This is a genomic window from Halomonas organivorans (genome assembly GCF_014192055.1).
Classification (GTDB): Bacteria; Pseudomonadota; Gammaproteobacteria; order Pseudomonadales; family Halomonadaceae; genus Halomonas; species Halomonas organivorans.
On record NZ_JACHXM010000028.1, the window covers coordinates 1 to 48,040 of the forward strand.

Annotated in this window: 38 protein-coding genes; 31 read left to right on the forward strand and 7 right to left on the reverse strand. The window is 63.7% G+C overall.

Annotation, left to right across the window (positions count from 1 at the left end):
- Positions 1-85: 85 nt before the first annotated feature.
- On the reverse strand, positions 86-1,114 hold the full coding sequence (gene tsaD / locus FHR96_RS18450; RefSeq protein WP_183389204.1) for a tRNA (adenosine(37)-N6)-threonylcarbamoyltransferase complex transferase subunit TsaD: 1,029 nt from the start codon (positions 1,112-1,114) through the stop codon (positions 86-88).
- Between the two features lie 271 nt (positions 1,115-1,385).
- Between tsaD and rpsU the strand changes: the two genes are divergently transcribed.
- The 4 genes from rpsU (at position 1,386) to rpoD (ending at position 5,636) form a co-directional block, all read left to right on the forward strand.
- On the forward strand, positions 1,386-1,601 hold the full coding sequence (gene rpsU / locus FHR96_RS18455; protein ID WP_013333229.1) for a 30S ribosomal protein S21: 216 nt from the start codon (positions 1,386-1,388) through the stop codon (positions 1,599-1,601).
- Between the two features lie 130 nt (positions 1,602-1,731).
- The gene (gene dnaG / locus FHR96_RS18460) at positions 1,732-3,558 is read left to right on the forward strand and encodes a DNA primase (protein WP_183389205.1); all 1,827 of its coding nucleotides are present in this window, start codon (positions 1,732-1,734) and stop codon (positions 3,556-3,558) included.
- 6 nt (positions 3,559-3,564) lie between these two features.
- Positions 3,565-3,828, forward strand: a complete 264-nt coding sequence (locus tag FHR96_RS18465) for a hypothetical protein (protein WP_183389206.1) — start codon at positions 3,565-3,567, stop codon at positions 3,826-3,828.
- Positions 3,795-5,636 (forward strand): RNA polymerase sigma factor RpoD, encoded by a 1,842-nt coding sequence (gene rpoD, locus FHR96_RS18470; RefSeq protein WP_183389207.1) that lies wholly within the window; start codon positions 3,795-3,797, stop codon positions 5,634-5,636. Before FHR96_RS18465 ends, rpoD begins: the two co-directional genes overlap by 34 nt.
- A 98-nt stretch (positions 5,637-5,734) precedes the next feature.
- Here the strand turns inward: rpoD and FHR96_RS18475 are convergent, their stop codons facing one another.
- Together FHR96_RS18475 and FHR96_RS18480 are read right to left on the reverse strand one after the other, a co-directional pair.
- Complete coding sequence (locus FHR96_RS18475; protein WP_183389208.1) at positions 5,735-6,376, reverse strand: hypothetical protein; 642 nt, start codon at positions 6,374-6,376, stop codon at positions 5,735-5,737.
- Between the two features lie 34 nt (positions 6,377-6,410).
- Entirely contained in the window at positions 6,411-7,376 is a 966-nt protein-coding gene (locus FHR96_RS18480; protein WP_183389209.1) for a LysR substrate-binding domain-containing protein, read from the reverse strand.
- A 160-nt stretch (positions 7,377-7,536) separates the two neighbouring features.
- Here FHR96_RS18480 and FHR96_RS18485 point away from each other — a divergent pair, with 160 nt between their 5' ends.
- Positions 7,537-8,916 (forward strand): L-serine ammonia-lyase, encoded by a 1,380-nt coding sequence (locus tag FHR96_RS18485; RefSeq protein ID WP_183389210.1) that lies wholly within the window; start codon positions 7,537-7,539, stop codon positions 8,914-8,916.
- A 66-nt stretch (positions 8,917-8,982) separates the two neighbouring features.
- Here FHR96_RS18485 and FHR96_RS18490 read toward each other — a convergent pair whose 3' ends face one another.
- Complete coding sequence (locus tag FHR96_RS18490) at positions 8,983-9,888, reverse strand: LysR family transcriptional regulator (RefSeq protein WP_183389211.1); 906 nt, start codon at positions 9,886-9,888, stop codon at positions 8,983-8,985.
- Between the two features lie 135 nt (positions 9,889-10,023).
- On the opposite strand from FHR96_RS18490, the gene FHR96_RS18495 reads away from it, so the two are divergent.
- The 22 genes from FHR96_RS18495 to FHR96_RS18600 all read left to right on the forward strand — a co-directional run bounded on the left by FHR96_RS18495 (position 10,024) and on the right by FHR96_RS18600 (position 39,443).
- Positions 10,024-11,133 carry an S-(hydroxymethyl)glutathione dehydrogenase/class III alcohol dehydrogenase gene (locus FHR96_RS18495; protein WP_183389212.1) on the forward strand — a complete coding sequence of 370 codons (1,110 nt, stop codon included), beginning with the start codon at positions 10,024-10,026 and terminating at the stop codon, positions 11,131-11,133.
- A gap of 183 nt (positions 11,134-11,316) precedes the next feature.
- Positions 11,317-12,174, forward strand: a complete 858-nt coding sequence (gene fghA, locus FHR96_RS18500) for an S-formylglutathione hydrolase (protein WP_183389213.1) — start codon at positions 11,317-11,319, stop codon at positions 12,172-12,174.
- 276 nt (positions 12,175-12,450) lie between these two features.
- Positions 12,451-13,590 (forward strand): choline metabolism transcriptional regulator GbdR, encoded by a 1,140-nt coding sequence (gene gbdR, locus FHR96_RS18505; protein WP_183389214.1) that lies wholly within the window; start codon positions 12,451-12,453, stop codon positions 13,588-13,590.
- Positions 13,591-13,677: 87 nt separating this feature from the next.
- Positions 13,678-14,376 carry a monofunctional biosynthetic peptidoglycan transglycosylase gene (gene mtgA, locus FHR96_RS18510; protein WP_183389215.1) on the forward strand — a complete coding sequence of 233 codons (699 nt, stop codon included), beginning with the start codon at positions 13,678-13,680 and terminating at the stop codon, positions 14,374-14,376.
- A 170-nt stretch (positions 14,377-14,546) separates the two neighbouring features.
- The gene (locus FHR96_RS18515) at positions 14,547-15,524 is read left to right on the forward strand and encodes a dipeptidase (protein ID WP_183389216.1); all 978 of its coding nucleotides are present in this window, start codon (positions 14,547-14,549) and stop codon (positions 15,522-15,524) included.
- A gap of 148 nt (positions 15,525-15,672) precedes the next feature.
- On the forward strand, positions 15,673-16,227 hold the full coding sequence (locus tag FHR96_RS18520; RefSeq protein ID WP_183389217.1) for a DUF5943 domain-containing protein: 555 nt from the start codon (positions 15,673-15,675) through the stop codon (positions 16,225-16,227).
- A 12-nt stretch (positions 16,228-16,239) separates the two neighbouring features.
- Positions 16,240-18,312, forward strand: coding sequence for a dimethylglycine demethylation protein DgcA (gene dgcA / locus FHR96_RS18525; protein ID WP_183389218.1), 2,073 nt, complete (start codon positions 16,240-16,242; stop codon positions 18,310-18,312).
- A 108-nt stretch (positions 18,313-18,420) separates the two neighbouring features.
- Positions 18,421-20,406 (forward strand): (Fe-S)-binding protein, encoded by a 1,986-nt coding sequence (locus FHR96_RS18530; RefSeq protein WP_183389219.1) that lies wholly within the window; start codon positions 18,421-18,423, stop codon positions 20,404-20,406.
- Positions 20,406-21,701, forward strand: a complete 1,296-nt coding sequence (etfA, locus tag FHR96_RS18535) for an electron transfer flavoprotein subunit alpha (protein WP_183389220.1) — start codon at positions 20,406-20,408, stop codon at positions 21,699-21,701. The genes FHR96_RS18530 and etfA overlap by 1 nt, the downstream gene beginning before the upstream one ends.
- Positions 21,691-22,494, forward strand: coding sequence for an electron transfer flavoprotein subunit beta (gene etfB / locus FHR96_RS18540; RefSeq protein ID WP_183389221.1), 804 nt, complete (start codon positions 21,691-21,693; stop codon positions 22,492-22,494). Before etfA ends, etfB begins: the two co-directional genes overlap by 11 nt.
- Before the next feature lie 330 nt (positions 22,495-22,824).
- Positions 22,825-24,606, forward strand: coding sequence for a type I secretion system permease/ATPase (locus FHR96_RS18545; RefSeq protein ID WP_183389222.1), 1,782 nt, complete (start codon positions 22,825-22,827; stop codon positions 24,604-24,606).
- Positions 24,606-25,988 carry an HlyD family type I secretion periplasmic adaptor subunit gene (locus FHR96_RS18550; protein WP_183389223.1) on the forward strand — a complete coding sequence of 461 codons (1,383 nt, stop codon included), beginning with the start codon at positions 24,606-24,608 and terminating at the stop codon, positions 25,986-25,988. The genes FHR96_RS18545 and FHR96_RS18550 overlap by 1 nt, the downstream gene beginning before the upstream one ends.
- 76 nt (positions 25,989-26,064) lie before the next feature.
- Positions 26,065-27,489, forward strand: a complete 1,425-nt coding sequence (locus FHR96_RS18555; RefSeq protein ID WP_183389224.1) for a TolC family outer membrane protein — start codon at positions 26,065-26,067, stop codon at positions 27,487-27,489.
- Between the two features lie 63 nt (positions 27,490-27,552).
- Positions 27,553-28,923: an undecaprenyl-phosphate glucose phosphotransferase gene (locus FHR96_RS18560; RefSeq protein ID WP_246393035.1), complete on the forward strand. Its 1,371-nt coding sequence runs from the start codon at positions 27,553-27,555 to the stop codon at positions 28,921-28,923.
- A gap of 209 nt (positions 28,924-29,132) precedes the next feature.
- Positions 29,133-30,596, forward strand: coding sequence for a mannose-1-phosphate guanylyltransferase/mannose-6-phosphate isomerase (locus tag FHR96_RS18565; RefSeq protein ID WP_183389225.1), 1,464 nt, complete (start codon positions 29,133-29,135; stop codon positions 30,594-30,596).
- A complete protein-coding gene (locus tag FHR96_RS18570) occupies positions 30,586-31,752 on the forward strand; it encodes a glycosyltransferase (protein ID WP_183389226.1) in 1,167 nt (388 codons plus the stop codon). The genes FHR96_RS18565 and FHR96_RS18570 overlap by 11 nt, the downstream gene beginning before the upstream one ends.
- Before the next feature lie 13 nt (positions 31,753-31,765).
- The gene (locus FHR96_RS18575; RefSeq protein WP_183389227.1) at positions 31,766-32,011 is read left to right on the forward strand and encodes a hypothetical protein; all 246 of its coding nucleotides are present in this window, start codon (positions 31,766-31,768) and stop codon (positions 32,009-32,011) included.
- Positions 32,008-34,893 carry a glycosyltransferase gene (locus FHR96_RS18580; protein ID WP_183389228.1) on the forward strand — a complete coding sequence of 962 codons (2,886 nt, stop codon included), beginning with the start codon at positions 32,008-32,010 and terminating at the stop codon, positions 34,891-34,893. Before FHR96_RS18575 ends, FHR96_RS18580 begins: the two co-directional genes overlap by 4 nt.
- A complete protein-coding gene (locus FHR96_RS18585; protein WP_183389229.1) occupies positions 34,890-35,705 on the forward strand; it encodes an ABC transporter permease in 816 nt (271 codons plus the stop codon). The genes FHR96_RS18580 and FHR96_RS18585 overlap by 4 nt, the downstream gene beginning before the upstream one ends.
- Positions 35,706-35,716: 11 nt before the next feature.
- Entirely contained in the window at positions 35,717-36,943 is a 1,227-nt protein-coding gene (locus FHR96_RS18590; protein WP_183389230.1) for an ABC transporter ATP-binding protein, read from the forward strand.
- A complete protein-coding gene (locus tag FHR96_RS18595; protein WP_183389231.1) occupies positions 36,940-38,421 on the forward strand; it encodes a methyltransferase domain-containing protein in 1,482 nt (493 codons plus the stop codon). The genes FHR96_RS18590 and FHR96_RS18595 overlap by 4 nt, the downstream gene beginning before the upstream one ends.
- Positions 38,418-39,443 (forward strand): glycosyltransferase family 4 protein, encoded by a 1,026-nt coding sequence (locus FHR96_RS18600; RefSeq protein WP_183389232.1) that lies wholly within the window; start codon positions 38,418-38,420, stop codon positions 39,441-39,443. The genes FHR96_RS18595 and FHR96_RS18600 overlap by 4 nt, the downstream gene beginning before the upstream one ends.
- Before the next feature lie 156 nt (positions 39,444-39,599).
- On the opposite strand, the gene FHR96_RS18605 is transcribed toward FHR96_RS18600, so the two are convergent.
- The gene (locus FHR96_RS18605) at positions 39,600-39,974 is read right to left on the reverse strand and encodes a hypothetical protein (protein WP_183389233.1); all 375 of its coding nucleotides are present in this window, start codon (positions 39,972-39,974) and stop codon (positions 39,600-39,602) included.
- 359 nt (positions 39,975-40,333) lie between these two features.
- Here FHR96_RS18605 and FHR96_RS18610 point away from each other — a divergent pair, with 359 nt between their 5' ends.
- The 3 genes from FHR96_RS18610 (at position 40,334) to FHR96_RS18620 (ending at position 44,618) form a co-directional block, all read left to right on the forward strand.
- On the forward strand, positions 40,334-43,318 hold the full coding sequence (locus FHR96_RS18610; RefSeq protein WP_183389234.1) for a DUF4214 domain-containing protein: 2,985 nt from the start codon (positions 40,334-40,336) through the stop codon (positions 43,316-43,318).
- Positions 43,319-43,468: 150 nt separating this feature from the next.
- Entirely contained in the window at positions 43,469-44,257 is a 789-nt protein-coding gene (locus FHR96_RS18615; RefSeq protein ID WP_183389235.1) for a SapC family protein, read from the forward strand.
- A 145-nt stretch (positions 44,258-44,402) separates the two neighbouring features.
- Positions 44,403-44,618 (forward strand): DUF6447 family protein, encoded by a 216-nt coding sequence (locus FHR96_RS18620; RefSeq protein ID WP_183389236.1) that lies wholly within the window; start codon positions 44,403-44,405, stop codon positions 44,616-44,618.
- Between the two features lie 473 nt (positions 44,619-45,091).
- On the opposite strand, the gene FHR96_RS18625 is transcribed toward FHR96_RS18620, so the two are convergent.
- Positions 45,092-45,619, reverse strand: a complete 528-nt coding sequence (locus FHR96_RS18625) for an invasion associated locus B family protein (protein WP_183389237.1) — start codon at positions 45,617-45,619, stop codon at positions 45,092-45,094.
- A gap of 193 nt (positions 45,620-45,812) precedes the next feature.
- A complete protein-coding gene (locus FHR96_RS18630; protein WP_183389238.1) occupies positions 45,813-47,387 on the reverse strand; it encodes a BCCT family transporter in 1,575 nt (524 codons plus the stop codon).
- A 240-nt stretch (positions 47,388-47,627) separates the two neighbouring features.
- Between FHR96_RS18630 and FHR96_RS18635 the strand changes: the two genes are divergently transcribed.
- The coding region (locus FHR96_RS18635; protein WP_183389239.1) for an alcohol dehydrogenase catalytic domain-containing protein at positions 47,628-48,040 on the forward strand (413 nt) is incomplete at its 3' end.

Sequence of the window (48,040 nt, forward strand, 5' to 3'; positions counted from 1 at the left end):
CTTCCAGCTTCCAGCTTCCAGCTTCCAGCTTCCAGCTTCCAGCTTCCAGCTTCCAGCTTCCAGCTTCCAGCTTCCAGCTTCCAGCTTACGGCTCCCGAAGGGTTTCCATCGGCCAGCGCGGCACGGCCTGCATCTGGCCGAGCTCGTCGCGTTCCCCGGCGAGCAGGCGCTGGGCCCCCACGTAGGCGATCATCGCGCCGTTGTCGGTGCAGAAGCGGCCGCGGGGGTAGAACACCTCGGCGCCGCGCTTGGCGGCGGCCTGACCAAGGCGCTCGCGCAGGCGGGCGTTGGCGCTGACGCCGCCGGCCACCACCAGGCGCTTGAGGCCGGTCTGGTCGAGGGCGCGGCGGCACTTGATGACCAGGGTATCGACCACCGCTTCCTCGAAGGCGCGGGCCACGTCGGCGCGGGCTGTCTCGTCAAGCTTGCCGTCGGCTTCGAGCCGGCGAATCGCGGTCAGGGTGTGGGTCTTGAGCCCGGAGAAGCTGAAATCGAGGCCGGGCCGGTCGGTCATCGGCCGCGGGAAACGCCAGCGCGTCGGGTCGCCGGCCTCGGCGAGGCGCGCCACGGCGGGGCCGCCCGGATAGTCCAGGCCGAGCATCTTGGCGGCCTTGTCGAAGGCCTCGCCGGCGGCATCGTCCACCGATTCGCCGAGCAGCCGATAGCGGCCGAGGCCCGCGACCTCCACCAGTTGGGTATGGCCGCCGGAGACCAGCAGGGCCACGAAGGGGAAGGCCGGCGGGGCGTCCTCGAGCATCGGGGCGAGAAGGTGGCCCTCCATGTGGTGCACGCCGAGCACCGGAATGCCGAGCGCCCGGGCCAGGCCGTGGGCGGTGCTGGCGCCGACCATCAGCGCCCCGACCAGGCCGGGGCCGGCGGTATAGGCGATGGCATCGAGCTCGCCGCGGGCCGTGCCGGCGTCGTCGAGCACCCGCTGGATCAGCGGCAGCAGGCGGCGGGTATGGTCGCGGCTGGCCAGCTCCGGCACCACGCCGCCGTATTCGGCGTGCATGGCGATCTGGCTGTGGAGGGCGTCGGCCGCGAGGCCGCGCTCGGTATCATAGAGGGCGACGCCGGTCTCGTCGCAGGAGGTCTCGATGCCCAGTACGCGCATGGTGATGGCTCGGTGCTGCGGAAATGGCGGCATTCTACGCCTTTTGGTCGGCTCGCGGCAGGGGCTCGGGGGCGAAACGGTTTGCATGGCGACCGCGCGACGACTAGAATGCTGTGCGCTGCAAGACTGGGTCGTGCGCCCAGGGCAATGATCGTGTTCCCGTCGTCACCTCCGCGAGCGTTTTTCGCCGGCGTCGAGTTGGGATGCGATCGGCCCCCGGAAGGCGTGCGTTCAAACCGAACTCAAGTTTTCCAAGGTAGGTGAGTGCTTAATGCCTTCTGTCAAAGTACGCGATAACGAGCCGTTTGACGTCGCGCTGCGTCGCTTCAAGCGTTCCTGTGAAAAAGCCGGTGTTCTCTCGGAGGTTCGCCGTCGCGAGCAGTACGAGAAGCCGACCGCAGAGCGCAAGCGCAAGGCGGCTGCTGCCGTCAAGCGTCACGCCAAGAAGCTTCAGCGTGAGCGCAAGCGTTTCGAACGGCTCTATTGATCCGTACTGGGGTCGGCCGGCTCGCTAGCGGGTCGACTCGGGAGGGACGCCAAGCGGCCGCCGATCGGTGGCCGCTTGTTTTTGCGCCCGTTTTCGGCGCCGTGGTTCTCAAGCTCATCTGGATTGCCTGATGACCGGTCAGATCCCGCAACGATTCATCGATGACCTGCTGGCCCGCGTCGACGTGGTCGAGGTGGTCGGCGAGCGGGTCAAGCTCAAGAAGGCCGGGCGCAACCATTCGGGGCTTTGCCCCTTCCATCAGGAAAAGTCGCCGTCGTTCACCGTCAGCGCCGACAAGCAGTTCTATCATTGCTTCGGCTGCGGCGCCCACGGCAACGCGCTGCGCTTCTTGATGGAGTACGACAAGCTGCGCTTCCCCGAAGCGGTGGAGCAGCTGGCGGCTCGCTTGGGGCTCGAGGTGCCTCGAGAGGGGGCCGACGATCCGCGAGCCCAGGCGCGTGAGCGCAAGCGCAAGGAAGGCGTTAACCTGCTCGAGCTCTCGGCGAGCTTCTTCCGAGAGCGTTTGCGCATGCCGGAAGGGCAAGGCGCTCGCGAGTACCTGGAACGCCGCGGGCTGTCGCCGGAGGTCGTGCGTGATTTCGGCATCGGCTATGCCCCCGGCGGCTGGGAGTCGCTGAAGCGCCATCTCGGCGAGCGCGGCATCGCCGATGCGGTGCAGATCGAGTACGGCCTGCTGGTGCACCGCGAAGACAGCGGGCGCAGCTATGACCGCTTTCGCGATCGAGTGATCTTCCCGATTCGCGATATCCGTGGGAGAACCATTGCCTTCGGCGGTCGGGTGCTGGGCGATGCCAAGCCCAAGTACCTGAACTCCCCGGAGACGCCGGTCTTCCACAAGGGGCGCGAGCTCTATGGGCTTTACGAGGCGCGCCAGGCCAATCCGCGCCTCGAGCGGCTGGTGATCGTCGAGGGCTACATGGACGTGGTGGCGCTCGCCCAGTTCGGCATCCGCAACGCGGTGGCCACCCTGGGAACGGCCACCACCGAGGATCACCTGGGGCGGTTGTTCCGCATGGTCGACGAGGTGGTGTTCTGCTTCGACGGCGACCGGGCCGGTCGCCAGGCGGCAAGTCGGGCGCTGGAGACGGTGCTGCCGCAGATGATCGACGGCCGCCAGGCGCGTTTCCTGTTCCTGCCTGAGGGCGAGGATCCGGATACCCTGGTGCGTCGTGAAGGCCCGGCGGGCTTCGAGGATCGGGTGACGTGTGCCAGCCCGCTGTCGGAGTACCTCTTCGAGCACGCCGCGCAAGGGCGTGACCTCGATCGCCTCGAGGAGCGCGAGCGCTTCGCCAGCCAGGTGCTGGGAGCGATCGGTCGGCTACCCGAGGGGGTGATGAAGTCGCTGCTGCTGACGGAACTCTCGCGGCGCACCGGCGTCGACCAGTCAAGCTTCGAGGCATTGATGTCCCGCGGCGCGACCGAGACGGCGCCGTCCGCCGAATTGCCGCCGGGAGGCGACATGCCCTCGGCGCCGCCGTCGGAGGAGCGGCCGCTGGAGACCGGTCGGCGGCAGTCGTCGATGGGGCGGATGGCGCGCGCCTTGCAGTTGCTGGTGCATGAGCCGGCGCTGGTCGAGCGTCTGCCCGAGGACGATGACTGGTGCGACCAGGCCGATCCCGAGGCCTCGCTGTGTCGCGAGGTGGTGCGCTTGCTCAAGGCCGGGGGCTATCGCAGTGCCCAGGTGTTGCTGGCGCACTTCCATGGCACGCCGGAAGGCGAGCGCTTGGCGGCCTTGGCGCGCCAGGCGCCGCTGGTGCCCAAGGGAGTGCGAGGCGCCGAGCTTGACAACTGGGTCGCCTACTTCCAGCGCCATCGCCGACAGCGGTCGCCGCAGGAGGAGTATGACGCCCTGCTGGCACGGACGCAGGCCGGGGAGCGGCTGTCGCAGGAGGAGCGCCGGCGGCTGAACGAACTGTTGATGGAGCTGAAGACCTGAGGCCTTATGCGCCAGGAAATTGGCGGCGGGGTTGAATTTCCTCCTACCATCACCATATTACAGCAGCGTCACCCGAGCGGGGCGCAACCTGACAACCTAACACACCTGAATGACCGCGCAAATACACCGAACTGGCAATCGAGCGGTCACACCCGCTATACTGTTCGGCTTATCGAGTTTTTTCTCCGCCTCAGTGCTTCAGGTGCTTCATTCTTCTTCGTCGAGATAGGGTTTCTATGGCTGGAAATGCGCAGCAGCAGTCACGTCTGAAGGAGTTGATCGCGCGCGGCAAGGAACAGGGCTTCCTGACCTATGCCGAGGTCAACGACCATCTTCCCGAGGATATCGCCGACCCCGATCAGGTGGAAGACATCATCGGCATGATCAACGACATGGGTATCAATGTCGTCGAGGAAGCGCCCGATGAAGACACGCTGATGATGGCCGATCACTCCACCGATGAGTCGGCCGCCGAGGAGGCCGTGGCCGCCCTGGCGGCGGTGGAGAGCGATGTGGGCCGAACCACGGATCCGGTGCGCATGTACATGCGCGAGATGGGGACCGTGGAACTGCTGACCCGCGAGGGCGAAATCGAGATCGCCAAGCGCATCGAGGAGGGCACGCGCGAGGTCATGTCCGCGCTGGCCTACCTGCCGGGCGCCGTGGAGTCGATTCTCGAGGCCTATGACGCCACCCAGGATGAAGAGGCTCCGGGTCGCCTGTCCGACCTGTTCTCGGGCTTCATCGATCCCGACGAGGGTATTCCCGGCGTCGCCGAGGCGGAAGTGGCCGAAGAGCCCGAGGTGGCCGAAGGCGATGCCGACGAGGACGACGAAGACGCCGAGGAAGAAGACGATAGCGGCGGCGGTCCGGATCCGGAAGAGGCTCGTGCCCGCTTCGAGCAGATCCGCGAGCAGAACGCGGCGGCGCAGCGCGCCATCGAGGCCGAGGGGCGTGGCTCCGCGTCGGCGCAGGCCGAGCTGGCTCGTCTAGCCGAGCTGTTCTCGCCGATCAAGCTGGTACCCAAGCACTTCGAGCGCCTGGTCGGCCAGGTGCGCATCAGCGTCGAGCAGGTGCGTGCCCAGGAAAAGTCGGTGATGCAGCTGTGCGTCAAGAAAGCCAAGGTGCCGCGCAAGACCTTCATCAAGGCGTTCCCCGGCAACGAGTCGCGTCTGGACTGGCTCGACGACTTCATGTCCGACAACGCCAAGTACGCCGACAAGCTGGCCGTGTTCAAGGGAGACATCCAGCGGGCTCAGCGCAAGATCGCCTTCGAGGAAGAGATGATCCTGCTGCCGGTGCCCGAGATCAAGGAGGTCAACCGTCGCCTGTCCATCGGTGAGGCCAAGGCGCGCCGGGCCAAGAAGGAGATGGTCGAGGCCAACCTTCGCCTGGTGATCTCGATCGCCAAGAAGTATACCAACCGCGGGCTGCAGTTCCTGGATCTGATCCAGGAAGGCAATATCGGCCTGATGAAGGCGGTGGACAAGTTCGAGTATCGTCGCGGCTACAAGTTCTCCACCTATGCGACCTGGTGGATCCGCCAGGCGATCACTCGCTCCATCGCCGACCAGGCGCGCACCATCCGTATTCCGGTGCACATGATCGAGACCATCAACAAGCTCAACCGGGTGTCCCGGCAGATGCTCCAGGAAATGGGGCGCGAGCCGACCCCCGAGGAGCTGGGTGAGCGTCTCGAGATGCCTGAGGACAAGGTGCGCAAGGTGCTCAAGATCGCCAAGGAGCCGATCTCCATGGAAACGCCGATCGGTGACGACGACGACTCGCACCTGGGCGACTTCATCGAGGACGGCACCATGGTGCTGCCCATCGACTCGGCCACCGGCGAGGGGCTGATCGAAGCCACCCGCAACGTGCTCGGCGGTCTCACCGCCCGCGAGGCCAAGGTGCTGCGCATGCGCTTCGGTATCGACATGAACACCGACCATACCCTGGAAGAGGTCGGCAAGCAGTTCGACGTGACCCGCGAGCGGATCCGTCAGATCGAGGCCAAGGCGCTGCGCAAGCTTCGCCATCCGTCGCGCTCCGAACCGCTGCGTTCCTTCCTCGACGAGTAGGCCGGCGTTCAGCGCTTCTCAACGACGATGCCCGCGGATATTCCGCGGGCATCGTCGTTCTGGGTCGGTCATCGTCGTTCTAGGGCGGTGCGAGGCGATCAGTTCGCCGCTCGGCGCTGCCGTCGCTTCACCATCAGCCACAGTTCCAGCATGGCCAGCAGTAGCAGGGTGCAGCCGAACAGTTCGGTAACCTCCTCGGCGGCATCCTTGACGATGCGCAGGTAGTGCTCGCCAAGAATGGCTTGCCACAGATCGCTGCGACCGTAGAGGCGCGAGAACACGTAGGTGGCGAGGAAGCCGGCGGCGAACAGGCCGCCGGAAAAGGTGGCGGCATAGCGTTCCAGTTCGGCAGCGAAGGAGAGGCGACCGCGGAGGACTATCAGCAGGATGGGTACCACCAGCAGCGTGACCAGCAGCTCCCAGGCGCCGTCGAAGACGTAGGCATCGAGCCAGGCATCCTGCTCGCGTATCAGCGAGGCGCCCAGCAGTCCCAGTAGCAGCAGGGTGACATGGGGCCACTGGTGGTCGAGGCGGCGGGTCATCAGCACCAGCGCGGTGGCGCCGAGCAGCAGCAGGGTCTGGGCGATCTCGGTGAAGCCTGACTCCGAGAAGCGCATGACGCCCAGTTGGTTGGCCTCATAGAGGACGCCCTGAAGCAGGGCGGCGATCAGCAGCAGGTAAGCGAGGCCGCGCAAACAGAGGGCGCGGAAGCCGATGCGGTCGGCAGATTGGTCGGGCATGAGGATTGGGCCGGTGATGTATTTAGCTGGCTCATTATATCCTCTCTATTGTATTGCCGTCTGCTACCACGGGATGCCGCGAGCGACCCTGACGCTGGGCTTCCTCCAGCAGCCAGTCGTGCACCGCCAGCACTCGGCGGTCGTCCAGCGAGCCGGCGGCATGCACGATACCGTAATGCATGCCGGTGGCGACGCGCTGTGCGAAGGGTACCACCAGCGCGCCGGTATCCAGCTCGTTGGTGATCAGGGTCTGGCGAGCGATGGCCACGCCCATGCCGGCCAGCGCGGCTTCCATGGTCAGGTGATTGCGATTGAAGGTATAACCGCGGCGTACGTTGAGCCGCGGTGCGCCGATGGCCTGGAGGTAGTGTTCCCATTCGCCGTAGTCATGGCTGCCGCGCCAGGCGGTGACGTCGTGCAGCAGCGGATACCATGCCAGGTCTTCCGGACGACGCAGCGGCGGGCGGCCGCGCATCAGCGAAGGCGCGCAGACCGGGAATATCGTCTCCTCCATCAGTGGCGTGATGGACATCCCCGGATAGTGGCCATCGTTGAGGTCCAGGGCCAGGTCGAAGTCACCCTCGCGCAGCGAGGTGCTGCTGTCTTCGGCGATGATGTGCAGCTCGATGTCAGGGAATCGGGCCTGCAGCCGCGGCAGGCGCGGCATCAGCCACTTGTTGAGAAAGGAGGGCACCACGCGCAGGCGGATGATGCCGCTCATCACGCCGCTGCGAAGCCGTTTCACCTCGAGCCCCACTGCCTGGTAGGCCTCCTCGACCACCGCGGCGAGACGCCTGCCTTCCTCGGTCAGGGCCAGCTGGCGTGGCAGGCGTCGGAACAGCTTGAAGCCAAGGCGATCCTCGAGCTGCTTGATCTGCTGGCTCACGGCGCCGGTGGTGACGTGGAGTTCCTCCGCTGCCCGGGTGAAGGATAGGTGTCGGGCGCTGACCGCGAAGACCTTCAGCCAGGCATGGGTCTGGGAGTTAAGGAGTCGGCTCATGGTTTAGCGATTCTATACTGTGGGCAAGATATTGTGGATTGTCGTCGTGACGAAGTGGCGACAACATTAAGCCTCAACGCAAGCGAAGGCCAGCTGGCTTTAGTGTAACTGACAATAAGGCGTTTCCGGCGTGATCCGGGCCCGACACGAGGTTCTTCCCATGGCAATCAGCGTCTTCGACCTGTTCAAGATCGGTATCGGTCCTTCAAGTTCCCACACCGTCGGCCCGATGCGGGCGGCCTACGACTTCGTCCAGGCCCTGCGTGGCAGGGATTTGCTGGAGCGGGTGGCCCGGGTCGAAGTGCATCTGCACGGTTCTCTGTCCTCGACTGGCAAGGGGCACGGCACCGACCGCGCCACCATCATGGGGCTGATGGGCGAGCGCCCGGAGTGCGTCGATCCTGCCATCGTCTCGCCCTGCATCGAGGAGTTGCTGGAGTCCCAGACCCTGCTGCTCGACGGTCGCCTGGCGATTCCCTTCCTGTGGACCCGGGACCTGCAGTGGCACGACGAGAGCCTGCCTTATCACCCCAACGCCATGACCCTGATAGCCCACGGCCACGCCGAGGAGCTCTATCGCAACGTCTACTACTCGGTGGGCGGTGGCTTCGTCGTCGATGAGCAGCAGGCGGCCAGCGGCGAGCTGGATTCCGACACCACGGCGCTACCCTACGATTTCAACAGTGCCGCTGAACTGCTGGCGCTGTGTCGCCTGCACGGCCTGCGCATCAGCGAGCTGATGATGGAAAACGAGAAGGCCTGGCGCGACGAAGCCGAGGTCCGTGCCGGCCTGTGGCGCATCTGGGAAGCCATGCAAGCCTGCGTGCAGAAGGGCTTCGAGGGCGAAGGCGTGTTGCCGGGGGGGCTCAACGTCAAGCGTCGTGCCGCGGCGCTGCATCGTCGCCTGGAGGCGCTGGAAAGCGACACCAACCTGATTTCCACCACCTTTTCGGCAATGGACTGGGTCAACGTCTACGCCCTGGCGGTCAACGAGGAGAACGCCGCCGGCGGGCGCATGGTCACCGCGCCCACCAACGGTGCGGCAGGCATCATTCCGGCGGTGCTGCACTACTACATGAAGTTCCAGCAGGGCGCCGACGAGCGCTGCGTGGTGGATTTCCTGCTCACCGCCGCCGCGGTAGGCATCCTGTGCAAGAAGAACGCCTCCATCTCAGGTGCCGAGGTGGGCTGCCAGGGCGAGGTGGGCTCCGCCTGCGCCATGGCCGCCGCCGGCCTCACCGAGGTGCTGGGCGGCTCCCCGGCCCAGGTCGAGAACGCCGCCGAGATCGGCCTGGAGCACAATCTGGGGCTGACCTGCGACCCGGTAGGCGGCCTGGTGCAGGTACCCTGCATCGAACGCAATGCCATCGCCTCGGTGAAGGCGATCAACGCCACCCAGATGGCCCTGCGCGGCGACGGCGAGCACTTCATCTCGCTGGACAAGGCCATTCGCACCATGCGCGATACCGGCGCCGACATGCAGGAGAAGTACAAGGAAACCTCCAAGGGCGGCCTGGCGGTCAACGCTATCGAGTGCTGAACGATCTCTTTGTCGGGCGGTGCATGCCGTCCTGCCTGGCGCGTCACTCCGGTGGCGCGCCTTTTTTTATGTCTCGTGTCGGGGGCCGCGTGGCGGCAGCGTCTCGCCGATATGGGCGACCAGGTAGTCGAGAAAGTGCTGGACCTTGGCCGAGCGGTGGCGATGGCGGGGATAGACGGCCCACACCGCCGTGTCGCCGTGGCGATAGGCGTCGAGCACGCTGATCAGCGCGCCGCGGGCCAGGTGCTCCTCGACATAGTAGTCGGGCAACTGGGCCACCCCCAGGCCCTTCAGGGCGGCATCGAGCAGCGCCGGGCCGGAGTTGCCGCTCAGCGGGCCGTCGACGCGGATGTCGCGGCGCACGCCGTCGACGTCGAAGCGCCAGTAGTCCCGCGAGCCAACCAGGCAGCGGTGGCGGGACAGCTCCGAGAGGCTATGGGGCTGGGCGATCCGGGTGAAGTAGGCGGGCGCGCCGACCACGTACTCGCGCCGCTCGCACAGGCGCCGGGCGATCAGCGAGGAGTCTTTCAGCCGGCCCATGCGGATGGCGATGTCGAAGCCCTCGTCGATGATGTCCACCTGGCGGTTGGTGAAGTGCATGCGCACCTCGAGCCGCGGATTGGCGCACATGAAGTCGTGTACCAGCGGCGCGATGAAGCGTTCGCCGAAGGTGGTGGCACAGGTCAGGCTCAGCAGGCCGGTGGGGGTGTCCTGAAGTTCCTTGACCGCGGTTTCGGCCTCGCGGAAGCCCTCGAACAGGTGCTGACAGTGCTGGTAGTAGAGCTGCCCGGCCTCGGTGAGACGAATCCGCCGCGTGGTGCGATAGAGCAGGGTGGTGCCCAGCTGGTTTTCCAGCTGGCTGACCAGGCGGCTGACGTGGGAGCTCGAGACCTTGAGGCGTTCGGCGGCGGCCTTGAAGGCGCCCAGGCGAACGACTTCGATGAAGGCCTCGACGCGGTCCCAGCGTTGCATACGGTGTGTCCTCCGATGAGCGGTGCGCTGGATTGTTGTCAGGTGGCAACAATGTCATGCGTTTAGTGCAGTTTATCCGAGTATGCGGTCTTGCCTAGACTGTGGGAAGGCCAACCCCATTGAGAGGAGTGAATCATGAAGTCACGTGCCGCCGTCGCCCTGGAAGCGGGCAAGCCGCTCGAGCTGACCGAGATCGACGTCGAGGGCCCCAAGGCCGGCGAAGTGCTGGTGCGCATGGCCGCCACCAGCGTCTGCCATACCGACGCCTACACGCTGTCCGGGTCCGACCCGGAGGGGCTTTTCCCCTCCGTGCTGGGCCACGAGGGCGCCGGCATCGTCGAGGAAGTAGGCGAAGGCGTCACCAGTCTGCGCCCCGGCGACCATGTCATTCCGCTCTATACCGCCGAGTGCGGCAAGTGCAAGTTCTGCCTGTCCGGCAAGACCAACCTGTGCGGTGCGGTGCGTGCGACACAGGGCAAGGGCGTGATGCCCGACGGCACCAGCCGTTTCTCCCTGGAGGGCAAGCCGCTCCACCATTACATGGGGACTTCCACCTTCAGCGAGTACACCGTGGTCCCCGAGGTGTCCCTGGCCGTGGTGTCGAAGGAAGCGCCGCTGGACAAGATCTGCCTGCTCGGCTGTGGCGTGACCACCGGCATCGGTGCGGTCATGAACACCGCCAAGGTCGAGCCGGGCGCCACCGTGGCGGTGTTCGGCCTCGGTGCCATCGGCCTGGCCGTGATCCAGGGTGCGGTCATGGCCAAGGCCAGCCGCATCATTGCCATCGACGTGAACCCGGAGAAGTTCGAGCTGGCCAAGCAGTTCGGCGCCACCGAGTTCGTCAATCCGAAGGACTACAGCGACTCCATCCAGCAGGTCATCGTCGACATGACCGACGGTGGCGTCGACTATTCCTTCGAGTGCATCGGTAACGTCAACGTCATGCGCTCTGCCCTGGAGTGCTGCCACAAGGGCTGGGGCGAGTCGGTGATCATCGGTGTCGCCGGTGCCGGCGAGGAGATCTCCACTCGTCCGTTCCAGCTGGTCACCGGTCGGGTCTGGAAAGGCTCTGCCTTCGGTGGCGTCAAGGGTCGCACCGAGCTGCCGGGCTACGTGGATCGCTACATGAAGGGTGAGATCAACATCGACGACTTCATCACCCACGACATGCCGTTCGAGAAGATCAACGAGGCCTTCGAGCTGCTGCACAAGGGCGAGAGTATCCGCACCGTGCTGCACTTTTGATCGCGCCCGAGGCCGCGCGAAGGGCTCGATACGCAACGCGCGCCCGATACCGCGCGAAGGGCTCGATGCGCAATACGCGCCCGATGCCGCGCCTCTTCTCTTGACCGACCCGTGCCCGGTGTCGCGGATGCTGCATCGATCGATGCGCCCACGACACCGGGCGAATCCGACGAGGAATCGCCCATGACCATGACCGAACACCTCGAGCTGGTTTCGGCCAACCGCAGCTTCGGCGGCTGGCACAAGCGCTATCGGCACCGCTCGCGGGCGCTCGATTGCGAGATGACCTTCGCCATCTACCTGCCGCCGCAAGCGGAAACCGAGCGCGTACCGCTGCTGTGGTGGCTGTCGGGACTGACCTGTACCGACGAGAACTTCATGCAGAAGGCCGGCGCCCAGCGTCTGGCCGCCGAGCTGGGCATCGCCATCGTCTGCCCGGACACCAGCCCCCGCGGGCTGAACCTTCCGGGGGAAGACGACAGCTACGACTTCGGTTCCGGCGCGGGCTTCTACGTCAACGCCACCCAGGCGCCGTGGAAGGACCACTATCGGATGTACGACTACGTGGCCGAGGAGCTGCCCTCGGTGGTGCGCCAGCACTTCCCGGTCAATGGCCGGGAGGCGATCAGCGGCCATTCCATGGGCGGCCATGGTGCGCTGATCCTGGCCCTGCGCCGTCCTGGGCACTATCGCTCGGTGTCGGCCTTCGCACCGGTCGTCAATCCGACCCAGTGTCCCTGGGGGCGCAAGGCCTTCGGCAACTATCTGGGCGAGGATGTCAGCCACTGGACGCAGTACGACGCCTGCGAACTGGTGGCCCGCGGGGCCTCCCGTCAGCCGCTGTTCGTCGACCAGGGCGAGGCCGACGACTTCCTCGAGGAGCAGCTCTGCCCCGAGCGTCTGGAGGCGGTGTGCGCCGAGCATGATCATCCGCTGACCCTGCGTCGGCAGCCCGGCTACGATCACAGCTATTTCTTCATCGCCAGCTTCATCGACGACCATCTGCGCTACCACGCCGAGCATCTGCACGCTCGACGCTGAGTCGTTTCCCTTTCTGCCGCGCCGCCTTTCAGGCGGCGCTTTTCGTTGCACGCATCGTGTGTCTCTGCGTCATCGGCATGCTTGTTCGCGACTCATTGCCGCTATGTACCGGGAATCCATTCTCCGATAGGCAAATTTGACATGCTGAAAAACGACATGGCGGGTAAATTTCGCAATGAGCATGCCTGATAGCGACAGGTGGCTCTTTCCAAGACATCAAGCAAAGCCCCGTCCGATAACAAGAACACGACAATATACACCGTGCTGGAGACCAAGATGACAAGCGCTCCTCAGGCCTCGCGTAATGCCGCCGTTCCCCAGACCCTCGGCTTCCTGCTGCTGGACAACTTCACCCTGATCTCGCTGGCGTCGGCCATCGAGCCGCTGCGCATGGCCAACCAACTGGCGGGCCGTGAACTCTATCGCTGGTATACCCTGAGCCTCGACGGCGGGCCGGTGAAGGCCAGCGATGGTCTTCAGGTGACGCCCGACGCCTCGATCACGGTGCCGTTGGCGCTGGATACGGTGATCGTGTGCGGCGGCGTGGGACCTCAGCGCAGCGTGCAGCGCGAGCACGTCACCTGGCTGCAGTCCCAGGCGCGACAGTCGCGTCGCCTTGGCGCGGTGTGCACCGGCACCTGGGCGCTGGCTCGGGCGGGGCTGCTCGACGGCTTCGAGGCCAGCGTGCACTGGGAGTGCCTGGCCGCCATGCAGGAAGCCTTTCCCAAGGTGTCGCTCACCACCCGACTGTTCTCCATCGACCGTGAGCGGGCGACCTCCTCCGGTGGCACGGCGCCGCTGGACATGATGCTGACCCTGATCGCACGTGATCACGGTCGCGAGCTGGCCGCCGGCATCTCCGAAATGTTCATCTACGACAGGGTGCGCAACGAGCAGGATCAGCAGCGCGTGCCCCTCAAGCATGTGCTCGGCACGACCCAGCCGCGGCTGCTGGAGATCGTGGCGCTGATGGAGGCCAACCTGGAGGAGCCGATCAGCCTCGACGAGCTGGCCGAGTACGTCAACGTCTCGCGCCGCCAGCTGGAGCGGCTGTTCCAGAAGAACCTGCACTGCTCGCCGTCGCGCTACTATCTCAAGCTGCGCCTGACGCGAGCCCGGCAACTGCTCAAGCAGACCCCGATGTCGATCATCGAGGTGGCTTCGGCCTGCGGCTTTGTCTCCACGCCGCATTTCTCCAAGTGCTATCGGGAATACTTCGGTATCCCGCCTCGCGACGAGCGGCTGGGATCCAGCGCCGTCGAGCTGGTGCCGGTGGAACTGGGCCGCGAGGCCGCCGTCATGCTACAGTCCGCCTCGTTCGAGTCGGTTCCCGAGGCACCGGTATCCGCGGCCATGAGCGCCCTGGATCAGGCCAGGGGCGAGCCGACCTATGCCAGTGTCAGGTTGAGGAACTAGGAGCTCCTTCCCGGCCCTCGGTGACGACGGATGCCGTGAGCGCTCGTCTCGCCCGCCTGGCGGTCACGGAGCTCCGGGCGGGAGGCGATGCGCAAAGGACTAGGATGGCTGGCACGGGCCCTGGGGCTCGCGCTGCTCGGCTGGATCGGGCTCAGCGTGCTGGCGGTACTGATGTTCCGGGTGGTGCCGGTGGGCGGTTCCATGGTGATGCTCGAGCGCAAGGTGGAAGCCTGGAGCGCCGGTGAATCCCTGGATATCCGCCAGGATTGGCGCCCCTGGGCCGAACTTGCCGATACCGCCAAGCTGGCGGTGATTGCCGCTGAAGACCAGCGCTTCCCCGATCATCACGGTTTCGACCTGGTCGAGCTGCGCCGCGCCGTCGAGGCCAGTCTCGACGGCGGTGACCTGCGCGGCGCCAGTACGCTCAGTCAGCAGACCGCCAAGAACCTGTTCCTGTGGACCGGTCGCAGTTGGGTGCGCAAGGGGCTGGAAGCCTGGTTCACCCTGCTGCTCGAGACGCTCTGGCCCAAGGAGCGGATCCTCGAGGTCTATCTCAATATCGCCGAGTGGGACGACGGGGTCTTCGGCCTGGAGGCCGCGGCCCAGCATTACTTCGGTGTCTCCGCGTCCCGCCTCAGTGCCGTCCAGGCCAGTCGGCTGGCCGCCATCCTGCCCAACCCCCGGGGGTGGAGCGCTTCCCGCCCCAGTGCCCACGTGCTGGGTCGCAGCGCCTGGATCCGTGGCCAGATGCGTAACCTCGGCACCGCTTACCTCGAACGACTCTGACGCGTCCGGTGGCCTCGAGAGTGCCCTGACGCGACACCGATTTCCCGTCGTGTCGCGATCGCGACGATCGTGACGTTTTTGGAATTTTCCCGGTCGCTTCCAGGCGCCGGGCCCCGCGGGGTGGGGGATATGCTGCCGGCGTGATCATGCACCACCACGGAGCCCCCGCCATGACCCCTGCCGAGCTGCACCAGGATGCCATCGTCATCGATGGCCTGATTATCGCCAAGTGGAATCGCGAGCTGTTCGAGGACATGCGCAAGGGCGGCTTGACGGCCGCCAACTGCACCGTGTCCGTCTGGGAAGGTTTCCAGGCCACCGTCGACAACATCGTCAAGACCGACGCCCTGATGGCCGAGTCCAGCGATCTGGTGCGCCCGGTCCGTACCACCGCGGACATCATCCGGGCCAAGGAAGAGGGCAAGACCGGGATCATCTACGGATTCCAGAACGCCCACGCCTTCGAGGACCAGATCGGCTACGTCGAGATCTTCAAGAAGCTAGGCGTGGGCATCGTGCAGATGTGCTACAACACCCAGAACCTGGTCGGTACCGGCTGCTACGAGCGTGACGGCGGGCTGTCTGGCTTCGGTCGCGAGATCGTCGCCGAGATGAACCGTGTGGGCATCATGTGCGATCTCTCCCACGTCGGCGAAAACACCTCTCGCGAGGTCATCGAGGCCTCCGAGAAGCCGGTGTGCTACTCCCACTGCCTGCCGTCCGGGCTCAAGGAACACCCGCGCAACAAGTCCGACGAAGAGCTCAGGTTCATCGCCGACAACGGCGGCTTCGTCGGCGTGACCATGTTCACTCCCTTCCTGCGCGCCGGCGTTGACGCCACCGTCGACGACTACGTCGAGGCCATCGAATACGTGATGAACATCGTCGGCGAGGATGCCATTGGCATCGGCACCGACTTCACCCAGGGCCACGACAAGCAGTTCTTCGAGTGGCTGACCCACGACAAGGGCTATGCCCGTCGCCTGACCAACTTCGGCAAGATCATCAATCCCGAGGGCATCCGTACCATCGGCGAATTCCCCAATCTCACCGAGGCACTGCTGAAGCGCGGCATGAGCGAGCGTCAGGTGCGCAAGATCATGGGTGAAAACTGGGTCAATGTGCTGAAGGACGTCTGGGGCAGCTAGGACCAAGAACGAAGGGGAAGAGGGAAGAGGGAAGTAAGAAGATGCTGTTCTCTACCCCTTCTCTGACTTCTCACTTCTCGTTTCTTGATTCTTATCCCTTACCTCTTACTTCTTATCTTTTTATAACGATAATTCGAGGAATACGATCGTGACCAAGATGGCTCCCGCACTGCCCATCGAAGTGGATGCCGAGACCGGCGTCTGGACCACCGATGCGCTGCCCATGCTCTACGTGCCGCGGCACTTCTTCATCAATAACCATATCGCCGTGGAAGAGGCCCTGGGCGCCGACAAGTATGCCGAGATTCTCTATCAGGCCGGCTACAAGAGCGCCTGGCACTGGTGCGAGAAGGAAGCCGAGTGCCACGGCCTCGAGGGCGTGGAGGTCTTCGAGCACTACATGAAGCGCCTCTCCCAGCGCGGCTGGGGGCTGTTCGTCACCGAAGAGATCGATCTCGACGCGGGTACCTGCCGCGTGCGACTGGAGCACAGTGCCTTCGTCTATCAGATGGGCAAGGTGGGCCGCAAGATCGAATACATGTTCACCGGCTGGTTCGCCGGCGCCATGGACCAGATCCTCGCCGCCCGTGGCAGCGATCTGCGCACCGTCGCCGAGCAGACCCAGAGCGGCGCCGAGGAAGGCTGCGACGTTGGCATCTTCGTGACCCGTCCCGCCGCATTCTCCAACTCCGCTCAGGGCTGAGGAAGCTTCATCATGGCATTCGACGCGATCTTCCAGCCGATCCAGATCGGCAATCTCACCATCCGTAACCGCGTGGTCAGCACCGCACACGCCGAGGTCTACGCGACCGACGGCGGCATGACCACTGACCGCTACGTCAAGTATTACGAAGAGAAGGCCAAGGGCGGCTGTGGCCTGTGCATCTGCGGCGGCTCCTCGGTGGTCTCCATCGATAGCCCGCAGGCCTGGTGGAGCTCGGTGAATCTCTCCACCGACCGCATCATCCCGCACTTCCAGAATCTGGCCGATGCCGTGCACAAGCATGGCGGCAAGATCATGATCCAGATTACCCACATGGGTCGCCGCTCGCGCTGGGACGGTTACAACTGGTCGACCCTGCTGTCGCCGTCCGGCATCCGTGAGCCGGTTCATCGCTCCACCTGCAAGACCATCGAGGAGGAGGAAATCTGGCGCATCATCGGTGACTTCGCGCAGGCCGCGCGTCGGGCGAAAGAAGGTGGCCTGGACGGCGTCGAACTGTCCGCCGTCCACCAGCACCTGATCGACCAGTTCTGGAGCCCGCGGGTCAACAAGCGCACCGACCAGTGGGGCGGTAGCTTCGAGAATCGCATGCGCTTCGGCATGGAAGTGCTCAAGGCGGTGCGCGCCGAGGTCGGCGACGACTTCGTGGTCGGCATGCGCATCTGCGGCGACGAGTTCCACCCGGACGGCCTGTCACACGACGACATGAAGCAGATTGCCGCCTTCTACGATGCCACCGGACAGGTGGACTTCTTCGGTGTGGTCGGTTCTGGCTGCGACACCCACGACACCCTGGCCAACGTCATTCCCAACATGTCCTTCCCGCCGGAGCCGTTCCTGCACCTGGCGGCGGGTATCAAGGAAGTGGTCTCCGCACCGGTGATCCACGCCCAGAACATCAAGGACCCCAACCAGGCCGAGCGGATCCTCGAGGGCGGCTATGTGGACCTGGTGGGCATGACCCGGGCGCATATCGCCGACCCCCACCTGATTGCCAAGATCAAGATGGGCCAGGTCGACCAGATCAAGCAGTGCGTGGGTGCCAACTATTGCATCGACCGCCAGTACCAGGGCCTGGACGTGCTGTGCATCCAGAACGCCGCCACGTCCCGCGAGTACATGGGCTTGCCGCATATCATCGAGCCCACCGAGGGCAAGAAGCGCAAGATCGTGGTGGTCGGCGGTGGCCCCGGCGGTATGGAGGCTGCGCGAGTGGCCGCCGAGCGCGGCCATGAGGTGACCCTGTTCGAAGCCGCCGAGGCGCTGGGTGGGCAGATCACCACCGCCGCCAAGGCGCCTCAGCGCGACCAGATTGCCGGTATCACCCGCTGGTACCAGCTGGAGCTGGCGCGTCTCGGCGTCGACCTGCGCCTGGGGACCCGTGCCGACGAGGCCACCCTCAAGGACCTGCGTGCGGATATCGTGGTGCTGGCGACCGGTGGCAAGCCGTACCTCGACCAGTACCCCGAGTGGGGCTACTCCGAGAATCCCGAGGAGAGCCTGATCGTCAGCACCTGGGACATCCTGGACGGGCGTGTCGAGCCGGGCAAGAACGTGCTGATCTACGATGCCCTGTGTGAGTTCGCCGGCATGTCCGCAGCCGACTACCTGGCCGACAAGGGCGCCAAGGTCGAGATCGTGACCGACGACATCAAGCCAGGTGCGGCGGTGGGCGGCACTACCTTCCCGACCTATTACCGCAGCCTCTACCAGAAGGAGGTGATCATGACCTCCGACCTGATGCTGCACAAGGTCTACCGCGAAGGCGACTCGCTGGTGGCGGTGCTCGAGAACGAGTACACCGGTACCCAGGAAGAGCGTGTGGTCGACCAGATCGTGGTCGAGAACGGCGTGCGTCCGGACGAGGGGCTCTATTTCGAGCTGAAGCACCAGTCCCGCAACAAGGGTCAGGTCGACCTGGAGGCGTTGTACGACATCAAGCCGCAGCCCTGCCTGAGCGAAGACGGCGATGGGTTCCTGCTGTTCCGCCTGGGTGACTGCACGGCACCACGCAACACTCATGCGGCGATCTACGACGCCCTGCGCCTCTGCAAGGACTTTTAACCCCTAGCTGGAAGCCTGAAGCTTGAAGCTGGAAGGAAAACCCGCGCTTTTCGCCCTTTCTTCCAGCTTCCGGCTTTCAGCTTCCAGCTCGCCGATGAGGTGAGCGAGATGCTCGATACCTTACTTCCGATCCTGATCTTCGCCGCGCTGGGGCTGGCGGCGATCGGTGCCATCCGGCGCGCGCGCCTGTGGCGCCAGGGCCGCCCCTCGCCGGTGCCGGTGATCAAGGGACTGGCGGCCATGCCGCGTCGCTACCTGGTCGACCTGCACCACGTGGTCGGGCGCGACAAGGTGATGTCCAATACCCACGTGGCCACCGCCGGTGGCTTCGTTGCCGCGGCCGTGCTGATGGTGCTGGTGCACGGCCTTGGCCTGGCCGCCGGCGTACTCGGCTGGGTACTGCTGGCCGCCAGCGCCACCATGTTCGTCGGCAGCTGCTTCGTGGCCCGCCGGCGCCGCCAACCGCCGTCGCGGCTCTCCAAGGGCCCGTGGATGCGCCTGCCCAAGAGCCTGATGGCCTTCTCGCTGAGCGTGTTCGCCATCACCCTGCCTGCCGTGGGCCTGCTGCCCGAAGACTTCGGCAGCTGGATCCTGGCGCTGGCGCTCTGCGCCGTGCTGGTCTGGGGCCTTGGCGAGATGGTCTTCGGCATGGCTTGGGGCGGGCCGATGAAGCACGCCTTCGCCGGCGCCTTGCACCTGGCCTTCCACCGTCGCGCCGAGCGCTTTTCCACGCAAGGGGGTGAGGGCCGCCCCTCCACCGGCCTCAAGGCCTTGAATCTGGACGACGAAAGCGCCCCTCTGGGCGTCGAGAAGCCCAGCGACTTCACCTGGAACCAGCTGCTCGGCTTCGATGCCTGCGTGCAGTGCGGCCGCTGCGAGGCCATGTGCCCGGCCTTCGCCGCCGGCCAGCCGCTCAACCCCAAGAAGCTGATCCAGGACATGGTGGTCGGCATGGCCGGCGGCAGCGATGCCGCCTATGCCGGCAGCCCCTATCCGGGCAAGCCGGTGGGTGAGCACCAGGGCACGCCCCACGGGCCGATCGTGGCTCGTGAAGGCAAGGCCCTGGTGGACGCCGAGACCCTGTGGTCCTGCACCACCTGTCGCGCCTGCGTCGAGGAATGCCCGATGATGATCGAGCACGTCGATGCCATCGTCGACATGCGGCGCTTCCTGACCCTCGAGCACGGCAACACCCCCAACAAGGGCGCCGAGGTGCTCGACAACCTGATCGCCACCGACAACCCCGGCGGCTTCGATCCCGGCGCGCGGATGCACTGGGCCGCCGATCTGGAGCTGCCGCTGATGGCCGATCGCGGCGAGGCCGAGGTGTTGCTGTGGCTGGGTGATGGCGCCTACGACATGCGCAACCAGCGTACCCTGCGCTCGCTGGTCAAGGTGCTGCGCGCCGCCGACGTGGACTTCGCGGTGCTTGGCAACGAGGAGCGCGACAGCGGCGACGTGGCCCGTCGTCTGGGCGACGAAGCGACGTTCCAGAGCCTGGCGAAGCGCAACATCGCCACGCTCTCGAAGTACCGCTTCCAGCGCATCGTCACCTGCGATCCGCACAGCTTCCACGTGCTTGGCAACGAGTACGGCGAGATGGGAGGCCAGTACGAAGTGCGCCACCACAGTACCTACATCGCGGAACTCTTCGAGGCCGGTCGCCTGCACGTCAAGCCCTGGAAGGGCGGCGGCGTGACCTATCACGATCCCTGCTACCTGGGCCGCTACAACGGCGAGTACGAGGCACCGCGCAACGTGCTCAAGGCGCTGGGCATCGAGGTCGCCGAGATGGAACGCTCCGGCTTCCGTTCCCGCTGCTGCGGCGGCGGCGGCGGCGCGCCGATCACCGACATCCCCGGCGAGCGTCGCATTCCCGACATGCGCATGAACGACGTGGGCGAGACCGGTGCCGAGCTAGTGGCGGTGGGCTGCCCGCAGTGCACCGCCATGCTCGAGGGTGTGGTCGACGCCACCGCCGAGGTGCGCGACATCGCCGAACTGGTCGCGGGCGCGCTGACCGAGGCGCCCGAGGCGTCCGCCGGTGCGGACCGGCAATCATCGAATCGGCCCCAGGCCGTGGAGGTGGCGTGATGAGCGATATCGTCCGTCGTGATCCGCGCAAGGAATGGATCGCCCGTAACCGGCTGCACCCACAGCATCTGGACGTCCTGAGCGAGCTCGGCCAGGGGGCGGCCAGCGAGTGGCCGGGGCCGAATGGCCTCGTCCGCAAGAACCCGCACGCCGTGGGCTTCATGGGCCCCAACGGTATCAAGCGCATCGATCGCAGCGGCATTCAACAGGGCGCCGTTGGCGGCAGCAGGGGCGCAGCCTCGGCTGCCCAGAGCAAGCCGCTGGTCGAGATCGAGTCGCCGGCTTTCCTGGTCACGGTGGTGCCGGACATGTCCGGCGGCCGCCTCTCCAGTCACGACCGCGACCTGCTGGGCCTGGCCCGGCAGTTGGCCGATGCCGACCCGAATGCCCGTGGCGCAGTGCTGGTGGTGGTCTTCGGCGGGTACCACCGCGAGGGGGACGGCGAGCTGAAAGAGATTGGCTTCGGTGAGGCCGGCGTCGACCGCCTGCTGATCCTCGACGATCCCCGCTTCGACGGCTTCGCCCCCGAGGCTCGCCTCGGCGCGCTGCTGGCGGTGGAAGAGGCCTGGACACCGCGTCACTGGCTGGTGCCGGACTCCAAGCTCGGCGGCGCCGACCTGGGCCGCCGCCTGGCGGCGCGGCTCGGCGAGCGCCCGGCTACCGGCGTGTGGCAGGTCGAGCCCGATGCGAATGCCGAGCTCGGCTGGCAGTGCCTGGCGCGCGGTGCGGCGGCCACCATCGATATCCGCCGACCGCTGCCGCGGATCACCCTGGCACTCGCGGAGTGCGCCGAGCCGGTCGACGACAACCGTCACGCGGCAGAGGCGCTTGACCTGCCCCAGGCGCTGCCATCTCCGCTCTCGCGCATCGAAGACCTGGGCCAGGTACCGGTGGACCCGGCCGGCGTGGCGCTGGCCGAGGCCGAGTTCATCCTCTCTGCCGGCAACGGCGTGCGCGACTGGGACGGCTTCCATGCCGCCGCCGAGGTGCTTGGGGCCACGGAAGGGGCCTCGCGAGTCGCGGTCGACGATGGCTTCATGCCTCGCGATCGACAGGTGGGAGCCACCGGCACCTGGGTCACTGCCCGGGTCTACGTGGCGGTGGGCATCAGCGGCGCCATTCAGCACCTGCAGGGGATCCAGACCTGCGACAAGGTGGTGGCCATCAACATGGATCCCGGCTGCGACATGATCAAGCGCGCCGACCTGGCGGTGATTGCCGATTCGGCCAAGGTGCTCGAGGCGTTGGTCGAGCTGGTGAAGCAGCAACGAGAGGAGCAGCGCGATGCGGCCTGAACAGAGCACGATCCAGCCCCTGGAGATCACCGTGCTGGTCTCGGTGGGACGTCATCCCACCACCGGTCGCGCGCGCCGCGCCGATCAGGATGCCCGGGCGGTGGAGCTGGCCCGCGGCGTGGCCGACGCCCGGGTTCAGCTCATGCATGCCGGCGGCAAGGAGGCGGACTGTGAGTCGGCCCTGCGCGGCTACCTGGGCATGGGCTTCGACGCCCTGACCCTGGTCGAGCAGCCCGAGGGCGCCGATACGCTGCCTGCGCTCGCCGAGGCGCTCCGCGGGGCGCCGCCTCAGCTGGTGATTACCGGTGAACGCGCCGAACAGGGCGAAGGCTCCGGCCTGCTGCCTTACCTGCTGGCCGAGCGCCTGGGCTGGCCGGTGGTCAGTGGGCTGGCGGCGGTGGAGAGCGTCGAAAACGGCGTCGCCACCCTGCTGCAGGCGCTGCCGCGAGGCCAGCGCCGTCGCCTCAAGGTGCGCCTGCCGGCCATCGTGACCGTCGATGGCGCGGCGCCGGCGCCGCGTCAGAGCGCGTTCGGGCCGGCGCGGCGTGGCCATCTGGCCGCGGTGCCGGGCGGCGTGACCGTGGATGAGGCCTGGGCGAACTGGGAGACCCAGCCGGCCCGCAAGCGGCCCAAGCGTCTGAAAATCGTCAAGGCCGCTTCGGCCCGGGACCGTTTCAAGGCCGCGGCCGCCAAGGCCGAGGGGGGCGGTGGCCAGGTGCTCACCGATGTGGCTCCGGAGCAAGGCGCGGAGGCGATCCTCAAGTTGCTGAAAGAAGAAGGCGTACTGCGCTGAAGGTGATGCCGCCTGGTGCCTCGCCAGGCATGCCGCTCAGATTGGCAAGCGAATGTTGTCCCGGTCTATGGCCGGGACTTTTTTATCTTTGCAGGGCAGCTTTAGGCGCGGTAACCGACTAGCGGAGTGATATGATGCTTTAATAGATTTTAGCTATTGAAGGGCAGTGAGATTGCCGCAAATCGGCGTTTTGTACGAAATTTCTCACATCTAGTTGATTAGCCAAGTCCTATATCGGTAATGGGATTTCTGTTACCCTCCTGCGCTCGGCTTCGCTGCGCTATCTCTCTTCGAGCCTCTGTCGTATCCCCCCAATCGGTGAATCGCCTCATGGCAAAGCAACAGGACGCAACGGACTTGCAGCTCTCGCTCCGTGCCTGCAAGGGATCATTTCTTTCCGTGGGCTTCTTCAGCATGTTCGTGAACCTGCTGATGCTTGTTCCGCCTCTTTACATGCTGCAGGTCTACGACCGTGTCATAACCTCACGTAGCGAGGAAACCTTGCTCGTGCTGACGCTGGTTGTAGTGTTTCTGTTCATGGTCATGGGTGGGCTCGAGCTAGTGCGTTCGCGCATCCTGGTGCGCGTTGGAAACCGGCTAGATACCAGTCTCAACAGCAGGCTCTACAGTGCCATGTTCCGGCGTAGCGTCGTGGCTCAGGGGCGCCAGTCGGCACAGCCGCTGAATGATCTTACCAATTTGCGCCAGTTCCTCACCGGAAATGGCTTGTTCGCCTTCTTCGATGCCCCCTGGGTCCCCATCTATATTGGCGTGCTTTGTTTGTTCCATATCTGGCTCGGTGTCTTTGCCCTGTGTGCCGGTGTCATTCTTCTGGCATTGGCCATCGCCAACGAGATGGCCACGAAAGGGCTGCTTGCCGAAGCGAGCAATGAGAGCATCAAGTCGCAGGAGCTTGCCAACTCTAACCTTCGCAATGCCGAAGTACTGCATGCCATGGGTATGCTGCCCAATATCATGGGGCGTTGGGCGGAAAAGCATCACGCTTACCTGGCCAAGCAGTCCCAGGCGAGTGATCGGGCCGGCGCTCTTACCAATGCCTCGAAAGTGCTGCGCATGCTGTTCCAGTCGATGATTCTCGGCTTGGGGGCCCTGCTGGTGCTGCAGGGGGAGATGACGCCGGGAATGATGATTGCCGGCTCGATCATCATGGGGAGGGCTCTGGCCCCTATCGACCAGATGATCGGAAGCTGGAAAGGGTTCGTCGGTGCCCGAGGCGCCTATGAGCGTCTCAACGAACTGTTGACCCAGATCCCCGAGGAGCAGCGTCGGATGTCACTGCCTGCTCCCGACGGGCACCTGGCGATTGAAACCGTCGCGGCGGCTCCCCCGGGCGCGCGCATGGCGACCATTCGAGGTATCAATTTCGAGGTGCCTCGCGGCGAGCACATCGGCATCATTGGTCCCAGTGCCGCCGGCAAGTCGACCCTGGCTCGCGTCCTGCTGGGCATCTGGCCTACTCAGGTTGGCAACGTGCGGCTGGATGGCGCTGATATTCATCACTTCAACCGTGATGAGCTAGGACCTCACATCGGGTACCTGCCCCAGGATATCGAGCTGTTCGATGGCTCGGTCAGCGAGAACATCGCGCGCTTCGGCGACATCGACTCGAAGAAGGTCGTGACGGCGGCGAAGAAAGCCGGCGTGCACGAGATGATTCTCGAGCTGCCCAACGGCTACGACACGCAAATCTCTGCCTCCAGCGGAGCCCTGTCCGGGGGGCAGCGCCAGCGTGTCGGTCTGGCAAGGGCCCTGTACGGAGACCCCGTGCTGGTCGTGCTGGATGAGCCCAACTCCAACCTGGATGACGCCGGGGAGAAGGCGCTCTCCGACGCCATTTCCCAGCTCAAGGCCGAGGGAACGACCCTGATGGTCATCAGCCATCGCACCAGCGTCCTCAAGAACATGGACAAGTTGCTGGTGATGAAAGAAGGGCAGGTCAGCATGTTCGGCCCTCGAGACCAGGTGCTGGCACAGTTTGCCAAGACGTCTTCCCAGCGCCGAGTGGCGGCAGGGAACAATTATCGCCTGGCCTCCGTGGGTGGGGGTAAACGCCCTGGTGAATCCGAAAATGGCAGCGAGGAGCAACGGTAATGGCGGCCGAGCGAGAGGATAGCCAAGCAGGGAAACTTCCGAGCATCGACATCACGCCGGACTCTCAACCCCTGGAAGGAGAGGCCGTCGAGAAGCTGCCCACCAGCGACAAGAAGGTCAGGCGCTGGGGGCTGGTGATCCTGCTGGTGGCATTTGGGGGCTTCGGAACCTGGGCGCTGACTGCCAAGCTCGCTGTCGCCGTGGTGGCGCCGGGCAGTGTCTCCATCGAATCGTTCAAGCGCACCGTGCAGCATCTCGAAGGCGGTATCGTTCGTGACATCCTGGTGAAGGATGGGGACCATGTCGAGGCGGGGGATGCGCTTGTCATCCTGAGCGACACCCAGGCGCGTGCTCAACTGGACATCGCCCGTGCCCAGTACCTCATCAATCGTGCCATGGAAGTGCGCCTGCTCGCCGAGCAGGGGGAGGCCGATAGCCTGAGCTTTCCCGAGGAGTTGACCGGCAGCGACCTGGAGCGCGTGCAGGAAGTGTTGGCGGTACAGCGCAGCTTGTTCGTGTCACGCCGGGAGTCGCTCAACAGTACCTTGGCGTCGCTGGATGAGCAGGCCAACCAGATGCGTGATCAGATCGATGGGCTCGAGGCCCAGATCTCGGTGAATCTCAGGCGTATCGCCTCGCTGCGCTCCGAAGCGGAGGATTTTCGCTCCCTGTTCCGTGAGGGACTGGGCGACAATCAGCGCCTGCGGGAGCTCGAGCGACAAATCCTCGAATACGAAGGTCAGGTGGCTCGCTCCAGGTCAGAGGTCGCGCGCTTGAAGTCGCAGATCAGCGAGAATCAGGTCCAGAAGGAGGTGCGTCGCCAGGAGTATCAGTCCGAGGTTGGCGAGCAGTTGCGCAACGCCCAGGCCAAGATTGCGGAATCCGAAGAGCGGATTACCTCGCTGACCGACCAGGTGAATCGGACGACGGTGACCGCACCGGTGTCCGGGACGGTGGTTGGCCTCAAGGTGCACTCCCAGGGGGCTGTCATCCGCTCGGGGGATCCGATCATGGATGTCGTTCCCAGCGGGGATGGCTTTGTCGTCGAGGTCAGGATACCGAATCGCGATATCGATCATATCTTCATCGGGCAGCCTGCCGACATACGTTTCTCGGCTTTCAATCAGCGCTTGACCGACGAGATCTCGGGGGAAGTCACCTATATCAGCGCTGACAGCTTCGAGGACGAGGCCACGGGCCAGCAGTACTACAAGGGGCGGGTCAAGGTGACGGAAGAAGGGCGGAAGGACATGACCGAGCAGATGAAACTGCTGTCGGGAATGCCCGCCGAAGTCATGATTCGTACCGGTGACCGGACCTTTGCGAGCTACATTGCCAAGCCCATCAGTGACATGCTTGCCAGGGCGATGCGAGAGGAGTAAGGACATGCGCAGGATGGCGCACTCGAGAAGGAGATGGCCGAGCGGACGCTGGTCGACGGCATGTGGACTGTCGGTGATGGGCGTGACGTTCTCTACCTTGCTGTGGGCAGCTGACGAGCCGATGGAAGTGCCATTCCAGGATCAGCTTACGCAGCAGGCGCCGGTATCATCGGTTGTCGATCTGCCGAGACTGCCTGAACTGTTCGTGCTTGCCCTGGAGAACGATAGCGATCTGGCGAGCCAGCGCTATGAGCTGCAGGCCACCGAGGAAGAAGTGGACAAGGCGTGGTCTCAGCTCAAACCACAGGTAAGCGCTTCCGGGGGGTATTCCTATCAGGAAAGCGATAATTACTACACGAACAATCCCGACTATGACCCCAGCAACGAGTTCAGGTCCAGCGATGACGAGGCTCGTTATGAAGGTCAAACGCGAGATGTCAATTGGCAGGTGAGCCTGAGCCAGCCACTGTTCAGCGTCGAACGCTGGCGAGGTGTCGACAAGGCCGAGAGCCAGGTCGAGGCGGCACGCCTTCAGGTGGCCGTTGGTGAAAACAAGCTGGCCATGTCGCTGGTTGAGGCCTATCTGAACGCTTTTCTTGCCTCGCGCAAGGTGGGGCTGCTCGAGGCCAAGCGCGAATCGCTGGCTCTGCAACACCGTCAGGCCTCTCGCTCCTACGAGCTGGGCGTTGGGGATCGTCTCAATGTGCTGGAGTCCCAGTCCCGTCTTGACCAGGCCGTGGCGGATCGCATTCAAGCCGAGAACGAGCTCGAGGATGCCCTTGGCGAGCTTGAGCGACTGACGGGGCAACGCCTGGCCTTCGGACAGTCGCTGGGAGACCTACGCTCGGTCGAGCTGGCCGAGGTGGCAGGCAACGTGGACGAGTGGCTGCCGCGTACCGCCGACAATCTCGAAGTGGTGTTGGCCAGTCGGCGGCTGGGGTTGGCCGAAGCGGACACAGACGTGCGTCGTGGAGGCTATTACCCTGAGGTGTCACTGAACCTCAGCTATTCGGATCGCGACTCGAACGACCCCTATCGAGTGAGCCAGGATGGGCGTGCCAGCGTTCAGCTCGAGCTTCCCATTTACCGCGGGGGCTATACGAGCGCCAACGTGCGACAGGGTGAGCTGTCATCGTTGGCTCGGGAGGCCTCCCTGACAAATGCCCGCCGATTGGCGCGCCAACAGGTAAGGGAAAGCCTGAGGAATATCGCCGGTAGCCGTCGCCAGCTCAACGCATTGGGGCGGTCCATTGATTCAAGTCGACTGTTTCTTGAAGCGGCGGAGAAAGGCGAACAGCTGGGACTGCGCGACCTGGTCGACGTGCTGGATGCCAGGGCCGAGCTCTATGACTTGAGAATCCAGTACGTCGACACCGTGCGGGAGTACCTGCTCGAGCGCTTGAAGCTCGAAGTGGCCGTGGGTGACCTGGGGTCGGATGACCTCGTGCGCACCATGGTGACGTTGCAGGCAATGGCTCGGACATCCGAGCAAGATGGCTGATGTTTGCCGTAACTCGTCGGTCGCCGTGTATCGGTATCGCGACCCGATAGACGAAGAGGCCGCATGAGTACGACTTCCAGTGATTGGCTGCGACGCCTGATGCGCTGTTTCGATGCCGGCATCGCCATGCTCGTGGCGGCAGGGGTGTTGATCACGATGCCCGGTCTGGACGATGCCCAGGGCATCGAGTATTCGTTGCTGATCCTGGTGGGAGGTTTGCTGTTGCCTGCCTGCGGGGAGCTTCTAGGCCTCTACGAACCCTGGCGAGGGCGTAGCCTGTTCACCATGCTGGGGATCTATGCGTTCAGCTGTCTGCTGGCCATCGTGTTGCTCAGCGTCTTCCTCGTCATTACGCAGAGTTCGCCCATCTTCTCCCGTGGCTGGATGCTGGCGTCCTCACTGTCCGTGCTGGGACTGGGCTGCCTGCTGCGCGCCGGACTCTATGCCTATCTTCGCTCGCTGCGGGCCAGGGGCTACAACCTCAAGCGGGTTCTGGTCATCGGGCGAGCCGGAAATATAGAGCGAGTTCAGCGGCACCTCGCCGCATTGCCCTATATCGGCTATCGCATCAGCCACGTCGTGACCGACACGCCGGAAGGAGACATCCTGAGTCGCGTCAAGGAGCTGGTCGCGCAGAGCGTCTTTCGGCGGGACTACGATGAAATCTGGTTGACTTACCCTCTTACCGAAGGGGAGACCGTCAAGTCGATTGCCGGCGAGCTGTTCTCCGTGCCCGTGAATCTTCGCTACTTTCCGGATCTCTCCGATGTGCGGCTGCTTAATCACCGCGTTGCGAAAGTCGCGGACATGTATTCCCTGGACCTCAATGTCAGCCCGCTCAACGGCCCGATGCGCTGGATCAAGGCGCTGGAGGATCGGCTTCTGGGGCTATTGATGTTCCTTCTCTTTCTCCCTGTGATGTTGATCATTGCCGCTTTAGTGCATTGGAAAATGGGCGCACCGATACTGTTCAAGCAGCATCGTCATGGCCTGGATGGGAAGCGTTTTCGCATTTACAAGTTTCGCACAATGCGCCCCCATCACTCGGAGAAGGGAACGTGCCCGGCGGTTGATAGTGACCCTCGCATCACGCGTCTGGGGCAGTTCCTGCGCCAGACGAGTCTCGACGAATTGCCCCAGCTCTACAATGTGCTGCAAGGACGAATGTCGCTTGTGGGGCCGCGACCACATGCCATGGACCATAACGACCACTACAAGGACGTGATCGAAGTCTATATGCAGCGGCACCGGGTCAAGCCGGGCATGACGGGATGGGCTCAAGTCAACGGACTGCGTGGCATCACCGAAGATATCGAGCTGATGCGGCGGCGAGTGGAATATGACCTTTATTATATTGATAATTGGTCGCTGGGTCTTGACTTCAAGATTCTTGCCATGACGCCGACGCGAGGGTTCATCAATCGGCAGCCATAGGTCCGTCATGGCCACCATGGTGACAAGCGGCGGAACCGCCAGGACAAGGGCGTATTCTGTGCGCTGTGGGCTGCTGCCATCTCTGGAGCTGAGGTGGTATCATTCTGCGCCATTCCGCCACATTACTTGCGGCACGTTCAGGGTCGCCGTGGGAATGCTGAGAACCAGGTGCAGAGAGCGCACGTATGACGCTCTGTCACGGAGGACGCATGCTAAGGCCTGTCATTCTGTCCGGAGGCTCAGGGTCACGTCTCTGGCCAGTGTCTCGCGAACACTACCCCAAACAGTTTCTAAAGCTGAATTCCGAGCGCCATAGCCTGCTGCAGGAAACTGTCTTGCGCCTGGCACATATCGAAGGCTGCGCCTCACCGTTGGTGGTCTGCAACGATGAGCACCGCTTCCTGGTCGCCGAGCAGCTGCAAACGGCTGGCGTGCCGGCCACGACTATCCTGCTGGAGCCCATCGGGCGAAATACCGCGCCGGCGCTGGCACTTGCCTGCATGACGGCCCTTGAGGACGACGATGACGCGAGCCTGCTGGTCATGCCGGCCGACCATGTCATCGACGACCATGTTGCGTTTGCCGAGGCCGTCGCGAAGGGAAGAGACCTCGTGTCACAAGGTCAACTCGTCACCTTTGGCATCGAGCCGTCTTCGCCGCACACCGGATATGGCTATATTCGCCGCGGGGCAGCGCTGGGGGCGGGCTTCCAGGTAGATGCCTTCGTCGAGAAGCCTGACAGCGAGCGTGCACGCACCTACCTGAATAGCGGAGACTACCTCTGGAATAGCGGCATCTTCCTGATCGGGGCCCGCCACTATTTGCGAGAGCTGTCAGAGTATGCCCCCGACATTCTCGAGCACTGTCAAGCGGCCTATGAGGGGCGCAGGGAAGATATGGACTTCCTGCGAATCGATCCGCGTCCTTTCACGGAATGTCGCAGTGAATCCATCGATTATGCGGTCATGGAACATACGCAGACGGCCGCCGTCGTGCCCATGGACCCCGGCTGGAGTGATATCGGTTCCTGGGATGCGATACACGATCTCAAGCGCCGCGGGGCCGGCGAGGACGGCAATGCGGTTCATGGCGACGTACTGCTTCATGACTCGACGGGCAACCTCGTGCGTAGCGAGTCGCGCCTGGTAGCAGGCGTTGGCGTAAAGGACCTGGTCATCGTGGAAACGGAAGATGCCGTTCTTGTGGCCAATCGTGAGCATGCCCAGGAGACCAAGCAGATCGTCAACGCTCTGAAGGAAGCGGGGCGCGCGGAGTTCCAGTCCCACCAGAGCGTCTATCGGCCATGGGGCCACTATCGTGCACTGGTTAGCTTTGAAGGTTTTCAGGTCAAGGAGATCGTGGTCAAGCCCGGTGGGAGACTCTCCCTGCAGATGCATCATCACCGAGCGGAGCATTGGGTGGTGGTCGCGGGCACGGCCAGGGTCACGCTGGGCGGTGGCCACGGTGACAGCGAGTCCATGAGAAGCTTCTTGCTCAGCGAGGATGAGTCGACCTATATCCCGCTCGGCACGGTGCACCGTCTCGAGAACCCCGGCTTGATCCCCTTGCGTTTGATCGAGGTACAGACCGGCGTTTATCTGGGGGAAGACGATATCGTCCGTTTCGATGATATCTATGGGCGGACGCCGACTGGCGTGTCTCATGACGGGTGAGGTCGACTCCTTGACCGCACTTCGATGCTGGGGGCAGGGGCGTCGTGTTGCGATCGTGCATGACTGGCTGGTGGTGCAGGGAGGGGCCGAGAAGGTGCTGGACGCGCTGCTTGAGGCCTTCCCTCAGGCAGAGATCTTCACTCTGGTGGATTTTCTGCCAGCAGGGCAGCGTGGGCGCATCGCCCGCCACAAGGTGAACACCGGCCTGATCCAACGCCTGCCGATGGCTCGCCGGCATTACCGCCATTATCTCCCCTGGATGCCCTATGCCATCGAGCAGTTCGACCTGAGTGAGTTCGATCTGATCATCTCATCCAGTCACTGCGTGGCCAAGGGCGTCGTTACCCATCCCGGTCAGCGCCATGTCTGCTACTGCCATACCCCGATGCGCTACGCATGGGACATGAAGGAGGCTTATCTGAATGATGCTTCCTTCCCTACTCCGCTCGAGTGGTACCTGAGACGGGTGCTCAAGCGGCTTCGCCAGTGGGATCACTTTACGGCCAGTCAGGTAGATCATTTCATCGCCAATTCCACCAATGTGGCGGGCCGTATTCGCAAATACTATCGTCGTGATGCCACCGTGATTCATCCGCCCGTGGATCTCGAATCCATGTCCTGCCATGACGGGCCGCGTGATGATTACTACCTCGCGGCTTCACGGCTTGTGCCTTACAAGCGGCTGGACTTGATCGTTGAGGCGTTCCGCGCCGACGGTAAACGGCGTCTCAAGGTCGTCGGCGATGGGCCTGAGCGCAAGCGGCTCGAACGCCTTGCCGGTGGTGCCAGGAACATCGAACTGCTGGGCTTTCAGCCGAACGAGATGCTCAAGCACTTGATGGCCAATGCCAAGGGGTTCGTCTTTGCTGCCGATGAGGATTTCGGGATCCTGCCTCTTGAAGCCCAGGCCTGTGGCACGCCGGTGATAGCCTATGGACGGGGCGGTGCCCGCGAGACCGTGCTGGGCCTGGAACACGGGACGGCGGCCACCGGGGTGTTTTTCGACGAACAGACGTGTGTCGCTCTCGGGGAGGCGCTCGAGCGTTTCGAGAGCAAAGCCTTCGATTCGTCAGCTTGTCGGGAGCAGGCGGATCGGTTTTCTCGACAACGTTTCTGGTCGGGCTGGCTCGACCTGATGCATGAATTGGACCCTTGAAGGAGCCCGCCTCATGAAACGGATGCTACGGCGGCTGATATCCCGCTTTCTGCATCGTCTTGAGCGTTCGCCGCGCATCAAACTGTGGGGAAGAAGAATTCTGGAGCGCTTGCCGCGGTTGCGTGGCCTGGTGATTCGGCTCATGCATGGCGGCCCTCTGCTGGAGCGGCAACTGCCACCCAACGAGTTCGATACTCGCAGTGAGCCGCAGCAGCGCCTGATCGAGGATCTGCAGCATAGAGGGAGCCGGCAGCGATGAATACTCTGCATATCATCGATAACCCCGGCGGCTTGCCGTTGGAGGCGGACAACCGCTGGGCGACTAGCCTGTCCGATGGCTGGCAATCGGGGGATAGGCTGCTGTTGGTCGGTTTCGTTCCCGAGGCAGTGATCACCATTCGCCGCGAGTGGCTCCCGATGCTCGCCGATGGCGATATCGCCACGATTCTCGAGGATACTCAACGGGCGCTGATCGAGGAAGATACCGCGTTATGGGAGCATGCGTTGCAGGGCATGCTGGCGGCGTTGCCCGATGGGAAACGGCGCTATTCGACTCATGCGAATCAGCCTTCGAGGGAGCGCGACTTCTCTCCGACCGCTTCCAGTGCCGGAGAGGCGAATGCTGCGAGACCCCGCCTGGCCTTCGTGTCCCCGATGCCTCCGCAGGCGACCGGTATAGCCGACTACAGCGCAGAACTGCTGCCCTATCTGGCGGCCCACTACGAGATTACCCTGGTGACCGGCCAGCCCGACATCGAGTCGAGTCTTGCGGCGACCTATTCGGTACTCGAACCGGCTGACTTCGAGGCGAGCGCCGAGACCTTCGATCGCGTTCTCTACCAGATCGGTAATTCACCCTACCATGCTTATCAGTTCGAACTGCTGCGGCACAATCCCGGCACCGTCGTACTGCATGATGCCTATCTCTTCGATGCCGTCTGGTGGCTCAAGGATAGCGGGGCATGGCCCGACGGGCTGCGTCATCAGCTTTTCCGCGATCATGGATATCCCGCCGTGCTGGCGCTCGAGTCGACGAGTCAGGGGCAACGCGGCCCGGAACAGTATCCCGTCAATGGCTTCGTGACCGATGATGCGGCGGGCATCATCTACCATTCGGAGCATGCCCGGGCGATCGATCGGCACTGGCGGCCGGGGGCCTGGCGTGACGAGGGCGCCATCATCCCGCACCTTCGCCAGCTGCCCGCGGACGTGACGCCCGAGGCACGGCGCCTGGCGCGACAGGCACTGGGTGTCGACGAGACGGCGTGCCTGATCGCCAGCTTCGGGGGCATTAACCCGAAGAAGCTCACTGACCGCTTGATCGAGGCCGTGCTCGAGGGAGATGGCCTCGATCAGCATCCGCTACACCTCGTGCTAGTGGGGGCCCAGCACGCTGGCGATTTCGGCCATTGCATCGCGCGGCAACTCAAGCAGCACCCCCGCGGACGACACATCACCGTGACAGGCTATGTCGAGCGCCAGGACTATGTGTCGTGGCTCAAGGCGGCGGATATTGCCGTGCAATTGCGCCAGCAGTCCCGGGGAGAAAGCTCTGGCGCGATCCTGGACGCCATGGCCCACGGTCTGGCCGTCGTGACCAACGCCCACGGCAGCAGCGTCGAGATTCCCGATGACTGCGTTGTGATGCTGCCTGAGGAAGTGACGGTCTCCGATCTGGCATCCTCCCTGGGGCGGCTGGTCGAGAATGACGGGGTCCGTCAGGCCCTCGGGGCCGCGGCCCGCGACTATGTGTCGACACATCTCGACCCGACCATGGTGGCTACGCGCTATCGCGACGCCATCGAGCGCTTCGCCCATGGCGCCCGCCGCTATCGGCGCGAGGCCTGGCTGGATCACCTCTCGCAGCTACCCTGTGTCAGGCAGGCCGGCGAGGACGTGCTGGCAGCGCATGCCCGTCGACTGGTCGAGACGGGCGATATGTCGCCTGACACGCCGCCGCGTATCCTGTTCGATGTCAGCACCATCGCCTGGCACGATCTCAAGACCGGCATCGAGCGGGTGACCAGACGCATTGCCGACCGGCTGTTGCGTCAACCGCCTCCCGGGTGGCGCGTTGAGCTGGTGCGCTGGGGAGGCGATGACTTCCATCTCGCCCGGGGATTTGCCAGCGATCAGTTGGGGATTCGTCCTCCGGGGCCGGATCGTCCCTGCCAGGCGCGTCCTGGTGATATCTACGTCAGCGTCGAGTGGGCGCCTCCGCTGCTGGAACAGGCCGGTGAGGCCCTTCGCCGCATGCGGGCCATGGGGGTGCGCTGCTATTTCACCGTGCATGATCTTCTGCCGCTGCACATGCCCCAATGTTTTCCCGAGGGGACGCCCGAGACGATGCGCCGCTGGTTTGACGACATCGCAAGCCTGGCCGATGGCATCACCTGCGTTTCCGCCACCGTCGCCGAGGATGTTCGGCGGGAACTGGCGACGCCTACCTCGGCGCATCGACCTTGGGTCGAGGCCTTTCACCTCGGCGCCGATTTTTCGTCGGCCCAGCACGATGACGTGCCGCTGGAGCGCTCTGAGCAAGCCATGCTGTCGGCCGTCGAGGCCCTCGACGGCCCGACGCTGCTGATGGTGGGCACCATGGAACCGCGCAAGGGGCATCGACAGGTCCTCGAAGCCCTGGAGCGATGCTGGCAGGACGGCCATGCCATCAACCTGGTCATTGTCGGCAAGCAGGGGTGGCAGGTGGATGACCTGGCCTCGCGCCTGGCGCGTCATGCCCTGCGAGACCGGCGGCTATTCTGGGTTGAGGGAGCCAGTGATGGCTTGCTGTTGTCTCTGTATGAATCCAGCGACGCGTTGTTGGCAGCATCTTTCGGCGAGGGCTTTGGCTTGCCGCTGATCGAGGCCGCTCACCGGGGCATCCCGATTCTGGCAAGGGACATTCCCGTGTTCCGCGAGGTGGCCGGTGATCATGCCGACTACTTCCAGGCCGATAGTCCCGAGGCTCTGGCACGGGCCCTGACCCAATGGCGCGAGCGCTGGTCGCGTGGCGAGCTACGCGATTCCGCCGCCCTGCCGTTCAACAACTGGGCGCAGAGTACCGATCAATGGCTGACGCCGATCCTCGCCGACCTGCCGGTATCGAACGCGCCAGGCCAGCCCGGCGAGGTGAGCGCATGATGGCATCAGTGCATGCCCGGCTCGCTGGCTGGCGAAACCAGGCGCCCTTTCTCTGGCATCTGGCGCGACAGGAGCTCATCGAGCGGCATAGCGGCTCGCTGATTGGCAAGGCCTGGACGCTGATTGCGCCGCTGATCAATATCCTGGTCTTCGTGCTGGTGTTTTCCAAGATCATGGGCGCTCGCCTGGAAGGGTTTGGGGCAGAGATCGATCAGTACACCTACAGCATCTACCTGATCGTGGGGATTCTGGCCTGGACCGCCTTCGCCAAGAGCCTCAGTGCCATCACCAATCTCTATGGCGAGCAGGCCAACCTGATTACCAAGGTTCGAGTGTCGCTCAAGGCCTTGCCGCTGTCGGTCCTGCTTGCCGAGAGCGTCGTCTATGTCATCAGCATGATCTTCTTTGCTGCCTTCCTGGTACTGATCGACTTCCCTTTCAGTGCGTGGTGGCTGGGCGTGCCGCTGGTATTCGGCCTGCAGCTGGCTTTCACCTACGCGTTGGGACTCTTGCTGGCGGTACTGGCCGTCTATCTCAAGGACATCAAGGAAGCCGTGGCCGTATTGCTGCCGGTATGGTTCTGGACCACGCCCATCGTCTATGTCAGTGATATCCTGCCCCCTTGGGTCCTGAGCTACATGCAGCTCAATCCCCTGTTCCAGTTCATCGACGCCTATCGTGACCTCATCATGTATCAGCGCCTTCCCGCCCTGGGCTGGTTGGCTGCCCTGGTGTTGGTCACTCTGGGGCTGGCCGTCGCGGCGTTCTGGTTGTTGAAGCGTACCGAGCGCGACCTGCGGGATTGCCTCTGAGGAGTCGAGTCATGATTCGTGTCACCGACCTGAAAAAGTCGTTCAAGATGTTCTCACGACCTTCGGATCGACTCCTGGAGGCGCTGACGGGTCGCAATCGTCACCATACCCATGTGGCGCTGGAAGACGTCAGCTTCGAGGTGCGTTCCGGGGAAGTGCTCGGTGTGCTCGGGCGCAATGGTGCAGGCAAGTCCACGCTGCTCAAGCTGATGACCGGCGTGCTGATGGCCGATGCCGGGGATATCCACATCGACGGCCGGGTGACCGGGCTGCTCGAGCTGGGTACGGGGTTCAACCCCGAGTTGACCGGCATTCAGAACATCACCGCCAATGCGCTGATGCTGGGCATGAGCCATGCCGAGATCGAGGCACGTCATCAGGACATCATCGATTTCTCCGAGCTTGGCGAGTACATCCACGAGCCTCTGCGTACTTACTCCTCGGGCATGGTCATGCGACTCGGCTTTGCCATCGCCATCCATGCCGAGCCGGCCTGCTTCCTGGTCGACGAAGCTCTCTCGGTGGGAGACGGTTACTTTCAGCAGAAATGCATGAAGCGTATTCGCGAGTTCAAGGAGCAGGGCGGCGCCATCCTCTTCGTGTCTCATGACCTCAATGCCGTCAAGGTGTTATGCGACCGAGCCATGGTGCTCGAAGGAGGGCGCGTGGTCCATGAAGGAGAGCCGGAAGGTGCCGTCAACCTTTACAATCGCATCATGGCGCGTCAGGCCGAGGAAGAGGAAGGACGACACAAGGCTCGCCACGATGGTGCCTATGGGACGCGCCAGGCCGAGATCATCGACGCGAATGCCCAAGGAGAAGACAGCCATAGCCAGATGCTCACCAGCGGTGAAACGCTGTGGCTGGATCTGACGCTCCTGGCTCATGAAGCACTCGATGACGTGGCCTTGGGCGTGTTGATTCGAGACCGCTTCGGCCAGGATATTTTCGGCATCAATACCTACCAGCAGCAGGGGGCCTTCCGTCTGGTCAGAGATGAGCAGCGACGAGTGAGGCTGGCGATCGAGGCCACCATTGCGCCTGGCAAGTACACCATCACGCTGGCGTTACATTCTGGCGACCATCATCTCGACGACTGCTATTGGTGGCACGACAGCGCCCTGCAGTTCGAGGTGGCTGGCTATCGTGGCAGCAAGTTTTCCGGTATCTGTCAGTTGGCCTGTCACATCGAGCTCGATACCCGAAACGATCCCGCTGCCCGAGAGGAGGCCTCATGAGTGCAGACGATACCATCGATCAACTGGTACGCCGTCTGCGCGACGCGTCGAGCTCGTTGTCGGGCCAACAGCCGCCGGTCGCCCCTCCCATCGGAGACTGGCGTCGTAGCCTGAGCGATCTGCGTGACCGCCAGGAGCAAGCGTTTGTGCTGCTCGATGCCGGCGCCCCGCGACTGGCCGAACTGCTGAGTCACGACCGCGACGACCGAGCGTTCGTCGAGGGACTGTATCGCCATCTGCTGGGGCGCGAAGTCGATTCCGAAGGGCTCGAGCACTATGCGAAACGGGTTGCGACGGAAGGGCGCCTGGCGGTTGCCGTGGAGCTGGCCGACGCCGATGAAGCGCTTCGTCACCGCCGCCTGACCGGCCAGGTCTTGCCGGCCAGGCTGGAGGCTTGCAGGAATTGGCGTGGGCGCCTGGATCGCCTCGGCCCGCTGAGGGATATCGGACTGCGCCTGTGGCGCCGCTGGCTCGCCGACATGACGCGGCGATACCGTCCGCGGTGGGCCCTGGAAGCGGCGACCTGCCGGCTGCTGGTACAACAGTCCGATTGGTGCGAGGAACGCCATCAGCTGGCTACCGCCTTGCTCGAGATGGATGACCGGCAGCGGCACTTCGGGGCTCGGCAAGATCACGAATATGCCCGCCAGCAAGCGCTGTGGGAACAGCTGGCCGCCTGGCGTCGCGCCATCACCGGGCTCGGTGGGACGGTGGCCGAGTCGGGGGGCAGGCCCGGCGAGCCTGTGGGGGATTCCCGCTCGCAGGGCGACTCCCGGGAATACGATGATCTGGCGTCGGAGCTCGATGCCTATTATCTGGCCTTCGAAACGGCTTTCCGTGGCCCTGAAGCGTCGCTGTCAGCGCACCTGGATCACTACCGGGCGGACTGGAGTCTGGCTCGCCAGGCCGGAGAGACCGCCCTGGATCTGGGGTGCGGGCGAGGGGAATGGCTGCACCTGCTACGTCGTGCCGGCTTCGAGGCCCGCGGTATCGACCTGAATGCCACCATGGTCGCGCACTGTCGTGAGCAAGGCTTCGAGGTCGAGCACCAGGATGCCCTGGCAGCACTCAGCTCATGCGAGACCGCCAGCGTTGCCTTGATCAGCGGCTTTCACATTGCCGAGCATCTCCCCTTCGAGGTGCTGTTTCGCCTGGTGGGTGAGGCGCATCGCGTACTGGCTCCGGGCGGCGTGTTGATCCTGGAAACGCCTAACCCCGAAAATCTGATCGTTGCCAGCTACAGCTTCTATCATGACCTGACTCATCGGAATCCCTTGCCGCCCCCGACGCTGGAGTTCCTGTGCCAGTTTCACGGTTTCGGGGATACCACGTTGCGCCGCTTCAACCCGCCACCGGAGACGTCCCGAGTACCCGGGCAGGGACCGGTGGTCGAACGACTCAACGCCATGCTGGCCTCGGCCATGGACTACGCCGTCGTGGCGCGCAAGGCCAGCTCGCTGGATCAGGGGAACCCATGAAGCTGCTGGTCACTGCCAACCAGACGCCCTTTATCTCGGGGGGCGCCAACTACCATGTGCAAGGGCTGGTGGAGGCTCTTCGCCAGGATGGTCATCGGGTGGAGTGCCTACGCCTGCCGTTTCACTACGGTGAAGATCACATCCGCCGCCAGATGACATTCGTGGAAGGGCTCGAGGCCATCGCCCCCAACGATGTTTCCATCGACCGTGTCATCAGTTTGCAGTTTCCCGGCTACGGCGTCGCGCATCCCGACCACGTGGTCTGGTTGATGCATCAGCACCGGGTGTGCTACGAGCTGTTCGACCCTGCCACGGCCAGTCCGTCGCTGGCCCGGCTCAGGTCGGAGGTGGAAGCCTTCGATACCCGCCATCTGGGGCAGGCGCGACGGCGCTTCGCGAATTCCCCGCGTGTGGCCGAGCGCCTTGCCAGATACAACGGTCTGGATGCCGAGCCGCTCTATCACCCTCCCCATCGTGCCGAGCGTTTCACCTGTGGCGACGACTGGGGATACATCTATTACCCGAGCCGGCTTGAACCCCTCAAGCGCCAGGCGCTGCTGATACGTGCCGTGGCGCTATGCGAGCGGCCCGTGAGGTTGCTGTTGTCCGGTGAAGGGAGTCAGCAAGCGGCTCTGGAACAATTGATCGAGCTCAGCGGGGTTCGCGAACGGGTCCGCCTGCTGGGGCATATCAGCGAAGCGGAGAAGCTGACACTGTATGCCCATGCTCGTGCGATAGCGTTCCCTCCTTTCGACGAAGACTATGGCTACGTCACTCTGGAAGCCATGCTGGCAGCCAAACCGTTGATCACCTGCACCGATAGCGGCGGTCCGCTGGCATTCGTGCATCCGGGCGAGACAGGCTGGGTCGCAGAGCCTACCCCGGGATCCCTCGCCATGGCGCTGGACGATGCCTGGCAAAAGCCGCGTCGGGCTGCCGAGATGGGGCAAGCCGCCCGGCAGGTGTACGCGGACCATGACATCGGCTGGGAGCGCGTCGTCGCTACGCTGCTGGCGCCCTGAAGCGGGCAAGCCGCTTCCTGTCCTTCCGCTTCTCCTGAAGTACTCCTCCCATCCGATGGTCAGCCACGTGAGGCCGTCCATCGTCCCTCCAATGATGCTCGCTGGCGTTCATCGAAGCGTGTCCTGACATCCTGGCCGCCAGGGTGCCCTGGCGGCTTACGTCGCGTTTTCGCCGTCGCGCTCCTTCCCAGGTAAGGCACTTCCCTGGGAAGGAGTGCTCTCCGACTGTCGGCTGATGTACCGCAGCACGCAGCGCAGGCTTGCACAGAAGGCTGGCGGCGTCAGACGCGGTGCGTCATCGAGCACGTACAACGCGTGCTCCAGAGCCTCCATCGGGAGCGTCTCGATCAGGGGATATTTCTTCCTCCAAAGCCTGTCACTCGGAAATGGGTCGCCGTTACGGCACAGAGTGTCTATTTCCTTCTTTGTCAGCAATGACTTACCTGTAAGTGGGGTATTAAGACGGCATCCTTTCTTGGGCATTTTTGATATGCCGAATCGCGCATAGTCATGAAAATAAAGGCTTTTCATGGCTAATTTCTAGCTTTTTGCCCATGTGATGGCGAAAGTCCTACGACAATATAGCAAATCTCTTACATAAGGTTGAGATTTGTCTTATGGAATGAGTTTTGAGGAATGTTTTACCTAATATTCCACTGTTTTATTGACGTTGACTTGTATCGAATGACGCCTATACATTAGGCACGTTCGCCCTTCGCAGAGGGTGTTCTTACGTTGGCAAAAGCGAAGCCAATGGCTTACCTGTCAAACATATGGCCACCACAGGACGTTGGGTGAACCAAGGAAATTCCTTGAGCGCTCAAGGTAGAAAGAGGTCTGGCATGCCTCGCGCTGTCGGCATCTTCGAATAGCAAGGAGACTATAGTCCCATGGCAACACAAGCATCATTGGATCTGGTTCAGAAGCTCTACGTGGCCTACTATGGCCGCCCTGCGGACGCCGCCGGTCAGACCTTCTGGGCTGAGCAGATCGACAGCCAAGGCGCTGCCGCGGTCATCAACGACTTCGGTAATTCCGCCGAGTACGAAGCTCGCTTCGGCGACCTCAGCAACGAGGAACTGGTCAACAACCTGTATCAGCAGCTGTTCGCTCGCGATGCTGAGCAGGGCGGCCTGGACTTCTACGTCGGCAAACTGGAATCCGGTGAGCTGTCTCTGGCCAACATCGCCCTGGTGATCGCCGAGAACGCCGAGAACGCCGACGTCGATGCCATGAACAACAAGGTGGAAGCCGCTCAGGCCTTCACCGACGCCGCTGGCAGCGACTACGCCGGTGACGACGCTGCCGACTATGCAGCTGACTTCCTGTCTGACGTCGACGCCGACACCGACGTGTCCGCCCTGGATATCGACGCTGTCGTGGCCGACATCCCGGCCGATGACGGTGGTAATGATGGTGACACCGGTGGCTCTATCGACATCGATTTTGCCAATACCGGCAGCAGCGAAGGTCACTTCGAGCTCGACGATAGCGGCTCCCTGATCTGGGTGACCGACAGCGAAGCTGAAGGTTATGTGGCCGAAGCCAACGGCACCGGCGGTACCAACGTCGTCAACATCGGCAAGATCGAGTGGGACGAAGCTGGCCAGGTCGCGACCAGCTCCAAGGACTACACTTTCCATCTCTCCGACCAGCTCGGTGCCGGTGAAGAGTACAACGGTCTGTTCCTGAGCCCGGTGCTGAGCGCCGAGGACCGTACTGCCAACTCCCAGCTGTTCATCGATCTGCTGGACCTGCGTACTGCCGACACCGACCGTCCGCTGGGCGATCTGCCGGTCAACGGCTTCCGCTTCACCGTCGACGGTGAGCAGGTCGTGCTGCAGTCCGAAGAGATCTTCAACGCCGAGACCTACCCGCAGCTGCTGACTGCCGTCAAGGACGCTCTGGCTGCCAGCGACGACCCGCTGCTGGCCGGCTTCGAAGCGACCCTGGGCGGTGAGTTCCAGGCGACCGACGACAACGGCAAGACCGTGTCCGGTACCACGCTGGTGCTGACGGACAAGAACGGCGGCGTCATCGAGGAAGGCAACTTCACCTACAGCGAAGACGCCTCTGCCGGTGGCTTCACCCTCTACGGCGAGCAGAGCACCGAGGCGCCGCAGAACATCCAGGAACTGATCGAGACCAACCTCGACCTGGACAACGTCGGCTACGGCTCTCAGGGCGGCTCCATCAACCTGGTCGGCGAGTCCAACTCCGACAAGGGTATCGAGCAGATGAACGTCAGCGCCGAGAACGGCGTATGGCTGACTCGCCTCGAGTCCAACAACGAAAGCGTTGGTGATCGCAACTTCCTCAAGGAAGTGAACCTGTCCGGCGACGGCTACTTCCGTGTCGGCACCCAGATCAACCATGACGTACTGGGTCTCGAAGAGATCAACAGCGAAGAGCAGTTCGGTCTGGTCGACGTTCAGGACTTCAACGGCGGTGACTTCGGCGGCGAGATCAAGCTCAGCGGCCTGATCACCGAAGAAGTGATTGAGCGTGACCTGAACGCCACCGACGATGCCGTCGATCCGAAGGACGACAACGCCACCTTCAACTACACCACCGCCGCCGGCGACGACCAGATCTCTCTGGCCATCGACAGCGACGTGATGGCGCGCGAAGACGTCAACCTGGTGATCGACAGCGGCGACGGTAACGACGTTGTCGAAACGCTGGTGTATGACGATGCCCAGAACAACGGCTACGACATCAACGACCTGACCGATCAGCAGCTGAACGCCAACCACACCATCTCCACCGGTGCGGGCGATGACGTGGTGCGCACCTGGGGTCAGGGCGATGCCGTGATTGGCACCGGGACCGGCAACGACGTCGTCTATGCCGACAACTCCGGCCTGATGGGCAACAGCCGCGACCGCTGGGAGTTCAACTCCACCGCGGCCGCCGGTGCCCTGCCGAACGGTCAGTCCAACAGCGATGTGGACCTGTCCGGCGGTGCCAACGGCGTGGGTCAGACCTTCGGTGTCGAGAACGATGCGACCGTTCAGGTGCAGGTGACCTTCAAGGGCCACCAGTCTGTCTGGATCGACGTGCCGACCACTCGCACTGCCGATAACCAGGACGACGAGATCAGCACCCTGCAGGTCAACCAGGCCATCAAGGACGCGGTCAACAACGACCACGTGCTGGCCAACCTGCTCGAGGCCTCCGACGGTGACGGCAACATCCTCAACGTCGAGTCCCTGATCGATGGCAACAACCTGGACGAGCTGAACGTCGCCTTCCGCGACAGCAACGCCGATACCAGCGCCGACCTGAGCGATATCGAAGCGATCTACGCCGAGGAAGCCGGCAACGGTGCCACCGCCGCCGCCCAGAACGTTGGTGGTGTCGATAGCACAGCCGAGAGCGACAACACCATCGCCGCTGGCGAAGGTAACGACGTGGTGGTCCTGGGTACCGGTGCCGACAGCAACGATACCCTGGTGCTGCAGGACAGCTTCGGCAATGACGACATCGTCAACTTCACCTCTGGTGATGACACTGTCGCCAACCGCGATATCCTGGACTTCACCAGCTATGGCGTGAATAACGGTACCGTTGGCAGCAACGACTACGACGTGGCCAATGACGAAGTGAACGTTGTGACCTTCGCAGCTTCTGACTTCGACGCCGAAACGACCTTCGCCAACCTGAGCGCTGACGATATCCGTGATGCCATCGGCAGCACTGTCGATAACGGCCGTGTCGACAGCATCATCATGGTGGAGCACGCCAACAACGCCGGTCAGTACAAGGTCTTCGACCTGAACTCCGCCAACGACTCTACCGATTACACTGTCGACCTGGTCGGCACCCTGGACTTCGGTGAGTCTCAGGCCCTGGCCGACGCCAACATCGCCTAAGATGACGGCAGCGCCATCTCGCTCAGCGAAATGGCGGCCAGGTTAGACCGGGGTTTTTACCCCAAGCCCCCGCTCAGCCCGCTGAGCGGGGGCTTCTTGTTGTGATGTAAGTCAATCGGCGGCCCCGGCCGCCCCGATTCGGGAGAGCGCATGTCCCGCTATATGCCCATCGAGGCCAATCTCCATGCCCATGCTGGCTGGCTTCCTTACACTGATTACCAGTTTGCCGCCGGCGATGCCCTGGCGCCGGTCACACTCGAGGAAGTGCCTCACGTACTCAAGGCCGTTCCCCTGGCGTTTCGTCGCCTCGACGAGGGTCTTTACCAACTGGTCGCCGTACAAGCCTTGACCGGTGGTCTTAACCTCTGTGTCGCGCCCGATGGTCGATGGCTCAGCGGCTATGTGCCAGCTTGTTATCGCGCCCATCCCTTTCGACTGCAGCCCAGCGAGGACCGCCGCCAGTGGCGGCTTTGCGTCGATGTCGAGAGTGGGCTTTGGCTCGATGATGCGCGCCAGCAAGGCGAGTGCTGCTTCACCGAGGACGGCGTCGAATCATCCCGGCTGGCCAATATTCGGGCCTTCCTGGAGAAGCTGGTGCGTGGCCGGATTCTGGCGGCTCGAGCGGTCAAGGCCCTGGCAGCCGAGGGGCTGATTCAGCCCTGGCCGCTCAAGACTCAGGACGAGCATGAACAGACTCACGAGGTCGAGGGGCTGTATCGCATCGACGAGCCAGCCCTCAATGCGCTGCCTGAGGATCGTCTTGCCGCACTGCGTGATGCCGGTGGGCTGAGCCTTGCCTATGCACAGCTGCTTTCGCAGCATCGGCTGAATCAACTGGCACAGCTGTATCGCCTCCGTCACGCGGTATCACCACCGGCTGAGAGTCTGGATGAGTGGTTCGATGGTGATGAGGAACTGCATCTGGATTTCGACAGTTGATGAGCGATTTTGAGCTTCCTTGCCGGTATGTGTTTCGGGGTAATGGATCTTGAATAACCACCACTTCCATGCGCATAATTCAGTAGTGTCATGAATGCAGTGGTGTTGCCACATTCGTTCATTTTTTGGATAAAAGGAGGGCCTAATGGCCAAGGAAGACAATCCCGCGATCACTATCGATGGTAAGGAATATCCGCTTTCCGAACTCTCTGACGAGGCCAAGTCCCAGGTAGGCAACCTCCGTGTGACCGACCAGGAGATCACCCGCCTCGAGCAGCAATTGGCGATCCATCGCACGGCGCGAAATACATACTCTCGTGCATTGGCTGAAGCCTTGCCGGATGCGACAGAAGCCAAGTGAGCCTCGCACCTGGCATCTCGTGGTGGTGAGCCGTGAGACGGCGCTGCCTGACAGGGGCTAGACCCATGTCATCGGGACTCGGCTACCCAACAGGCCAGGAGATATCTCCTGGCCTGTTTTCGTCGTGGCTCTGGAATGTGGGGCTGGAAGAGAGATGAGTGGGGGCCGGTGGCAAGTGAAGAGGCCTTGCAAAGACACCTTTCTTGAGCGGGCGCGTGCCACCATGCACTACCAATGTGGGCTGCTGTTGGTGGCAGATGGACGCGTCGCATACAGGCGCGACTGTGTCGTTGATGCCGATGGGCGTCTCGCCCAAGCGTCGTCATGGGGCACTCAGGGCTGGGAGAGAGTAGAGCGCCGTTGCTGTGAATCATGCCGGCGAGCGGGGAGTGACAGGAAGAGATATCGGGAAGGCGGACACCCACGAGCCTCGCTCGAGAGAGCGAGACTCGAGACGTCCGGGTAGGGTCGGATCAGGGGGTGATGCGCTGACTCGCGTCGGTGAAGCCCATCAGCGAGATGTTCAGGTCGCGACGATTGCCGCGCGGTCCGATTAGGCTCAGGGTGGCGTTGCTGCCGCCGCGCAGCTGTTGCATCAGCGATGGCTCGAGTGGCAGGTCGGCGCGGCATCCTGGCTGGTCGCATACCTGGTAGGGGAAGGGCACGCCTTCACCGCCGCCCACGCTGAGCTGCAGACCGGGCGCCAGGCGTACGCCCAGCGGCAGCAGGAAGGTCATGATCGGGGTCTCGGCCTGCGGCGGTTGGGCAATGATCACCCGCATCACCGGCTGGTTGTCGTCGGGGTTGTTGACCAGTTGAGTCATGCTGCACGGGGCGTTCTGGCCGCCGGTGGGGCAGCGCACCTCCCACTGCTGAAACTGCTCGCTCTCGTAGTTGTTGCCGGCACCCTCGCTGGAGGCGGTGGACTGGGCGAGGCTCGTGGAGGCCCAGGCCATCAGGCACAGCAGGCCGGCGAGGCCCGATACGAGTCGTTTGGACATGGTGGATCACTCTCCTTGCGGTTGGCGCTCGTGGGCCACGCGACGCCGGTCGGCGCCCAGGCGTGGTGGTAATACCATGCCTGGAACCGGTCGCAAGGTCGAGTCCCACGGGGCCGGCGGTATCATCCGAGTGTGACGCCCCCGGTTGGACTAGGTTCCCCTCCGGAGGCGTCGGTGATGATGCCAGGATGGTTCAGGCGACCTTGCCCAGGCCCAACGCGCGCTGCTCCTCGCGTAGACTCTTCACCAGCCCCACGCACATCACCAGCAGTACCAGGGTGAAGGGCAGGCCGGTGGCCACTGCTCCAGCCTGGAGGGCGCCGAGCGCCTTGTCGCCGCCGCCGTAGAGCAGGATGCCGGCGATCACTCCTTCCAGGGTGGCCCAGAACACCCGCTGGGAGCGAGGAGCATCGACCTTGCCGCCGGCGGTGATGCTGTCGATGACCAGCGAGCCCGAGTCGGATGAGGTGATGAAGAACACCAGTACCAGCACGATGGCCATGCTGGAGGTCAGGGTGGTCAGCGGTAGATGCTCCAGCATCTGGAACATCGCCAGCGACACCTCGCCGATGCCATCGGCCAGTGCGCCGATGCCTGCCTGGGACTGGGCCAGGGCGTTGCCGCCGAAGGCGCTCATCCATACCAAGGTCACCAGGGTCGGCACCAGCAGCACCGCCATCAGGAACTCGCGCACCGTGCGTCCCCGGGAGACTCGGGCGATGAACATGCCGACGAACGGTGACCAGGAGATCCACCACGCCCAGTAGAACACTGTCCAGCCGTGATACCAGGTGGTGTCCTGGCGACCTATCCAGTTGGAGAGCGGCAGGATATGGTCCAGGTAGGCCAGGCTGGTGTCCCACAGGCCATGAACGAACATCAGGGTGGAACCGGTCAGGATCACGAACAGCAGCAGCGCCAGGGCGATCACCATGTTGATGTTGGAGAACAGCTTGACCCCGCCATCGATGCCTCGCCACACCGAGAGCAGCGCCACGGACGTGACCACCACGATGATCGCGATCTGGGTGCCCAGGGTGTTGGGTACGTCGAACAGGTAATTGAGCCCGCCGGCGGCCTGGGTGGCGCCGAAGCCCAATGAGGTGGCCAGGCCGAAGATGGTGGCCAGCACCGCCAGGATGTCCACCAGGTGGCCGAACCAGCCGCGGACGCGATCGCCGAGCAGCGGGGTGAAGGCTGAACGAAGGGTCAGCGGAAGTCCGCGATTATAGGCGAAGAAAGCCAGCGACAGGCCGACCACGGCATAGATGGCCCAGGGATGCAGGCCCCAATGGAACATGGTGGCACCGATGGCGGCGCTGGCGCCCTCGGGAGTTCCGGCAGCAGCGTTCAGCGGGGTGCCGTACCAGTCGGTGTAGTAGGCCACCGGCTCGGCCACGCTCCAGAACATCAGGCCGATGCCCATGCCGGCGGCGAACAGCATGCTGAACCAGGAGACCAACGAGTGCTCGGGCCTGGCGTCGGGCCCGCCAAGACGTATGCGCCCCAGGGGAAGCACGATCAGTACCAGGCACAGGATCACGAAGATGTTGCCGGCGATCATGAACAGCCAGTCGAAGTGTTCGATGGCGAAGCCGCGTGCCGCGGTCAGTTGCGTGTTGGCGGCGTCGGGGTAGACCAGGGCGTAGATGATGAAGCCGAGAATGGCCAGCGCGGACAGCGGAAAGACGGGGTTGTGGAAGTCCAGGCCCAATATCTGCTTGTTGTCCTGGCCCGGGGCCAGGATGGGGTCGTCATCGTGGATCATGGATGGTCCTCGGTTGTTGTTGTGCGTCGCCACGGGCGACGCCGCACATTCTTGGCGCGATGGACGAAAGGAGAGTGTCGTGGAAACGACCTCCGGATAGGCGCCTGCACCATGGCGGCGAGAATGTCTCGATCAGGCATGGCGACGCCTCATGGGGAACATTCCGTAGCGGCGCAGGCGCCTATGGTCGGGTGGCGGAGTGCCGCCGACAGATCCAACAACACGAAGGAAGCCAGCCACATGAGTGCAGCCAATCGCGGAGTCGTCTACAAGGGCCCGGGTGAAGTCGCCGTCGAGTCCATCGCCTATCCGGAACTCGCCCTGGGCAATCGCAAGTGCGAACACGGCGTGATCCTCAAGGTCGTCACCACCAACATCTGTGGCAGCGACCAGCACATGGTGCGCGGCCGCACCACCGCGCCCTCCGGCCTGGTGCTGGGGCACGAGATCACCGGCATCGTGGTCGAGTGCGGCCGCGACGTGGAATTCCTCAATCCGGGCGACCTGGTCTCGGTGCCGTTCAACATTGCCTGCGGTCGCTGCCGCAACTGCAAGTCCGGCCAGACCGGCATCTGCCTCAACGTCAATCCGGCGCGCCCCGGTGCCGCCTACGGCTACGTCGACATGGGCGGCTGGGTCGGTGGCCAGACCGA

What these genes read in the sequence shown, in the direction of transcription:
- FHR96_RS18605 (WP_183389233.1), bottom strand. Translation starts at nt 39,974, where the DNA reads ATGAAAAGCCTTTATTTTCATGACTATGCGCGATTCGGCATATCAAAA.
- FHR96_RS18570 (WP_183389226.1), top strand. Translation starts at nt 30,586, where the DNA reads ATGACGGGTGAGGTCGACTCCTTGACCGCACTTCGATGCTGGGGGCAG.
- FHR96_RS18545 (WP_183389222.1), top strand. Translation starts at nt 22,825, where the DNA reads ATGGCAAAGCAACAGGACGCAACGGACTTGCAGCTCTCGCTCCGTGCC.
- FHR96_RS18530 (WP_183389219.1), top strand. Translation starts at nt 18,421, where the DNA reads ATGCTCGATACCTTACTTCCGATCCTGATCTTCGCCGCGCTGGGGCTG.
- mtgA (WP_183389215.1), top strand. Translation starts at nt 13,678, where the DNA reads ATGCGCAAAGGACTAGGATGGCTGGCACGGGCCCTGGGGCTCGCGCTG.
- FHR96_RS18595 (WP_183389231.1), top strand. Translation starts at nt 36,940, where the DNA reads ATGAGTGCAGACGATACCATCGATCAACTGGTACGCCGTCTGCGCGAC.
- FHR96_RS18565 (WP_183389225.1), top strand. Translation starts at nt 29,133, where the DNA reads ATGCTAAGGCCTGTCATTCTGTCCGGAGGCTCAGGGTCACGTCTCTGG.
- FHR96_RS18590 (WP_183389230.1), top strand. Translation starts at nt 35,717, where the DNA reads ATGATTCGTGTCACCGACCTGAAAAAGTCGTTCAAGATGTTCTCACGA.
- gbdR (WP_183389214.1), top strand. Translation starts at nt 12,451, where the DNA reads ATGACAAGCGCTCCTCAGGCCTCGCGTAATGCCGCCGTTCCCCAGACC.
- FHR96_RS18560 (WP_246393035.1), top strand. Translation starts at nt 27,553, where the DNA reads ATGAGTACGACTTCCAGTGATTGGCTGCGACGCCTGATGCGCTGTTTC.
- FHR96_RS18465 (WP_183389206.1), top strand. Translation starts at nt 3,565, where the DNA reads ATGCGCCAGGAAATTGGCGGCGGGGTTGAATTTCCTCCTACCATCACC.
- FHR96_RS18620 (WP_183389236.1), top strand. Translation starts at nt 44,403, where the DNA reads ATGGCCAAGGAAGACAATCCCGCGATCACTATCGATGGTAAGGAATAT.
- etfA (WP_183389220.1), top strand. Translation starts at nt 20,406, where the DNA reads ATGAGCGATATCGTCCGTCGTGATCCGCGCAAGGAATGGATCGCCCGT.
- FHR96_RS18490 (WP_183389211.1), bottom strand. Translation starts at nt 9,888, where the DNA reads ATGCAACGCTGGGACCGCGTCGAGGCCTTCATCGAAGTCGTTCGCCTG.
- FHR96_RS18485 (WP_183389210.1), top strand. Translation starts at nt 7,537, where the DNA reads ATGGCAATCAGCGTCTTCGACCTGTTCAAGATCGGTATCGGTCCTTCA.
- FHR96_RS18615 (WP_183389235.1), top strand. Translation starts at nt 43,469, where the DNA reads ATGTCCCGCTATATGCCCATCGAGGCCAATCTCCATGCCCATGCTGGC.
- FHR96_RS18495 (WP_183389212.1), top strand. Translation starts at nt 10,024, where the DNA reads ATGAAGTCACGTGCCGCCGTCGCCCTGGAAGCGGGCAAGCCGCTCGAG.
- FHR96_RS18630 (WP_183389238.1), bottom strand. Translation starts at nt 47,387, where the DNA reads ATGATCCACGATGACGACCCCATCCTGGCCCCGGGCCAGGACAACAAG.
- rpoD (WP_183389207.1), top strand. Translation starts at nt 3,795, where the DNA reads ATGGCTGGAAATGCGCAGCAGCAGTCACGTCTGAAGGAGTTGATCGCG.
- FHR96_RS18585 (WP_183389229.1), top strand. Translation starts at nt 34,890, where the DNA reads ATGATGGCATCAGTGCATGCCCGGCTCGCTGGCTGGCGAAACCAGGCG.
- FHR96_RS18555 (WP_183389224.1), top strand. Translation starts at nt 26,065, where the DNA reads ATGGGCGTGACGTTCTCTACCTTGCTGTGGGCAGCTGACGAGCCGATG.
- fghA (WP_183389213.1), top strand. Translation starts at nt 11,317, where the DNA reads ATGACCATGACCGAACACCTCGAGCTGGTTTCGGCCAACCGCAGCTTC.
- FHR96_RS18475 (WP_183389208.1), bottom strand. Translation starts at nt 6,376, where the DNA reads ATGCCCGACCAATCTGCCGACCGCATCGGCTTCCGCGCCCTCTGTTTG.
- rpsU (WP_013333229.1), top strand. Translation starts at nt 1,386, where the DNA reads ATGCCTTCTGTCAAAGTACGCGATAACGAGCCGTTTGACGTCGCGCTG.
- FHR96_RS18575 (WP_183389227.1), top strand. Translation starts at nt 31,766, where the DNA reads ATGAAACGGATGCTACGGCGGCTGATATCCCGCTTTCTGCATCGTCTT.
- dgcA (WP_183389218.1), top strand. Translation starts at nt 16,240, where the DNA reads ATGGCATTCGACGCGATCTTCCAGCCGATCCAGATCGGCAATCTCACC.
- FHR96_RS18625 (WP_183389237.1), bottom strand. Translation starts at nt 45,619, where the DNA reads ATGTCCAAACGACTCGTATCGGGCCTCGCCGGCCTGCTGTGCCTGATG.
- dnaG (WP_183389205.1), top strand. Translation starts at nt 1,732, where the DNA reads ATGACCGGTCAGATCCCGCAACGATTCATCGATGACCTGCTGGCCCGC.
- FHR96_RS18610 (WP_183389234.1), top strand. Translation starts at nt 40,334, where the DNA reads ATGGCAACACAAGCATCATTGGATCTGGTTCAGAAGCTCTACGTGGCC.
- FHR96_RS18580 (WP_183389228.1), top strand. Translation starts at nt 32,008, where the DNA reads ATGAATACTCTGCATATCATCGATAACCCCGGCGGCTTGCCGTTGGAG.
- FHR96_RS18515 (WP_183389216.1), top strand. Translation starts at nt 14,547, where the DNA reads ATGACCCCTGCCGAGCTGCACCAGGATGCCATCGTCATCGATGGCCTG.
- tsaD (WP_183389204.1), bottom strand. Translation starts at nt 1,114, where the DNA reads ATGCGCGTACTGGGCATCGAGACCTCCTGCGACGAGACCGGCGTCGCC.
- FHR96_RS18480 (WP_183389209.1), bottom strand. Translation starts at nt 7,376, where the DNA reads ATGAGCCGACTCCTTAACTCCCAGACCCATGCCTGGCTGAAGGTCTTC.
- FHR96_RS18600 (WP_183389232.1), top strand. Translation starts at nt 38,418, where the DNA reads ATGAAGCTGCTGGTCACTGCCAACCAGACGCCCTTTATCTCGGGGGGC.
- FHR96_RS18550 (WP_183389223.1), top strand. Translation starts at nt 24,606, where the DNA reads ATGGCGGCCGAGCGAGAGGATAGCCAAGCAGGGAAACTTCCGAGCATC.
- etfB (WP_183389221.1), top strand. Translation starts at nt 21,691, where the DNA reads ATGCGGCCTGAACAGAGCACGATCCAGCCCCTGGAGATCACCGTGCTG.